Genomic DNA, 56,108 nt, shown 5'->3' with positions numbered 1-56,108 from the left:
CCGTTCTTGGTGCCGACGACGAAGGTGAAGAAGCCGTCGAGGTCGGACAGCGTGCCTTCCAGCGCCTCGCCGAGGTTTTTGCCATGCGCCATCTGCGACGAGAGATAGGCGGCGGCGACCTCGGTGTCGTTCTCGGTCTCGAATTTCATGCCCTCGCGCACCAGCTCGCGTCGCACATTGTTGTGGTTGGACAGCGAGCCATTGTGCACCAGGCACTGGTCGGCGCCGGTCGAGAACGGATGCGCGCCCATCGTGGTGACGGCCGATTCCGTCGCCATGCGGGTATGGCCGATGCCATGCGTGCCGGTCATCGAGCGGACGTCGAAACGGTCGACGACCGCTTCCGGCAGACCGACTTCCTTGTAGATTTCCACCGCTTCGCCGGCGCCCATGATGCGCACGTCGGGGCGCATTGACTGCAGCGCTTCGCGCGCGGCATCGACCTTGTCGGGCGCGGTCCGGAGCACCGCATGCGTCGACTTCACCGCTATGCTCACCGGCGCGCCAATGGCCTTGGCGAGTTCGGCGTCGAGGCCGCGGAAATCGCGCTCGGGCTTCGCCGACTGGATGGTGATCTTGGCTTCATTCCTGGAAGGCGCGCCATAGATGGCGATGCCGGCGCTGTCGGGGCCACGATCGCTGAGCGATATCAGCATCTGCGACAGCATCGAGCCGAGCTGCGGCTCAAGCGACTTGTCTTTCAGAAAAAGTCCGACGATTCCACACATGTCAGCCTCCCGGCGTTACCACTAGACGATGATGTATCGAATGCGTCGTGCGAATTCAATCATATGAAAAAAATATTCCTGTAGTTACGTATCTGGCTCGATGCGGCCTTGTGCACTATCGCCGCCGTCGCGGGCGCTGTGAATCCATGTGGCGGTGCGGATGCGGGCGATTTTGTAGGCGTCGAGGATCGACAGCGCATAGATCAGGAAGCCGCCGGCGTGGCGGCCGACGAAGCTGGCGTCGGCCGGCGCGATCTTGGCTGTCACCCAGGCGAGGATCACCATGAAGAACAGGAATTGCAGGCCGCGCACAGGCACGCCCAGAATGACGTGGCCGCTGGCCGGCAAGACGATTGCGGCGCCGAGCACGAGATAGGGGTTTGCCGGTGGGGGTAGGGGAACGTTCATGCCACCTGCCTTTCCTGTCTGTTGATGGCGTCGCGCAGCGTCGAAGCCGAGGTGAGCAACCTTTCGACCAGCGCCGGATCGAGCCTTGTGGCGCCGAATGCTGCCTGGCGGAATACGCCATAGCGGGCACGCTCGGCCTCGGCCAGCAGCCAGACGATGCGCAGGCCGTTTGGCGTGATCAAAAGTTCCTTGGCGCGGCCTTCGGCAAAGATGTCGAGAAGGCTGGCGATCAGGTTCTGCGGAAAGCGCGCCGCCCTGAGGTCGGTTCGCAGCACGGCTTCAGCCGGAAATCCCGGAGCCTTCGGCAGCGTATGCTGAAGATGATCGAAATTGGAGAAGGTCGTCGGCGAGCCCGGCCGCATCATCATGTCGAAGGTCGCCGGCACCGCAACCGGCTCTGTGATCGTGACACTCAACCATCGCGCCGGCAGCTTTCGCGTTGCCAGCGTGTCGACGATGGTGCGCAGCTGCACGCGCTGTCCGTTCCATGTGCCGGCCCAGGTGACAACGCCGGCTGTGCCATCGGAGACATCAACCGCATCTGTGATGACGGTCCGGATGCTGGCTGCCTCGGCTGCAAGATCAGCCTTGGCCTTTTTGCGGCTGGCGCGCGTATGCCAGGCGAGGTGCAGGACGAGAGCCACGGCGACCGCCCCGGCCAGCAATGCTGTCGTCACGTCAGACACCTCGTCACGCCATGCCCGCCCAGACCGGCAGGCCCTCTCCTGTCAATAGCCCTGCGGCTTCGGCCACGGCATGGTGAACTGGTCGCCGCGGCGCACATAGCGGTAACGGTAGAAGTGGAACCACAGCGAGATCAGGAAGTAGAAGGCGACCATGGCGATCAGCTGCGTGCCGTAGCCGAGGAAGATCGCAAAGAAGGTCACCACGCAGAGGCAAAACAGCACGATGGCCGGGATCGGGTGGAACGGGTGCGTATAGCCGCGGCGGATCGTGCCCAGCGGCCACTTTTTGCGGAACATCATGATGTTTATGCTCATGAAGGTGTATTGCAGCACGCCCGACAGGATCGAGAAGGTGATCGCCTGGTTGAGGTCGGCGATGAAGGCGAAGGCGAGCGCGATCGGCAACAGGAACAGGATCGAGCGATAGGGCGTGCGGTATTTCGGGTGCACGGCCGAGAACCATGTCGGCAGATAGCGGTCGCGTCCAAGCGAGAACCACGCGCGGGCCGCATCGTTGATACAGCCATTGGCCGACGCCAGTGCCGCGAGCAGCGTGGCGACGAACAACAGGTTTTCCAGCAGCGGGCTGCCGGTCAGCTTGCCGGCGTCCCACAAGGGATAATAGGTGATACCGAGGTACTCCCAGGGCATCAGCGAGGCGCAGACATACCAGGTCATGGCGGCGGCGATCAAAAGCGTGATCATGCCGGCCATGGTGCCGTAAGGCAGCGAACGCGCCGGGGAGCGCACTTCCTCGGCGGCCTGCGTGGTGCCTTCGATGCCGAGATAGTACCAGATGCCGAACTGGAAGGCCGCGATGACGCCGATCCAACCATAGGGCAGCGCATTGCCGGGGGTGACCAGCTCGTTGAGCTTCAGCACAGCACCCTGCGTCCAGGGGCTGACCGAGAAGAACAGGATAACGATCGAGACATAGGCTATCGCCGTGATGACGAAGTTGACGTTGAGCGTCATCAGCACGCCGCGATAGTTCAGCCATGCCAGCACGACGATGGTGGCGGCAATGAAGGAGTTGTGGGTGAGCCCTTCGACGCCGGCCTTGGCGACGATGGTGTCGCCGAGCAGGATGGCGTCCGAAACCTCCAGCATGGTGTAGGCAAAGACCAGGAACAGCGCGACGTTGAAGGCCATCAGGGGCCCGACAATGTGCTTAGCCTGCGCGTATTGGCCGCCGGCGGCGGCAACCGTCGATGTCACCTCGGAGTCGATCATGGCGACCGAAGTGTACAAGAGCCCGACCACCCAGCAGACGATCAGCGCCGCCAGTGCGCCGCCCTTGTCCGCCGAGAAATTCCAGCCGGTGAATTCGCCGACCAGCACGATGCCGACGCCAAGCGCCCAGACATGGGCCGGGCCGAGCACGCGTAGCAGTGAAACTCTGTCGCCGTGTATTGCCGGTTCAAGCGTGATCGTCATTGTTCAATCCCCACTCAGATCCGGTGTTTTTCGGAAGCGGCTTCAAGCTCGCCTTCGCGCGAGGAAGTCAGCACCTCCTCGGAATAGGTCGTGTCGATCTTGAACCAGTCGTAGAGCATCCACAGCGCAAGCACGACCGAGATGCCCCACGATGCGTAAGAGAGTGCGACCCACATGAGCGTGCTTCCCCAAAATCTCTGGCGTTACTTGTCGTCGAACTTTTCGTTGATGACGTCGCGATATTCGCGGTCGGAGGCGCGGAACAGGAAGACGAAATAGCCGATCAGCACCGCCGCCATGATGATCAGCGTCGGCCAGTCGATGATGTAGTGGAAGCGGTTCTGGATGATGTCGTGCGCGGTCTCCGGCGTATAGCCGAGCTTTTCCCAGATCGAGGCCATGGTCGGGTTCTGTCCCAACGCTTCCCAGGTCTTGGCATCGAGCGCGTCGATGGATTTCGCCGCACCCGCCAGGCCGAGTTTCAATGGCAGCCACAGCGCCACGAAAATGGCGACCACGACGACCACGATATCGAAAATCTGCCCGGCCTTGCCTTGTTCCGGCGGCGTGTAGCGCGACATGTCTTCTACCCCTCAGGACGTTCTGTTTTCAGGACTTGCGGCTGCGGGCCGCGTCGGCGTTCTTGATGTCGAGACCGTAGATGAAGTCCTTGTCTTCCTTGTAGTGATTGACCATCGCCAGGATGGCGGCCGTGTTGAAGATCAGCACGGCGGCGGCAGCGATCGCGACGACGATCTTGATCCCGGTGTCCGGGATGTAGGGCCATGTCATGACGAGCACGAAGAGGATCGTCGCCCAAAGGCAGATGATCAGCAGCGCGGATCCGCGCAGGTCGGAACGGTACAGCGCTTCGATGCGCTGCTGCAGGTCTGACATCGGTTTTCCCCTTTTTCCAGCGCCCGACCCCGAATTGGCCGCCCGCTGCCCTCTTTCAACAGAGTGAAATTTTTTTCATAAATTCGGGCCGAATCCAGCAATTGTCAAGCCGATTTTACGTTGGGTTAACCGTTTGTCCCCAGCCGCGAATTTTGCCTGACAATGAAATTATTTGCTTGCGGGTATTGCGGCATCAGGACGTTTGCGATCAATATTCGACCAAATGCTCCCGCCTCCGCGCAGGGAGCCGGGAACACAAATAGAATTTTCGAACGGAGGATTTGCGCATGACGGCATCCTGGAGATTTTCGACCCTGGCGGATCGCCATCGCGCGTTAGGCTCGAAGCTCGAAGACTGGAGCGGCATGGGCACCGCCTGGACCTACGACAAGGACGCCGACGAGGAATACACCGCCATCCGCACCAGGGCCGGGCTGATGGATGTGTCGGGCCTGAAGAAGGTTCACATCACCGGGCCGCACGCCTCACACCTCATAGACCTGGCAACGACGCGCGACGTGGAGAAGATCTATCCCGGCAAGTCGGCCTATGCCTGCATGCTGAACGAGGCCGGCAAATTCACCGACGACTGCATCCTCTACCGCACCGGGCCGAACGCCTGGATGGTGGTGCACGGCTCCGGCACCGGCCATGAGGAATTGCAGCGCGCTTCCGTCGGCCGCGACGTATCGTTGCGCTTCGACGACAATCTGCACGATCTGTCGCTGCAGGGGCCGACCGCGGTCGACTATCTCTCAAAGCATGTGTCGGGCATTCGCGACCTCAACTATTTCCATCATATGCAGACGCAGCTGTTCGGCTTTCCCGTCATGATCTCGCGCACCGGCTACACCGGCGAGCGCGGCTACGAGATATTCTGCCGCGGTCAGGACGCCGGCACCATCTGGGACAGGATCCTCGACGAGGGCAAGAGCGCCGGCATCATTCCGTGCCGCTTCACCACGCTCGATATGCTGCGCGTCGAAAGTTATTTGCTGTTTTATCCCTATGACAACTCGCAGAAATATCCGTTCGAGAACGAAGGCCCCGGCGACACGCTGTGGGAGCTCGGCCTCGACTTCACTGTCAGCCCCGGCAAGACCGGCTTTCGTGGCGCCGAAGAGCATTACCGCCTCAAGGGCAAGGAGCGCTTCAAGATCTACGGCGTGCTGCTCGACGGCAAGCAACCCGCGGATGAGGGCGCGCCGGTCTATCGCGACGGCAAAAAGGTGGGCGTGGTCACCTGCGCCATGTATTCGCCGCTGGTCGAGAAATCGATGGGCATCGCCCGCCTCGACGTCGACTGCGCGGTCAAGGACACCAGGCTCGAGATCCGCAACAAGAGCGGTTCGATCAGGGCGACGGCGCAGCCTCTGCCCTTCGACGATCCCAAAAAAACCAAGCGCACGGCGAAAGGCTGAGGCACAATCGACAGCGAGGGTTTCGAGGTACGAAGTAGAGAATGGCAGCCAAAACGATCATCAGCCGGCCCATTTACGGAACCCTGTCCCCGCAGCCCGGCAAGCATCATCTTTTCGTGGCGGATGCGGAAGGCGCGCTGGCGATCGTCGATATGGCAAGGACGGCGCCCCCCGGCTTCTTCGACGGCGCCGAAATCGTCTTCATTCCCGGGGCCGACGGCAAGCACGTTGCCGCTCTTGAGGCACTGAAGTCCGCGCAATTTCATGTCGCGCCAACCTTCGCCAGCCTGCTGCCCCGGCTGAAGCAGACGCTTGCCAACGCGCATATGGGCCTGCGCCTCTATCTCGCCGGCACCGAAGGGCTGATCGGCCAGGCCATGCAGGTGGCGCTCGAAGCCGGCATCGATCATACCTCCATGCAGACCGAGCATCGCGGCTCATTGGCGCGGCGCATGCAGTGCGTGCATTGCAAAGGCATCACCGAAAATGTGACGACGCAGCCGGCCACCTGCGCGCATTGCGGCCTGCTGCTTCTGGTGCGCGATCATTATTCGCGACGGCTGGCAGCATTCCAGGGCGTCTGCATAAATGCCGAGGATCGCTCGGAGATCCCTCCCATAGAGGAGGTCTTCCCATGAGCACCGGCACCACCAAGCTCGATGTCGTCGTCAGCGACGTCGTCCCGGTCAACGAACTGGTGACGCGCTTCCATTTCCGCCGCCGTGACGGTGAGCTTTTGCCGACCTTTTCCGGCGGCGCCCATGTCGTGGTCGAGATGCGCGATGGCGACCGCACAAGGCTCAATCCCTATTCGCTGATGGGATCGCCGCTCGACACCCGCGAATACACCATCTCGGTGCGCCGCGACGATGTCGGCCGCGGCGGCTCGTTGTTCATGCACCGGAGCGTCAAGCCTGGCCTGGAGATGGTGATCAGCTACCCCGTCAATCTGTTCTCGCTCGACCTCAGGGCAAAGAAGCATCTGATGCTTGCCGGCGGCATCGGGATCACGCCGTTCATGGCGCAGACCGCGCAGCTCGCCGGGTCCGGCGGCAATTTCGAGCTGCACTACACCTGCCGCGCCGCCTCGCTCGGCACCTATGCCGATGTGCTGCAGGAGCGCTATGGCCGTCGCGTCCGGCTCTATCACGACGACCGCGACGAGCGCATCGAACTCGACCGTCTCTTGTCCTCGCAGCCGCTCGGCACCCATCTCTATGTCTGCGGCCCGGCCGGCATGATCAACTGGGTGCGCGAGCGCGCTGCGGCTCTCGGCTGGCCGGCGGAGACCGTGCACTACGAGCATTTCGCGGCACCCCAGCCCGGCCTGCCGTTCGACGTCACACTTGCCGTCAGCGGCAAGACCATCCGCGTCGGCGAGCAGCAGAGCCTGCTCGAAGCGATCGAGGCCGCCGGCGTCGATCCGCCCTATCTCTGCCGCGGCGGTGTCTGCGGCCAGTGCGAGACCAACGTCGTCTCGTATGACGGCAAGTTCATCCACAACGACCACTGGCTCAGCGAGGAAGACCATCGTTCCGGCTGCAAGATCATGCCGTGCGTGTCGCGCTTCGAAGGCAAGTCGCTGGTCCTGGAAAGATAGGAGGCCAGCTTGGGCATCACCTTTCGCAAGGAAACGTTTCGCGACGATTTCACCTTCAGGAACAGCCCGGAACACATCAGGCGGTTTCCGTTCCCGTTCCACGAAGACGCCTACATGTATGCGGTCAACATCGAGCCGCATGTGGTTGGCCCCAAGGGCAGCGTTCTGGAAAACCTGATCGACGTCGACGAGCACTATGTCGCCGAGATGCAGGACCGTGCACTGGTGCTGGCCGACGATCCGCTGCGCTGCCAGTCGCTGCCGCATATGACGCTGGCCGGCTGGGACCTGCTCGAACTTTTGATGGAGCAACAGGCACTTGGCTATCCCGAGCATTTCACCCTGACCCGCGACGGCGACCGCTGGCGCTGGATCAACCGGCCGCTCGGCATCGACGACACCTTCACCTTCGGCGACACCTCGACACTGCCTTACGGGCCGATGGAGTACATCACCCGCCAGAGCCAGGGTGATTTCTGCATTCTCGATCAGCGCGACGGCAATCTTTGGATGGACGCCGGCATGGTCACCACTCAGGCCGACTGGTCGCTCGATTTCGACATCGGCATGAATTTCTTCGAATGGCACGCGCCGGTGCCGTTGGCGCATGAAAAGGGCATTTTCGTCAGGGCGCTGAAGTTCCTCACCAACATCCAGCAGGGCAAGCCGGCGCGGCGGCTGAACTGGACGATGACCATAAACCCGCGCCTCGACACCAGTCCGGAGAATTACCACAAATGGGGCCCGGACCGCGCGACAGTAACGCCCGAAAATGTCGCCGACAAGGTGCATCTGCGCGTCGAACTGCAAAGCTTCTGGCGGCTGCCGCGCTCGAACGGCATCGTCTTCCCGATCCGCTGCTATCTCATCAAGATGGACGAACTGGTGACACAGCCGAAATGGGCAAGGCGACTGCACCGGGTGATCCGGGATTTGCCGGAAGAGCTGGCCACCTACAAGGGCCTGACGCGGTATCGGCCGACATTGGTGGAATGGCTGTCGAAGCTGGATGATGGCAGTGCGACGTCACCGGGGTTCGGGCCGGACTAAAGGCCCCCTCATCCGGCCGCTGCGCGGCCACCTTCTCCCCGAGCGGAGAAGAGATCGCCAGCGCCGACGCCAGACTCCTCTCCCCTCGGGGAGAGGTCGGATTGCCCCGAATTGCTCTTGCAATTCGGCCTTGGCAATCCGGGTGAGGGGGCTGCGGCGGTCCGACTACCCCGCGCTCTGCGGATAGCAAATAATCGACAGATACCGCATCGGAAGTTTCGTCAGTTGCTCCGGCCCGTGCGGCGCGTCGGCGTCGAAGAACAGGCTGTCGCCCGGCTTCATCGGATAGAGGTTGCTGCCGTGCCGGTACACCACCTCGCCCTCCAGCATATAGAGGAATTCCATGCCCTCATGCTGGAAGGTCGGGAACACATCCGAATCCTCGGTCAGTGTGATCAGATACGGCTCGACGACGACGCCGCTGGTGTTGGAGCCGATATGGCCGAGCAGATTGTATTGATGGCCGGCGCGGGTGCCGCGGCGTTCGACATCTAGCCCTTCGCCGGCCTTGACGAAGACGGCGCTGCGCTCTTCCTCGAATCGGCGGAAGAAGGCGGTGACGGGAACGCCGAGCGCCCTCGACAGCGCCTGCAGTGTGGTCAGCGACGGCGAGGTGATGCCGTTCTCGATCTTCGACAGCATGCCCAGCGAAATATCGGTGGCGACGGCGAGATCGGCGACGGTGATGCCGAGCTTCTTGCGGAAGGCGCGCACCTCGCGCCCGATCGCCACCTCCAGCACTTTTTCGCGGGTGTCGCGAATGGCATGCGGGTTCTGCGTCAGCGGCGCGCGGATGGTTTTTCCGTCCACGGAGGCCTTTGCCGGTGGCTTTGCCCTTGTCGAAGCAGTCTTGGAGTCGGAACTTGTCTTCGCCATCTCGCCTCCGAATCCCCTGATTATTTCACTCCAGGTGAACATATTCGGTGCCGATACAGAAACGCAACCGCGCAGCAAGCCCCTTAAGTCGAATGGTGTCCGAACAGGATTTACGCCGTCATCCGTTTTTCCGGAAATCCGCTGGGGCGAAACGCGGTTTCTCCACAAGGCCTGTTGACAGCATCCAAGAGGCAATTACTGTCCTGTGAGTGAAATTTGTTTCGTAAGAGCAATTCCAAAAATCGAATGACACCGGGAGGCCTGCCATGAAAACGCGCGTTGCCGTCATTGGAGCGGGGCCATCCGGTCTGGCCCAGCTCAGGGCCTTCAAGTCGGCTGCCGACAAGGGCGCCGAGATCCCCGAAATCGTCTGCTTCGAAAAGCAGTCGGACTGGGGCGGCCTGTGGAACTACACCTGGCGCACCGGCCTCGACGAGCATGGCGACCCCGTCCACGGCTCGATGTACCGCTACCTCTGGTCGAACGGACCGAAGGAATGCCTGGAATTCGCCGACTATACGTTCGAGGAGCATTTCGGCCGCCCGATCGGATCCTACCCGCCGCGCGCCGTTTTGTGGGATTACATCAAGGGTCGCGTCGAGAAATCAGGCCTGCGCAAATGGGTGCGCTTCAACAGCCCGGTGCGCATGGTCACCTTCTCGGACGAGAGCAGGAAATTCACTGTCACCGCGCATGACCGCACCAACGACGTCACCTACTCCGAAGAGTTCGACAATGTCGTCGTTGCCTCAGGGCATTTCTCGGTTCCCAACGTTCCCTATTTCGAAGGCTTTTCGACCTTCAACGGCCGTATCCTGCACAGCCATGATTTTCGCGACGCCATGGAGTTCAAGGGCAAGGACATACTGATCATCGGCCGCTCCTATTCTGCCGAGGACATCGGCTCGCAATGCTACAAATACGGCGCCAGATCGATCACCTCCAGCTACCGCTCCAAGCCGATGGGGTTCAAATGGCCGGAGAACTGGAAGGAAGTGCCGCTGCTGCAGAAGGTCGTCGGCAAGACGGCGCACTTCAAGGACGGCACCACAAAAGATGTCGACGCCATCATCCTGTGCACCGGCTATCTGCATTCCTTCCCGTTCCTCACGGAAGAGCTGAAGCTGAAGACCGCCAATCGCATGTGGCCGGACGGGCTCTATGAGGGCGTCGTGTGGGAGAAGAACCCGAAACTGTCCTATATCGGCATGCAGGACCAGTTCTACACTTTCAACATGTTCGACGCCCAGGCCTGGTTCGCCCGCGACGTCATCATGGGCCGCATCAAGCTGCCGTCGGTAAAGGCGATGGCCGAGCACGGCGCCAAGTGGCGGGCACGCGAAGAGACGCTGGAAGACGCCGAGCAGATGATCTGGTTCCAGGGCGACTACATCAAGGAATTGATGGACCAGACCGACTATCCCGGCTTCGACGTCGAGGCGGTCAACCAGACCTTCATGGAGTGGGAGCACCACAAGGCGGAAGACATTATGAGCTTCCGCGACCACGCCTACCGCTCGCTGATGACCGGCACCATGGCGCCATTGCACCATACGCCCTGGCTGCAGGCGCTGGACGACTCGATGGAAAGCTATCTCCAGGTGAAGGGCGTGGCGGCGGAATAGGTCGGCGTGATGCAAAACAATGCGCCGGCACCGGCCCAGTTTCAATTCAGAGGGTAGTCGGGAGCCGCATCGGTCTCCGTCACCTTGACCCACACCAATTCGCTATAATAGGCGCCCTCCGGGCCGGTGCCGTACATAGACAGCCTGTCAGCCATCAGCAGATGTGTCATGTCGTTGAGTGCCCGGCCGGTCGGCTCCTCGGGCCAGGCGAAGACGCCGTCGGTTTTGGCGCCGAACCTCACATCGGTGCATCCGAAATCGATCTCGACCTTCCAGGATAGCAACGGCCTGATATCGCTGGGCGGCGGGCGCGGCGGATCGGGCTGCTCGAAGTGATGGTCGACCGAGACTCTCGTCGGCACTGCCGGCGTGATGCCTTTGGCTTTGAAGGAGGCGATGGCGTCGTCGCCAAATCGTGCGAGCAGGCCAGCGTGCCATAACCGGTAGGTCGCGCGGAAAAAGCCGCTGACCCGGATAGATTTGCCATCGTTGTTGAAGACGTTCACAGCGGCGTAGAAACGGCGCAGTCGTGGCGCCAGCGCCCGCCAGTCGCATTCGGCCGGTGTCCCCGGCGTCGCGATGAAATCGTCAAGCAGATCGCTGCCGCGCACATTGGCGTTCAGCACCGTGCAATCCTCACCATGGATATGCCAGTGCCGCCGGAGCTCGGCTGCTGCGATGCCGGGCTTGCGCAGCTCTTCCACCGAGGCGCGAACCCGAGCAATCGCGTAGGACGTAGCCGCATCCAACGTCTCAAACCCCGAAACCACATGCTCGCCGGTTTTGGCCATGTCGAAGACGACGACAGTAAAAGGCGGTTCGCGCTGATCGGGCATTCGGCAGCAAGCTCAGGCTGGTCGAGGATGAAGCAGCTTTCCGCGCGAAAATGCGTCAAAGTCAAGAGCTGGAGCGCGGCCTGCCATTTCCAGAAGAGGCGAACTCCAGAAGAGGCAAAACCGTCTATCCGAGCCGTGCTTGAGCTTTCGCGGCTCAGGGGTCGGAGACCGACCGCGATGATGTCGATGGCAGGTTGTTGCCAGCCCGCGACAATGCCGCGACCCTGGACCGTGCGATGAACACTTCCTGGCCGAGATCGCGTGTGCCGGCCACGGGGCAGGTGATGATCATCACTTCAATCCAGCGGATAGTCGGGAGGCGCCTCCGTCTCGGTCACCTTGGCGGTTAGTATCTCGCAGTCGTTTGCCCAGTCGGGGCCATCGCCGCGCATGGCCATCATGTCGGCCATCAGCAGGAACTGCATGGTTCTGAGCGCCCAGTCGGTCGGCTCTTCCGGCCAGGCGAAGACGCCGGCGGCGTCGCCGCCGAACTTCACGTCGTGGCAGACAAAACCGACCTCGACCTTCCAGGATCGGAGTGCCGCGCCCGGCGGCGGATAGGGCGGGTCGGGCAGCTCGAAGTAATTGGCGACCATGAGCTTAGTCTGCTCTGGCTCGATCCCTTTGGCTTTGAAGGCGGCAATGGCGTCGTCGCCAAAGCGCTCGAGGAGGCCGTCTCGCGTCAGCCTGTAGGTCGAGCGAAAGAAGCCGCCCGCCCAGACGGATTCGTTGTTGCCGTTGGAGATCAGCAGCGAGGCGCGGAAGCGGCGCAGCCTTGGCGCGAGAACTTGCCAGTTGCATTCGGCCGGCATCGACGGCGTCGCAATGAAATCGTCGAGTAGATCGCTGCCGCGCACTCCGGCGTTCAGCACCGAACAGTCTTCGCCATAGAGGTGCCAGAGCTGGCGAAGCTCAGCAGTGGCGATGCCGGGCTTGCGCAAGTCCTCCACCGAGGCGCGAACCCGCGCAATGGCGTAGGACGTCGCCGCCTCCAGCGTCTCAAACCCCGAAACTACGTGCTCCCCATCCGGCTCGCCGGTCTTGGCCATGTCGAAGACGAGTACGGCAAAAGGCGGTTCGCCGGGATTGGACATTCAACAATTATCCTAGTCTTGCCCGCGCCTTCGCCGTCCAGGCATTGAACAGCCGGTCTGCGACGATGCCGATGAAAGCGATGGCGAGACCCGCGACAATGCCGCGTCCGGAATCGGCCTTGGACAGCGCGATGAAGACTTCCTGGCCGAGGTCGCGTGTGCCGACCATGGCGCAGATGATGATCATCGCCAGCGCCATCAGGATCGTCTGGTTGACGCCCAGCATGATTTCGGGAAGCGCCAGTGGCAATTGTACCCGAAAGAAGGTCTGGCGCGGCGTGCAGCCGGAAACCTTCGCCGCCTCGATCAGCGCCGGCGGCACTTGCCGGATGCCGTGATTGGTGTAGCGGATCGCCGGCACCACGGCGAAGGCGACGGTGGCGATCATGGCGGTGACGTCGCCGACGCGGAACAGCATCACAACAGGAATGATGAAGCAGAAGGACGGCAGCACCTGCAGCGTGTCGATGATGGGCGTGACGATCTTTTCGAAGCGGTCGCTGCGCGCGGCCATCAGGCCAATCGGGATGCCGATCAGGCAAGCGATGAAGGCCGAGATGCCGCAGAGATAAACCGTCGCCATGGTCTTTTCCCACAGGCCGGTGACGGCGCAGAAGGCGGTCAGCGCGGCGACGAGGGCGGCGAGACGCAGGCCACCGAACTGGTAGCCGGCGAGGCCGAGCAGGGCCACCGCGCCGAGCCACGGAAAGCCTTCGCAGAAGGCGCGCAGCGGGTTCAGTACATTGAGGATGAGCGCCACGCGAAACGCTTCGATCACGTCGAAGAAGTTGATCGTAACCCAGCTCACCGCCGCCTTCCACAGTGGCGCAGTGGTGAAGGTGATCGCCTTCGGCACCGACGCGAAGGCCGGTACGAACAGGCCGAGCAGCGTCGTCACGACCAGGATGGCGATGGCCAGCGACAGATTGGCATAGCGCCGCCAAACGCTCTGGTTCGCCTGCCGTTGAACGTGGCCCTTCGCCTGTTTGTGGGCGATGGCTTGGCTCAACCGGTCGAGCCCGATGGCGAGTGCCACAATGGCGAGCCCGGCTTCCATCGCTTCGCCGACCTTCAGCGCACGCAGCGCCAGCAGCACGTCGTAACCGAGGCCGCCGGCGCCGATCATCGAGGCGATGATCACCATGTTCAGCGCCAGCATGATGACCTGGTTGACGCCGACCATCAGCGTCGGTCGCGCCGAGGGCAGCAGCACCCGCCATAATTTCTGCCGCGCCGTGCAGCCGGCCATCTCTGAGAAATCGTCGATCTCGGACGGCACGCGCGACAGGCCGAGCATCGTCGCCCGCACCATGGGCGGCGTGGCGAAGGTAGCGGTGGCGATCATCGCCGAGACCGGACTGTTGCCGAACAGGAGCAGCATCGGGATGAGATAGGCGAAGGTCGGGATCGTCTGCATCAAATCGAGGGCAGGGGAGATGACAAGCCGTTCCGCCCATGGCTTGCGCCATGCCCAGATGCCGGCGAACAGGCCGGTGACAATGCAGAACGGCACGGCGATGGAAATCAGCGCCAGCGTCAGCATGGCGCTGGTCCACTGGCCAAACAGTGCGGTGTAGAGGAAACAGCCGCCAACCAGTATGCCGAGTTTTCTACCGCCCGCCGCATGCCCGGCGAGGAAGGCCGCAGCGCAGACGCCGACCCAGGACAGGCGCGGCAGGACATAGGCATCGGCGCCATGACCGATCTTGAAATTCTTGGCGAGCAGATTAAGCGCGAAATCGAGGGGAACGCCGAGCACCGCGGTGATCGATCGGGTCAACCACGAAAAGTTCGACTTGATCCAGCGCATCAGCGCGCTGACCCAGTCGGCGACCGGGACGACCGCCTCGGCCGGATAGTCGACCGCCCAGGGCAGCCTGTCCTGCAGCAGGAACACCGCGAGCACGGCGGCAAGTGCCAGCGCCCAGACCAGCAGCCAGCGCTGAACCGGCGTTCTTGTCTCGCTGGCGCTTGCCGTCACAATCATGCGCCGGCACTCGGTTTGTCGAGGCCGGCCAGCAGTCCGATAACGGCTTGCGGCGTCACTTCGCCGATCGGCTTGCCGGTGCCGTTGACCACGGCGAACGGCTTGCCCGAGGCGACGATGCTGGCCGAGAAGCTGGCGATCTTGGCCTCCGGCGAAACCGTGCCGCCATGCTCGGAGCCATCCAGGGCACGCATCAGGCTGCGCGCCGAAATCACCTTGGCGCGGTCGACGTCTCTAGTGAATTCGGCGACATAGTCGGTCGCCGGATTGACCACCAGTTGCTCCGGTGTGCCGATCTGGATGACCTCGCCGTCCTTCATGATGGCGATGCGGTCGGCGAGCCTGATCGCCTCGTCGAAATCATGGGTGATGAAAACGATGGTCTTGTGCAGCATGGTCTGCAGCCGCATCAGCTCGTCCTGCATCTCGCGGCGGATCAATGGGTCAAGCGCCGAGAACGGTTCGTCGAGGAACCAGATCTCCGGCTTGGTCGCGAGGCTGCGGGCGATGCCGACGCGCTGCTGCTGGCCGCCGGACAGTTCACGCGGATAGAAATGCTCGCGGCCGCGTAAGCCCACGAGATCGATCACCTCCCGCGCTCTCGCTTCGCGCGTCGGTCGGTCCTGGCCCTGGATGCTCAGGGGAAAGGCAATGTTGTCGAGCACGTTAAGATGCGGCAGCAGCGCGAAATTCTGGAACACCATGCCCATGCGATGGCGCCGCAGTTCGATCAGCGCGGCGTCGGAAATCTTGAGCAGGTCGTTGCCTTCGAATTCGACCTTGCCGTAGGTCGGCTCGACCAGCCGCGACATGCAGCGCACCAGCGTCGACTTGCCGGAGCCGGACAGCCCCATGATGATGAAAATCTCGCCCTGGCGGATTTCGAGATCGACGGCGCGCACCGCGCCGACCAGTCCGGCGGCAGCGACATCGGCCATGCTGGCCTTGCCGGCACGCTCGCGGATGAAGCTGGCCGCGTTCGATCCGAACAGTTTCCAGACATTACGGCAGGCAAGCTTTATCGGCCGCACATCCTCCGGCGTGCCAGTTGCCTGCGGTTCAGTCGCTTCCGTCATCCAATGGTCCTTCTGGAAAATGGAGATAAGACCCGGCCGCTAGGGCCGGGTCTGGCTTCCAGTCAGGCGATCACTGCGCCCAGGCTTTCCAGTCGGCTTCGTGGGCGGCGATCCAGGCGGCGGCGACATCTTCGGGCGTCTTGCCGCCGAGGTCGATCTCGCCGCTCATCTTGTTGAGCTCATCGGTGTCGATCGTGTACGCCTTGGCCACCTTGTAGGCGACCGGCCATTTGTCCTTCATGCCGGACCAGGAGTATTTCCAGATTTCGCCATGCGGTTTGCCGCAATCATATTTGGCATCCGGGTTGGTGCCCCATTTCGGGTCGGTGTAGCACTCGGGCGTATACTCCGGGAATTCGACCCACTCGCCCTTGTACTTGGCCGGCGCCCAATGCGGCGAATAGATCCACAGCATGATCGGCGCCTTGCGCTGATAGGCCGAGTCCAACTCGGCGAACATCGCCGCGTCGGTGCCGGCATGGATGACGGTGAAGGGCAGCTTCAGCGCCTCGACGCGCTCGTCGTCAAAGCCTTCCCAGGTTACCGGGCCGCCGAGATAGCGGCCCTTCGGCGCCGTCTCCGCTGTCGAGAACGCCTCGGCGCATTTCGGGTCCTTCAGCGCTTCCCAATTGGGCAGGCCGGGGCATTTCTCCTTCATATATTCGGGAAACCACCATTCCTCCTTGGCCTTCGGCCCGAGCTTGCCCAGCCGCTCGGTCTGGCCGGTGGCGTCTGAAGCCTTCATCGCTTCGCCGGCCGTCGTGTCCCAGAACTCCAGGCCGACATCGAGGTCGCCATTGGTGAGACCGGTGGTCAGGCTGGAGAGGTAGTCGGCGGTGGGATACTCGACGGTGTAGCCAAGCTTTTCGAGGATGCCGCCAAGGATCTTGGCGTTGAGGTTGACGCTGGTCCAGTCGAACAGCGCGATCTTGATCGGGTCGTTGGATTCAGGTGCTGCTGCGTGGACCGGTGATGTAAGCGCACTTGCGGCGGCGAGTGCAAGGGCTGCCATTGATAGGTTCGAAATCACACTGCGAAATGACATGCTTGTTCTCCTGTCAAACCATGTGGAAATTTCTTGACCGTTCCCTTCTTGCGTCTTTTCTTGATTGTGTTGGAAAGGCGGGTCGTTGCGCAAGTTCGTTCGCACCATGCCATTGCCGCGGCCGCAACTTGCGCAGGCGAAATGGTTGCTCGACTTGGTGTTTATGTGATGCCGGGCGGGCCCGCGTCATGGCATCGGATGGATTGCTGCGTGAGCAATCGTCAACAGATCGATCGCCGCTCCAGCGGCGCTCTCAGACGTGCGAGCCATCAAGGTCCCATGGTCTCGGCCGGCGAGCTCGCCAAGGCCGTTTCATGAGATGAAATTATATATACCAACGTTCATGCGGCGCAACGGCTGATGCCCTGTGCACTGCGGAATTTCAGACTGGTCGATTGCCAACCGCCAGAGCTGATTCACGACATGATCAGGCCGCCATCGACATTGATGGTTTGGCCGGTGATGTAGGTGGCGTCGTCGCTGGCGAGAAAGCTGACCAGGCCGGACACGTCCTCGCCGCTGCCGGCGCGGCCCATCGGGATGTTCTTCACCCATTCGGCCATCAGCTCGCCGGGCTTGTAGTCACCCATCAGCTTGCCCCAGGCGGCGTCGTTGTAAGCCCACATGTCGGTGTCGATAATGCCGGGGCAAATCGCGTTGACGGTGATCTTTTCCTTGGCTACTTCCTTGGCCAGGCTCTGGGTGATGCCGACGACGCCGAACTTCGACGCCGCATAGTGCGGCGTGTAGATGAAACCCTGCCGCGCCTGGCCCGACGCCGTGTTGATCAGCCGGCCGCCATCGCCATGCTTGCGGATGCGGGCGATCGCTTCCTGACAGCACAGGAACACGCCCTTGGTGTTGACGGCCATCACCTTGTCCCACTCGGCCTCGGTCATCGCCTCGATCCGGGCGATGGTGATGACGCCGGCATTCTGCACCGAAATGTCGACACGGCCGAATTCCTTCTCGGCGAGATCGTAAAGCGCTGTAACCTCATCCTTCCTGGTCACGTCCATGCGCATCGACGCGACCTTGGCGCCCGCTGCTTTCAGGCCGGCGGCGACGTCCTCGACGCGGGCATCGATGGCGCTGACCACGATCGCGGCACCTTCCTCGGCGAAGCGCTTCGCCATCGCCGCGCCGATGCCACCGCTCGCGCCGGTGATGACCGCAGTCTTGCCTTCAAAACGCTTCTGCATCTTTTCTCCTTACCAGCAGACAAAACCGCCATCGACGATCAGGTCGATGCCGGTGACGTAACTCGCGGCGCGGCTGGCCAGGAACACGGTCGGGCCGACCATCTCTTCCGGCGTCGCCATGCGCCCCATGGGCGTGTCGCGTTCGAAGATCTTGATCTGTTCGGCGACCTCCGGCCGCTTGTTCATCGGCGTCAGCGTGTAGCCTGGGCTCACCACATTGACGCGCAGGCCGCGATCGGCCCATTCCATGGCGAGGCTTTTCGACATGTGGATGACCGCCGCCTTCGACGAATTGTAATGCGCCTGGGTCAGGCCGCGATTGACGATCGAACCCGACATGGAGGCGATGTTGATGATCGAGCCCTTGCGCCGCGTCAGCATGGCGCGCGCTTCGGCCTGGCAGGACAGGAACACGCCGCTGACATTGACGTCGTAGATTTTCTGCCACTTCTCCAGCGACAGCGTCTCGGCGGCCTCGGCTCCTGCAATGCCGGCATTGTTGACGGCGATGGTCAGCGCGCCGAGCTCCTTTTCCGTGCGCTCGACTGCGGTCGCCAAGTCGGCCTCCGACGTCACCGTCCCGGTCAGCACCACCGCCTTGCGGCCAAGCGCGGCGATCCTGTGCGCGGTCTCATCCAGCCCGCCTTTCGAGGCATGGCCGAAACAGGCTATGTCGGCGCCGGCTTCGGCGAGCCCGATGGCAATGGCCTGGCCAATGCCGCTGCCGGCGCCTGTTACCAGCGCTACGTCGCCGCTGAGATCGAATAGTTTCATGTTGTTCCCCCTCCTGAAATGAAGGGGCGCCAGTCTTTGCTGGCGCCCCGCGCGGTCCGGTCCTTGGGAGGATACCACCTGCTGCGCTTTGTTCCGACTCCTGTCCTCAGCTCGTGGCGAGTTCCATCACCGCGACATTGCTCGCCTCGCTGCGGTCGAGAATGCCGCGCTGGCGGCCGCGGCTCAGCACCAGCACCCGGTGCGACAGACCCAGCACCTCCTCGAGGTCGGAGCTCACCACCACCACCGCCATGCCGGAACGGGCGAGGTCGGCGATGACGTCGTAGATCGCTGCGCGCGCACCGACATCGATACCGCGCGTCGGCTCGTCGAGGATGAACACTTTTGGCGGCCGCGACACCCATTTGGCGATGATCACCTTCTGCTGGTTGCCGCCGGACAGTTTCGACACCGCCTGGTTCGGCTTGCCTTTGACGCCGAGACGGGAGATGCCGGCCTCGGCGAATTTCTGCACCGCTTTCGGGAACACCCAGCCCTTCGGCGCGACATGGTCGAAATTGCCGAACGCCAGATTCTCGCCGATGGTCTGGTCGAGCACCACGCCTTGCGCCTTGCGGTCTTCCGGCACCAGCACGACGCCGGCCTTGATGGCTGCCGCTGGCCCGCTGAGATGCACCGGTTTGCCGGCAACGCGCACCGAGCCCGACGAGATCGGATCGGCGCCGGCGATCGCCCGCACCAGTTCGGTGCGGCCGGCGCCGATCAACCCGGCAATGCCGAGGATCTCGCCTGCTTTGACCGAGAAGGAAACGTTGTTGAAGCTCTTCTCCGGCGAGGACAGGTTGTCGACCTCGAGCAGCGTCTCCTCGCGCGGCGACGACAGATGCGGGAACATCCGTTCGACCGAGCGGCCGACCATCTGCTCCACCACTGTGCGCACGGGAATATCGGCGCGCTCGTGGCGGGCGACGATGCGTCCGTCGCGCATCACAACCACGCGGTCGGCAATCTGCGCGATCTCGTCGAGACGATGGCTGATGTAGATGAAGGACATGCCCTCCGCCTTGAGCTTGCGGATCTGCTGGAACAAAAGCTCCGTTTCCTCGCCGCCGAGCGCTGCGGTGGGTTCGTCGAAGATCAGCAATTCGGCATTGAGCGTCAACGCCTTGGCGATCTCGACCTGTTGCTGGGCGGCGATGCGCAGCGTGCCCACCTTGCGCTCGGGCGAGACGTCGAGGCCAAGCCGCTTCAACTGCGCCGAGGCCCTGGCGTTCATCTCGGCGCGGTCGATGCGGCCGCCGCGCATCGGCAGGCGCCCGACATAGACGTTTTCCGCCACCGACAGATCCGGCAGCAGCTTCAGTTCCTGATGGATCATGCCCACACCGGCATCGATTGCCGCGGCAGGCGAGGCGGGGGAATAGGGCTTCCCCCGCCAGATGATGGTGCCCGCGTCGGGCCGGGTCGAGCCGGCGATGATATTGGACACCGTCGACTTGCCGGCGCCGTTTTCGCCGAGCAGCGCCACAACCTCGCCCGGCCGCACCTCAAAGCTTGCATCGGCCAGGACCTGGACCGGTCCGTAGCTCTTGCAAAGGCCGTTGACGAAGAGCCCGTTGTGCGGGCTTTCGCTGTGGCGAGGATCAGGAGACATCGTGGTGCTCTCTAAAGCGGTGCCGGTCGTTACGGATGCTTGGCGATGAACTGCTCGACATTGTCCTTGGTGGTCAGCGTCGCATCCTGCAGCTGCTCGGCCGGAACGCTTTCGCCGGCCACCAGCTTGATCGCCGCATCGACGGCGAGACGGCCCATGCCTTGCGTCTGCTGCGTCGCGGTGACGTCGAACACGCCGTCCTTCAGCGCCTTGAGCGCGGCCACGTCGCCATCGAAGCCGGCAACCCAGACCTTGTGGCCGGGATTGGCGACCTTGACCGCCTGTGCCGCACCCAGCGCCAGCGCATCGGCCTGGCCGATGACGATGGAGACATCGGGATGCGACTGCAGCAGGTCCTGCGTCAGCTTGAAGCCTTCGTCCTGGTGCCAGCCTTCGCTCCACAATTCGCCGACCACCTTGATATCGGGATAGGCCTTGAGCGCTTCGCCGCAACCCTTGGAACGGTCGACTTCCGGCGTGGTGCCCTTCTGGCCGTGGATGATGATCAGTTCGCCTTTGCCGCCGGCCTGCTTGGCGATGTAGTCGCACACCGCCTGCGCCGAGGCGACGCTGTTGGTGGCGATGAAGGTGTCGCCGGGCGCGCCGTCGGCGTTGCGGTCGACATTGATCACCGGAATGCCGGCGGCCTTGGCGGTCTTGGTCGGCACGGTGGCGGCTGTGGCGCCGGCCGGAATGTAGATCAGCGCGTCGATGTTCTGCGTGATCAGATCCTGCACCTGGCTGACCTGGGTCGCTGAATCGCCCTTGGCGTCGACGGTGACGATCTCGATGCCCTTCTCCTTGCCGTAGGCTTCGACCGACTGCTTGATCTGGTTGAAGAAGTCGGCCTGCAGATTGGCGACGGCGAGGCCGAGTTTCTTGGCGTCCTTGGCCGAGGCCATGTCGGTCAGGCCGAGCAGGGGAATGATTGCGGCAGCGGCGAGCAGCAGTGAACGTTTGGTGAGCATGTGTTTCCTCCGTTGATAGTCAAACTGTCCCGCCAGCGCATCGCGCCCCTTGGAACATCCCAGTTTCGGATCGACCGATCCGTCTATCGCCCGGACGTTCCGGGCGAATTCTCAATTGTGCCCCGCTCTCTATCGCGCCCTGCGCCGCCAGGTGTCGCTGGCGACGGCCAGCGCGATCACCACGCCGATCACCACCTGCTGGATGAAGGGCGAGACGCCGAGCAGATTGAGGCCGTTGCGCAGCACGCCGATGATGAGCACGCCGACCGCTGTGCCGCCGATCGAACCGACGCCGCCCGAGAGGCTGGCGCCGCCGATCACCACCGCCGCGATGGTGTCGAGCTCATAGCCGAGGCCGGAACTCGGCTGGACCGAATCCAGCCGCGCGGCAAGCACAATGCCTGCAAGACCCGCAAGCACGCCGCAGATGGCATAGACCCAGTTGGTCAGCGACTTCACCGGAATGCCGGAGAGCCGCGCCACCTCGGCGCTGCCGCCGATGGCGTAAAGGCTGCGGCCGGTGGCGCGGTAGTTGAGGAAGATGGCGAAGACGATCGCCAGCACCATCATCACCCCGACTGTGACCGACAGGAAGCCGAAATGGCGGATGATCGACAGGCTGGTGAACCAGTCGGGAAAGCCGACGATCTGCGAACCGTCGGTGATCATGTTGGCAAGACCGCGCGCCACCGACATCATCGCCAGCGTCGCAATGAACGGCGGCAGCCGGGTGACGGTCACCAGCAGGCCGGACACCAGTCCGCAAAGGCCGGCGACGACCAGTGCTGCGACGACGCCGGCCGCAAGGCCGAGATTGAGATAGTCGGGGTGGGAGACAAAGCCCATCACCATGGCGGCCAGCGCCAGCACCGAGCCGACCGAGAGATCGATGCCGCCGATCAGGATCACCAGCGTCATCCCGATTGCCATGATGCCGAGCACCGTGATCTGGTCAAGTACGTTGAGGATGTTGCGCACGGTGAGGAACGTGTCGGTGGTCAGCGTCAGCGCCAGGCAAAGCAGCAGCAGCCCGATCAGCGGCCCCATGGTTCCGGCAAACAGCGCCGAAAGCTTCGCGGCCGTCGCACCTTGAGTGCCGGGCACGGCTTTCAACTCGCCAGCCTTCGACCCGCTTGCATCATTACTCACGGCCACTTCGTCTCCTCCGTCAGCGAAACGACGATGGCCTGCCGTCCGCTCTTGTTCACCAGGCACCTCCCTGTGAACAATTTATCTTTGATATGCAATTTTGTTCAGCTAAACTGTTCATTAGAAAATTGTCAAGAGCCGTTGCGCCATTCGGCGAAGGTTTGCGCCACCGGGCGGTTTGTCCTAGGGAAGGCCAGGGGGCGGCGCTTTGCGGAAAAGATTTCCGAAATCTGCCGCGGGAGAGCACGAGCATGGCGACCGTCGAAAATGAGAAGGCCTCGCGCTTCCCCGATGCCGAGCTGAAGGCCCGCGCCGCCTGGCATTACTATGTCGAAGGGCTGACGCAGGAGCGCATCTCCGAGATTCTTGGCGTCGGCCGCATCAAGGTGCACCGGATCCTGTCGGCTGCCCGCGAGGAAGGCATTGTCCAGTTCCGCATTCGCGACAGTGTCGTCGAATGTGTGCAGCTCGAGGAGAGCCTGAAGCAGCGCTTTGGGCTAAGCCAGGCGGTCGTGGTGCCGTCGGCCGCCGACCGCAGCAACGCGCCGCTGATGATCGGCCACGCGGCTGCCGCCTATCTCGCCGACAACGTCAATGCCGGCGACGTCATTGCGCTGGGCTGGGGCCGGACGCTGAAATTCGCCATCAACGAATTGCCGAGGCGGCCGATTGCCAGGACGACGGTCGTCTCGATGCTCGGCGGCCTCACCCACGCGCAGCCGCTCAACCCGACCGAAAGCGCCTGGGAGTTCGCCGAAAAGATCGGCGCTGAATGTTTCCTGCTGCCGGTGCCGGTCTATGCCGACAAGCCGGAACAGCGCGATGCCTTCATGAGCCAGCGCAGCGTTCAGGATGTCGTCTTCCGCGCGCGCCGCGCCAACATCGCCGTGCTCAGCGTCGGCTCGTTTTCCAAGGACAGCCCGATCGCCAATTACGGCTTCATCAAACCGAGCGAACTAGAGGAATTGCAGGCGGCCGGCGCGGTCGGCGACCTCTTGTGCCATTTCATCGACGCCGAGGGCCACTCTGTCGACCATGAGGTCAACCGCCGCGTCTGCGCCTATCCGCTGCAGGATCTGTCCGATATTCCGAGCATCATCCTGGTGTCAGGCGGTCAGGAGAAGGTCGCCGTCATGCGCGCCGCGCTCGCCAACACCAGGATTTCGGTGCTCATCACCGATGAGGATGCGGCCAAGGGCCTGCTCAACCGTTGAGCGCTGTCGGCGTCGGTCAGAATTCGCAGGGCTCCGGACGACTGTCGTCCGACCAGTCGGCCAGCGCGACCGGCACGAATTTTCCCGCGACCGGTTTGCCGTCGTCCAGGTCCTTTGAGGCAATGCCTCTGCCGGTGAGAAAATTGATGTCGCAGCCGCCCAGCGTCGTCTCGACCGAGCCGTCGGCTTTCTGCACATTCCAGTCCCAGTCGCGACTGTAGCCGGCGACAAGGAATTTACCGCCGCGCCAGACGATGGTCAGCGTCGCATCCCATGATTTGTTGGCGCCGCAGCCGAAGCACGAGGTGACGGCAAGCGATCCCTTGCCCTTGCTTTCGAGCCCGAGAATACGGTCCTGCGTCAGCGCCTTCTTGACAAAGTCAGGCTTGCGCGAAGGATCGAGCTTTCCTTCGCCGGCAGCCAGATAGATCGAGAGATCCGCCAGCCCGCTGTCGGGATCCGCCGCGATCGCGGCCCGATCCATCCTGCCGTCATTGTCCATGTCGAGCGTGACCTCGAAGGGCGGCTCGTCCTGCGCACGCGCCGTCATTGGAGCTGCCGCAAGCGCGACAATCCAAGGCAGGGCGGCAAGGTGAAATACTGCTTTCATAGGCCCGATGAGTCTAGCATTGGCCGGGCAGGACGCAAAATCGGCAAGCTGGGCAGGTTGGGCATGGGAGCCTCACGCAAGCAAACTGCGCTTGAACTCAGATCGCACCGAGCCGCGCGTGGATGTCGCGTGTCGCGTGATAGAGGTCGCGGTAGATCGACTTGCGCGCCCGGTAAGCCGGCACCAGCGTCATATCCGGATCGACACGCCTGGCCGGCGCCGCCGCCATTGCCTTGGCGGCGTCTTCCGCCGAGGCGAACCAGCCGATCGCCGAAGCCGCCAGCATGGCCGCGCCAAGGGCCGCCGCCTCGTTGACCGGCGACACGAACAGCGGCCGCTCCAGCACGCTGGCCATGATCTTCATCAGCAGCGCCGAATTGGTGCCGCCGCCGGCGGCAATCATCTCTCCCGGCTTGCCGCCGCTTTCGGCCTCCATCGCCTCGCTGGCGATGGCCTGCTCCAAAGCGATGCCTTCCAGCGTGGCGCGGAAGAGATGCCTGGGCTCATGGTCGAGCGACAGGCCAACAACGGCGCCGCGCGCCGCGCCATCCCAATAGGGGCTCATGACGCCGGCCCAATAGGGCATGACCAAAAGACCGTCGCCGCCGGCCGCAACATCGACCGCACCCTTCTCCAGTTCTGCCGCGGAAGACGCGCCGGTGGTGCGCACGATCCAGTCGACCAGTTGCATGCCCGAGCGCAGCACGGTTTCCAGCATGAAGCCGGAGCCGGTCGGCGAGACCAGCGTGCGAAACGCGTCCGATGTGGTGACCGTGCCGGAATAGCAGCCGCTGACGACGCCGGAGCCGAGCGAGAGATAGCTCCTGCCGGCACCATAGACGCCCATGCCGAGACCCATGGCCTGGCCATCGCCGGCGCCGGCGACAATTGGCGTGCCCGCTTTGAGGCCAGTCAGCTGGGCAATGCTTTCGGCAAGGCCGCCGCAGATTTCGCCTGGGCCGATCAGCGCCGGCAACTGCCGTGGCTGCAGCCCTGCAGCCGCGACAAGCTCAGGGTGCCATTCGCCTGTCGCGACATCGAGCAAGCCGAGCGGGTCGGCACTTGCCGTGCTGGTAACCAGCCGTGCGGTCAGCCGGTGAACGAAGAAGCCATGAACATCGACCAGGGCGGCGGCGTTGGCCAGCACCTGCGGCTGGTGTTCGGCCAGCCAGGCGATGGCATAGAGCGCCGGCGTCGGATCCGGCGGCTTGCCGCTCCAGTCGCGGATCGTCTCGCGGCCAAGCTCGGCCGACAGCCTGGCGACTTGAGGCCGGGCGCGCTCGTCAAGCCACAGGATCGCCGGGATGAGCGGCGTGCCGGCCTGATCGATCAGGGTGAAGGTCTCGCGCTGATGGGCCATGGCAATTGCCGCCACGCGCGCGGCGCCGACCTTGTCGGCAACCTGCTTCAGCGCACTGATAAGGGCTGCCCACCAATGTTCGGCATCCTGCTCGAAATGGCCGGGCTTAGGATTGGCCAGCGGATAGGCCTCGCGCGCCTGGAACAGCTCCGCGCCGTCGCCGGTGAAGGCGATCGCCTTCACCGCCGTCGTCGAGGCATCGATCCCGATAACGACATCGTCCATCACAGGGAGATCCCGAAGGTTCAGGCGGCGTTGGTCACAAACTGTCCATCCGACTGGTCTAGACGGCGGCGGATCTGCGTTATCACCATCGAATCGTCGGGTACACAATTTTCATAGGTAAGGAAGTCGCCGGTCTTGACCGGCTTGACCACCTTGGCGCGTTCGGCAATCCCGAGCGGCAGCGCGCCCTTGGCGCGGGCGTCCTCCCAGGTCATGGCGAAGCCGCGATAGTCGTTCTCGCCGATCATGCCGAGCGATTGGCCCGCGCCGAGATCGCTCTTGGCCACCGCCACCGCTTCGGCGACCGGATGGTCGAGGGGCTCCATGTCGGCGCGTTTGTAGACAACGGCGCGCGCCGCCGACAGTGGCACTTCAAGGCTTGTCAGGTGATAGGGACGGTAGATCGTGAAATAGGGGCCCTTGCCGACCTTGAGGTCGACCATGCGCTCCAGCACGCGCGGATGCCTCGTTTCGATGATGCAGAACACGCCGGGCGCCACGCCCTTGCCGATGGAATAGTCGACCACGCCCTTGCGGTGCAGCACGCCGCCATCCTCGCGCGGGCAAAGCACGCTGGCCAGTTCCTCCAGCGTCGCCGTCGGGCCGTGCATGCCCGGCACGTCGGGCACCAGCCCGGTGGCGTTGGCGATAGCCACCATCTCGATCGCCGTCTTGGAACCGTCGACGAACTCGACCAGCATGCGCGCATTCATGTTGCGCTCGGCCGCTTCCTTCTCGTAGTCGGCGGGCATGGCGTCGATCTTGAGCGGGTTGTTTTTGCCCTTGCCGGCGGCGATGATGTTGAAGCCGAGGCTCTTGGCGAAGCCGATGATCTCCAGCGTGCAGGCGGGTTCGTCGCCGGCCGCACCGGTGTAGACCACGCCGGCCTTGCGCGCTTCCTCCTTGAGGAAGCGGCCGATCGTAATGTCCGCCTCGACATTGAGCATGACGATGTGCTTGCCGTTCTTCATCACTTCGAGCGCAAACAGCGTGCCGATGTTGGGATTGCCTGTCGCGTCGATGATGACATCAATGCGGCCGGCCGCGGCCAGCGCATGCAGATCTTCGGTGACAGCGATCTTGCCGGCCTCGATGGCGCGGTCGATGGCAGAGGCGTTCGCAGCCTGGACGATGTCGGAGCGGTCATGGCCGGCGAGCAGTGCGGCATCGATCGCCGCTTGCGGGCGCACCTCGGAAATGGCACCGATCCGCATGCCCGGCATCAGCGCCACCTGGACGACGATGTCGGTGCCCATCTGCCCGGCGCCGGCGAGACCGATGGTGATGGGCCCTTGGGCTTCAGCGCGCTGCAGAAGTTCCGCTGCAAATTGCGGATGGGCCATATCGCTTCCTCCAGTCACGACGCGCCGCAGCGTCAAATCATCATTTTGAACATTCCTATTTCCATTTGAAAAATATTTCAACCCGCAAATCGGAGAATGGCTGCAGGACCAAATCTCCCACGGAGGATTCGTGGGGTGACAGCTTCATGCTGCGCTTGATCTCAGCCGATCTCTAGGAAAGGCTTGCCGAGCAGGTCGGGCACGACATCGATGCCGAGGCCGGGCCCGTCGGGAATGCCCATGTGGCTGCCGGTGACCGGTGGGGCGTTGGAGGCCGTGCGCACCGTCACCCACTCATGGAAGGCGATGGCATGCAGCCGGCGTTCTTCCGGCGTCGACAGCGACAGATGCGCCATCGCCGCCGTGTCGATCTCGGCGCCGCCCGTATCCTCGACGGTGATCATGAAACCGAGATCGACGGCGACGTCGCGGATTTGCCTTGTCCTGGTTACGCCGCCCAGCCGCGAAATCTTCAGCGTCAGCCCATCGGCGGCGCCCAGGCGATGGATTTCCACCATCGCCTCGAGCGAGATGACGCTCTCGTCCAGCACCATCGGCTTGTCGAGCATGCGGCGCACCGACATGTTCTCCTCGATCGTCGTGCAGGGCTGCTCGAACGTGTAGTCGATGCCGCGCGTTGCGTCGGCGAACTGCCGTGCCTGATAGGGCGTCCAGCCGGCATTGGCGTCGCAGAAAATCACCGTGCCTTTCGGCACGGCCGAAGCGACTGCGCTCACCCGCTCGATGTCGTCATGCACATTGCCGCCGACCTTGACCTGCAGCCGCCGGCAGCCTTCCGCGATGATCCTTTTGGCCAGTGCCGCCATTTGGTCGAGCGTGCCGTGGGTGACGACGCGGTAGGTCTCCGCCATGTCGCTCTCGCGGCCGCCAAGCATGGTCACCAGCGGCACGTCGGCGGCCCGGGCCGCCAGATCCCAGCAGGCCATGTCGAGCGCCGACTTGATGTAGGGATGGCCCTTGAACACCGTATCCATCAATCGGCCGATGCCGGCGAGGCCACGCGGGTCCTGGCCGATCAGGTGCGGCGCGATCTCGACCACGCCCGCGCGCGTTCCCGCCGGAAACGCGGCCGAATAGAAATTGCCGAGCGGCGCCATCTCGCCCCAGCCGGTCACGCCGCTGTCGGAGGTGATGGCGACGATCACCGCGTCGAAGCAGTCTGCAACCCGCCCCTTTGACATGCGGTAGGGCCCGTCCACGAAGGGCTGCACGACGCGATAGGCCTTGATGGTTTTGATCTGCACTTGTCTGTCCGTTGTCTCTAGGCGTTGAGGAGGGTCAGCCCTTCGATGTTCCGCTGATCGAGGCCACGCGCATAGGCAAGCAGCTCTTCGAAATCGAGGTCGATATGCTCGCGCGCATGGCGCTGGGCAGCGCGCATGTCGGCGCCCTTCAAGAGCCGCACATAGGTTTCGTGGAGATCTTCGGCCGGCACCGGCTCGTTGCGGGCCCGCTGGTGCAGGGCAAAGTACATCTGCAGCCGGCTGGTCAGCCGCTGCCAGGTTTCCAGCAGCACCGAATTGTCGGCCCATTCATAGATCAGCCCGTGCAATTGCAGCGCGGCTTCGATCTGGCGGGTGGTGTCTCGCGCGCGCGTCGCCTGCTTCACTGCCTCGTGCCGGCGGTCGAGTTCGCCGAAGAAGCGCTGGTCGCGCAGCTTCCATGTCCGCTCGATGGCGAATTCATCGAGCACCTTGTTCAGCGAGTAGGCGTCGTCAATGTCCTTGGCGGTGACATCGATGACGAAGGTGCCGGCATAGGGAATGCTGGTCAGGATGCCTTCCTGCACCAGCTCGCGCATAGCTTCGCGCAAAGGCGCGCGGCTGACCCGCATCTGCTCGGCGATCCTCAGCTCGCTCAGCTTTTGGCCGGGTTCCAGCTGGCCGGTCAGGATCGCCCGCCGCAACAGCGCAACGATCTCGGCCCGGCGTGTCGTATCCGCGATCGGATTGAAGTCCAGCTTGGCCATTCCGTCACTCCAGCGAGAGCCGGAAACAGACAAGCAGATTGTCGACAATCCTACAATATGTCTGTTCCGGATTCTTGTGCCTTGCGGTTACCCCAAAAACGGCGTGCGGCGCTCCATAAAAAAACGGCGCCCTCGGCGTGGAAGCCGAAGGCGCCGCAGGACCGGGGCTGATGGGGGTTATCAGCTGGCCGGTTTCTCCTGGGGCAACGGCGAGATCGGCATTCCTGGTCCGATTTTCTGCAGATTGCCCGTTATCACCTGGTCGCCTTCGGCAACGCCGCTGAGGACCGCCACAAGGTCGCCGCTGGTCGCGCCGAGCGAGACGATGCGCTGGTCGACCGTGTTGCCCTTGCCGACGACATAGACATATTTGCCGAGCTGGCTCGAACCCAGCGCCACCTGCGGCACCATCAGCGCGTCGGGCAGCTGCTTGATGTGCAGCCGCACGCGGACATACTGGCCCGGCAGCAGCGAGAACTTCGCATTGCCGATGGTGGCGCGCGCCGTAATCGTGCCGGTCGAGTGGTCGACCGTGTTGTCGATGAAGGTGAGTTCGCCCTTCTGGCTGGCTTCGGTCTCGCCGGGCAGCAGCACCTCCACCTCGATCGGGCCGGCGGCCCGGGCCCGTTCGATTTCGGCCAGGTCCGTCTCGCTCGGATTGAAGGTGACGTAGATCGGGTCGAGCTGCACCAGCGTGTTCAGCACCGTACCGGCGACGCTGACCAGCGTGCCGACCGAAGCCTGGTTGCGGCCGACGCGGCCGGCAAACGGAGCGTGGATTTCGGCGTAGCTCAAATTGAGCTCGGCCGTGCGCACCGCCGCCTGGTTGACGGCAAGCGACGCTTCGGCCTGGCGCAAGGTGCTCGTACGCTGGTCGAACCCATCCTTGGCCAGATAGCCGCTCTTGGCGAGTTCGGAGCCGCGGCCGAGATTGGAGCGCGCATAGTCGAGGCTCGCCTGGTCGCGCTGCACTTCGGCCTTGGCCTGGTCGAGAGCCGCCTTGAAGTCGTCGGGCGAGATCTTGTAGAGCAGATCACCCTGGCGCACATCCGCGCCGTCCTCAGCCGTCTGCTCCTGCAGATAGCCGGGCACGCGGGCCTGCAAGGTGACGCTGCGGATCGCCTCGATGCGGGCGGCGTAGTCGAGGTAGATCGGGATCGTCTTCTTGACCACGCTCGTCACCGGCACCGGCATGACGAATGCCGCAGGTGCTGCCGTCGCTGCCGCCGTGCCGGCATTGAGGCTGAGATTGCCCATGTCGAGGAAGTGGACGCTTGCCACCGAGATCGCTCCCAGGGCGACGGCCGTTCCCAAAGCTATTTTCCATTTACGCATTTTGGTCTCCAATTCTATTCGGCTGCTTCGGCCAGGCGCATCGGCGCTGGTTCGGCAGTCGGTTCATTATTGTCCTGGTCATGAGCGGCGTTCAGTTCGCTGCGCACGCGGCCTTCGCGCAGCTGCTCGATGACCGCGTAGAAGACTGGCACGAACACCAGCGACAGGATGGTCGCCGCGACCATGCCGCCAAACACGGTGGTGCCGATCGACTGCCGGCTTGCCGCACCCGCACCCGTCGCAAACATCAGCGGCAGCACGCCGAGGATGAAGGCGAAGGCCGTCATCAGGATCGGCCGCAGCCTCAGCCGCGCGGCTTCCATTGCCGCGTCGACAATGCTCAGTCCCTCCTCGCGCCGCCGCCTTGCAAACTCGACGATCAGGATCGCGTTCTTGGCGGCGAGGCCGATCAGCATGACGAAGCCGATCTGCGAGTAGACGTCGATCTGCATGCCGCGCAGGAACAGGGCTGCGAAGGCGCCGAACAGGGCCAGTGGCACCGCCAGCAGCACCATGAACGGCATCGCCCAGCTCTCATACTGCATCGCCAGGATCAGGAAGACGAAGACGATGGCGAGGCCGAAGACGACCGACGCTATCGATCCTGCCTTGAGCTCCTGGAAGGTGATGCCGGTCCATTCGAAACCGAAATCCCTGGGCAAAGCGGTGGCGGCGGCCCGTTCCATCGCGGCAACCGCCTGGCCCGACGAGAAGCCGGGGGCTGCGCCGCCATTGATCGTGGCCGAGGCGTTGTTGTTGTAGTGCGGCACGGTTTCCGGGCCGACGAACGGCACCAGTTTGCCAAGTGTGCTCAGCGGCACCATTCCGCCGGAGGCGTTGCGCACATAGAGCCGCGAAAGGTCGCCTGCGTCGGCACGTGCATCCTTGTCGGCCTGGATGGTCACCCGGAAGGTGCGGCCGAACAGGTTGAAGTCGTTGACGTAGAGCGAGCCGAGATAGATCTGCAGCGTGTTGAAGACGTCGGGCAGGTTGAGGCCGAGCAGTTTGGCCTTGCTGCGGTCGAGGTCGTAGTTGAACTGCGGCGTCGAGGTCGAGAACGGCGAGAACAGCTGCTGCGGGTTGATTTCCGGCTGCTTGCGCGCCTCGGCGATCACGGCTTGCGTCGCGTCGTTGAGGGCTGAACTGCCTCGCCCGGTGAGGTCCTCGACGACGAATTCGAAGCCGCCCGTGGTGCCGATACCCGGGATCGAAGGCGGATCGAAGGACAGCGCGAAGGCTTCCGGAATCTGCATCAGCTTGCCGCGCACATCGGAGACGAGCTTGGACGCGCTCTGGTCGGGGCCGCGCTCTTCCCACGGCTTCAGGATGGCGAACTCGACAGCCGAGTTCGACTGCGCCGCACTGGTCAGGAAGTTCAGGCCGCTGATCGAGCCGACAATCTCGACGCCGGGTGTTGCCTGCAATATGTCGCGCGCTTTCTGCGCCACCGCGTCGGTGCGTTCCAGCGAGGCGCCGTCAGGCAGCTGGATGACGACGAAGAAGTAACCCTGGTCCTCGACCGGAAGGAAGGTCGAGGGCAACTTCTGCCAGACGAAGTAGGTGGCCACCAGGCCGGCCGCGAACAGACCGAGCATGATCCAGCGCAGCCGGATGAGGATACGCACGCCGTGCGCATAGGCATGCGACAGTCTGTCGAAGCCCGTGTTGAACCAGCGGAACGGGGCGAACTGCGTCTCGCCGCGATGGCGCAGGAAGGCGGCGCTCAGCGCCGGGCTGAGCGTCAGCGAGTTGAAGGCGGATATGCCGACCGAAATCGCCACCGTCAGCGCGAACTGATTGTAGAGCTTGCCGGAGACGCCGGGAATGAAGGCAACGGGCACGAAGACGGCCATCAGCACTGCGGTGGTGGCGATGATCGGTCCGGTGACCTCGGCCATCGCGGCCTTGGTCGCCGCCAGCGGTTTGAGGCCCGCCTCCAATTGTCGCTCGACATTTTCGACCACCACGATGGCGTCGTCGACGACGAGGCCGATGGCCAGCACCATGCCGAGTAGGGAGAGCATGTTGAGCGAGAAGCCCATCATTTCCATGACCACCATCGTCGCCACCAGCGACACCGGAATGGCGATGGTCGGGATGATCGTCGTGCGCCAGCTCTGCAGGAAGATGAACACCACGGCCACGACCAGCACCAGCGCTTCGCCAAGCGTGATCAGGACGTCATGCATCGATGCCGACACGAAGCGCGTGGTGTCGTAGTGCATGGCGTAGCTGACGCCCTTGGGGAAACGGGCCGACAGTTCCTGCATCTTGTCCTTGACGTGCTGCTGCAGATCGAGCGCGTTGGAACCGGGCATCTGGTAGACGGCCAGCACCACCGTCGGGTCCTTGCCGAAGAAGGCCGACGACGAATATTGCAGCGCGCCGAGCTCGATGCGGGCGACGTCGCGCAGTCGCACCAGCGAGCCGGTGCCGGTGTTGGCGCGCACGACGATGTCGCCGAACTCCTTGGGGTCGCTCAGGCGGCCGACGGCGTTGACCTGCATCTCGAAGGCGGTGCCGGCGGGCGCCGGCGACTGGCCGATCTTGCCGGCCGCCACCTGGACGTTCTGTTCCGAGATGGCGTTCTGGACATCGACAGCGGTGATGCCAAGATTGGCGAGCTTGTCCGGGTCGAGCCAGACGCGCATCGAATAGCGGCGCTCGCCGAATATCTGGACGTCGCCGACGCCAGGCAGCCGCTTCAGCGGATCGACGACCTGCAGATAGGCGAGGTTGCTCAGCGCCACCGGATCGACCGAACTGTCGGGCGAGGTCAGGTTGACGATGAGGACGAAATTCGGGTTCTGCTTCTTGATCGTCACGCCGCCCTGGTTGACGATCGCCGGCAGCGAGGAGGCCGCTTGCGAGACGCGGTTCTGGACGTCGACGGCCGCGGTGCTCAAGGAATAGCCGACATCGAAGGTGATGGTGATGGTCGAGGAGCCGTCATTGGAGCTCGACGACGACATGTAGGTCATGCCTTCGACGCCGTTGATCTGCTGCTCCAGCGGCGTCGTCACCGTATCGGCGACCACTTGCGCGCTGGCGCCCGGATAATGGGCGCTGACCACGACCTGCGGCGGCGTGATGTCGGGAAACTGCGAAACCGGCAAAAGGAAATAACAAATCGTCCCGGCGAGCACCATGATGATGGCGATGGCCGAGGCGAAGATCGGACGATGGATGAAAAAGTTTACCACGACACGCAAACCTCTTTAGAAGAACCGGCCTCTTTAAAAGAATTGGCAGACCGGGACTGCCGCCGGCCGCGCACCGAACCCGGGTCCTGCAAAAAATACGAAGACGGCGCCGCACCGCTGAGGCCCTGCTCATCGGCAACGGTCCTCAGCATCGCTTCGAAGGCGCGCGGATTGACGCGGTCCGCTTTCATCACCAACCGGATCATCGGATCCCGGATGGCTTCATCGATGGTCAAATCCTTGCGCTGCGACATTGGAGCGTCTCCATTCCAGCGATTCGCATCGGACGATCGCGAACCGGTTTTCATCTCTTCACCGGCCGGAGCCGCATGACCTGCAATTTTCACCCTTTGTGATCTGGCAGGACCAGTTCACGGCCTTGTTATTGACGGAAGGCCACATAGGTGTTACCAGTAAGTAACATTCGGATAGTTACAGACCGGTAACACCCTAGTCAAGAGGTGAACCGAATTTTTAGGGAGACAAGGAGACTGCGATGGCAGACGGCATTACCGATCGTGTGCGCCCCCGGGATCGAATCCTGGAGACGGCGCAGGACATGTTTCACAAGCATGGCATCAAGGGCGTCGGTGTCGACGCCATCACGGAAGCCGCCGGCACCAACAAGATGACGCTCTACCGTCATTTTGAGTCCAAGGACGAACTGATCGTCCAGTGCCTGCGCGCGTCGGCGGCTAAAGGCGCCGCGATGTGGGACCAATTCGAGGCTGAGCATCCCGGCGACAAGCTCGCCCAGTTGCATGCCTGGATTCGCATGGCCGCTGCTTGCCTGGCGGCTGACGGTCGCGGCTGCGACATGGCCAATGCCGCCGCCGAATTGACCGAGCCGGACCATCCCGCCAGGAGCGTGATCAAGGAGCTCAAGAGCGCTCAGCGCGATCGCCTCGTTGCGCTGTGCCGGGATGCGGGCATCGGTCAGGCCGAGCTTCTGGCCGATACGCTGTCGCTGCTGTTCGAAGGGGCGCGCGTCAGCGTGCAGACCATGGGCTGCCAAGGCCCCAGCACGCAGTTCGTGCGCATGGCTGAAGGCCTGATCAGCTCTTTCAGGGCGCGCTGAATTCCAGCTTTCGGAGTTGAGGAGTCCCCATCATCCGGCGGGGCTTTTGGCTATTCTCCGAACTTGCCCGTCAACTCTAATTTAGATTCATTTGAGAATGAAAAAAGCCCGCTGCCGGGAGGAGGTGGCAGCGGGCCGATTTCGAACGAGATGCGGGAGGAGGTGCACCGCGCTCAGCGTCGGCATCGCATCTGGGAGGAGTAGATGGCCGACACCCAGATGAGTACGAGTTGCCCAATGATTCGGCAACAATGAAAGTTGCATGGCTGCTGTGCAGATTTGCGGCATCTACCCCGACTTGTCGTACAAATCGGACAAACCGCCACGGCGCGACTTCACTGCACCGGCACGTTTTCCTTGAAGATCAGCCGTGGCTCGATGAACTTCTTCGTCAGGTATGGCGCGGCGGATGCGATCGAGCCAAGCAGGCGGATCACAGATTGCTCCGCGATCAGCCGCGCATTCTGGTCGATGACGACATCGGCGAGGTCGTCGACGAGATAGCCGCGCGTTTCCTTGGTCAGGTCGTGGCAGATGAAGACCGGCTTCTTCTTTGGCTTGGCCTCGAGCAGCGCTCTCGCCACACCTGAGCGCCCGGCGCCGACGCAATAGATGCCGAGCAGTTCCGGCTCGTTGTGCAGCGCCTGCATCGTTGCGGTGTAGCTGCCCTCCGGTTCGTCATTGATCTCGACCGCACTCGAGACCGTGAGATTGGGGAATTCCTCTGTCAGCACCGACCGAAAGCCCATCTCGCGCTCCTCGTGCCCGCGATAGGAACGCGAGCCGACGACCATCGCCAGATGACCCTGGCGGCCATTGAGGAAGCGCCCCATCAACAGCGCCGCCGTGCGTCCGGCAACCCGGTTGTCGATGCCGACATAGGCCGAACGCGGGGCGGCTGGAACGTCGGAGACCAGCGTGACAAGGCGGATGCCTGCCTCGACCACATCGCGCAATATGTTGCGCGTTCGCGGATGATCGACGGCAATGACGCCGACGCCATTGGCCTTCAGCGACAGATTTTCAACCGCCGCCTGCAGCGCTGCCGGCGAGATGCCGCCGAGATTGTGGATCCGGCACGAGGCGACCAGCGGCAGGCGCCCCGCATAGTCCTCGATGTGCCCGGCGAGGTCGATCATGAAACCGTTGGCGCCGATCGGCAGGAAGAATTCAAGATGCGCCGGCCGCGACGGCAGCGTCACCTGATCGACCACCGGCAAATAGCCGAGCTGCTTGGCCGCCTCCATCACCCGTTGGCGGTTGGCGGCGCTCGCGCCGGCCCGGTTGTTCAGAACCCGGTCGACGGTCGCGGTCGACAGGCCGCAGCTCCTGGCTATGTCGGCAACGGTGGCTTTCATGGCTGTAGTCATAGAGCATGATCCCGAAAAGTGGGAACCGGTTTTCTCGGACAAACGGGAACCGTTTTGTCAAAAGGTCACGCTCTACAACGAGTTAGAGCGGATGCGTTTCCGTGCCAGACGGCGCGAAGACGGTTCAGCCGTGCGATGGCCCGCCTTCGATGATGGCGTCGCGGATCTCCTTGTCCGACATCCCGGTGATGATGCGTTCGACCTCGGCCACGCTGGTCTTCTTCGGGTCGATGTCGTCGGCCACCACCTTGCCCCGGCGCATGACGACGATGCGGTCAACCACCTGGAAGACATGGTGGATGTTGTGGGCGATGAAGATGCAGGAATGCCCGGAATCGCGCGCGTTGCGCACGAAGCTCAGCACGCCTTGCGTCTCGGCGACGCCGAGATTGTTGGTCGGCTCGTCGAGGATGATCAGGTCGCTGTCGAAGTGCATGGCGCGCGCGATGGCGACGGCCTGCCGCTCGCCGCCGGACAGGGAGCCGATCGGCGTCGTCGGCGGGATGTTCTTAGAGATGCCGACCTGTTTCAGCAGGTCGCGCGCGACATTGTTCATCGCCTCCTGGTCCATGCGGTTCAAAAAGCGCGGCGGTTTGATCGGCTCGCGGCCGAGGAACAGGTTGCGTGCGATCGACAGCTGCGTCACCAGTGCCGAATCCTGGTAGATCGTCTCGATGCCGTGCGCGATGGCGTCGCTGGTGCTGCGCAGATTGACCTTCTTGCCGCGGATGAAAATGTCGCCGCTCGTCAGCGGCACCGCCCCCGACAACACCTTGATCAGTGTCGATTTGCCGGCGCCATTGTCGCCGAGCAGGCCGACGATCTCCCTTTCGTTAACATGAAAATTGGCGTCTTCGAGCGCCTGCACGTGCCCGTAGGACTTTTTGATGTTGGACATGCGGATGAGCGGTTCAGCCATGGTTCTAGGCCCCCGCCTGATGACGGCGTTCCAGCCATGAGTGCAGCGCCATCATGCCGAGGATGATGGCGCCGATGAAGATGTTGTAGGCCAGCCCGGGCACGCCGATCAGCACGATGCCGTTGCGCATGACGCGCAGGATGAGGATGCCGAGCACGGTGCCGATGATGGTGCCGCGCCCACCGGTCAGCGCCGTGCCGCCGATCACCACCATGGCGATGACTTCGAGCTCGTAGCCGGTGCCGCTGTTGGGGTTGGCGGCCGACGTGCGCAGCGACGAGATGACGCCGGCAAGCGAAGCCATCACCGACGACAGCACGAACAGGCCGATCTTGACGCCGCTGACGTTGACGCCGCGCGCCCTTGCGGCGCCTGGATTGCCGCCGGCTGCCTGGATCCAGTTGCCGGTCCGGCTTTGCGTCAGCACGTAGCCCAGCGCGATGGCCGCCGCGATGAACCAGAAGAGCGACATGTAGATGCGGAACGGGCCGATGAAGAAATCACCGACCAGCGCTTCGGCCAGCCAGCTGCCCTCGGCGCTCCACGTCCGCTGCGGAAAGCCGTCGGTGACGAACAGCGCGGTGCCGCGCACCACCAGCAGCATGCCGAGCGTCACCAGGAAGGATGGGATTTTCAGCTGCGTGACGAACCAGCCATTGACCAGGCCGATGAAGGCCGCGATCAGCAGCGCGGCGAGGAAGCCGACCTCCAGCGAGGTCAGGCCGCTGTTGAACAGCGTCCACATCAGCACCGGCGAAAAGCCGAACAGCGAGCCGACCGAAAGATCGAATTCACCCGACGTCATCAACAGCGTCATCGCCAGCGCGATCAGCCCGAGCTCGACGGTGAAGGCCAGCGTGTTGGAGATGTTCTGCGGCGACAGGAAATCGTGGTTGATGCTCCAGAACACCGCGATTTCGACGATGAGCAGAACGAAGGGCCCGAATTCCGGCCTCGCGATCAGGCGTTGGATGAGCGAACGGTTTTCCACTGATAACCTGCGACAGGAAGGGGAAGGCTGAGCCCCGCGCGCAACGCGAAGGGCTCGGCGAAAGACAGTCGCGACCGCGGCTGCGGCCGCGACTGTTGAAGGTCTGGGTTATTTGCCGGACAGGATGTCGTCGTAGACCTGCGCGGTGTCCTTTTCATAGAGCGCGCCGGTGATGACGTTGAAGCCCGGAGGAATGCCTGACGCCGCCATGTTGGCCAGCGACAGCGCGACGTAGCTGGTCGCCTGCGGGTCCTGCCACTGGCCGGCATTGACGTAGCCGGTCAGCACTTCCTGGGTGGTGTCGAGCGAGTTGCCCCAGCCGACGACCGGGATTTCGCCCGGCTTGATGCCGGCCTGGTCGAACACCCGCTTGATCGAGCCGGTGACCAGATCGCCGAGGCCGATGATTGCCTTGACCTTGGCCTTGTTGGCGGTGAGATAGTCGACCATGCGGTTGATGGCTTCGGCCTGGTCGAGGGTCGCTTCGGTGATCTCATAGGTGATCCCCAGCGGTTCGAAGACGCTCTTGATGCCTTCCTCTTCCTGGACGCCGTAGGTGGCGCCGGGGATTTCGACCGGCATCCAGACGAAGTCGCCCTTCTTCACCAGGCCCTTGTCGACCAGATATTGCGCCCAGTGCTTGCCGAAGGTGACGTTGTCGCCGCCGACATAGGCGTCGAAGCTTGCCTTGGGATCGGGCGTGTTGAAGTTGATGATCGGGATCTTGGCCGTGTTGGCTTCCTTGGCGATTTCGATCAGGCTGCCCGGATCGGGGCTGGTGGTGACGATGCCGTCGGCCTTTGCCGAGATCGCGGCGCGCACGGCCTCCTGCTGCGAGGCAACGTCGCCATTGTGGAACGAGGTGTTGACGGTGTTGCCGGTGTCCTTCGCCCATTGCTTGGCGCCGGCCAGGAAGTAGGTCCAGACCGGGTCGGCCGGGCCGCCATGCGAAATCCAGTAGAACGTCTTGGCCTGTGCCGCCGCCGGAACGGCCAGCGCCACAATCAGGCCAAGCACGAGTAATCGTAGCCTCGTCAGCATTTGCTTTCCTCCCATGTTGAAAAACGACCTCCACGTCCGGCGATGATCCGGGCGATGCCCTTGATCCTCTCCTCCTGCCAGCGCCGACCCGGATGCGCAGAGCATCTTCTTTTGCGGCCGATGGCAAGCCTCCATCCGCTCAATGGATGGTGGCGCGATGCAACGCGCCATCAGCGATCCCATCAGATCGCATCAGTTAGAGAGCAATTCCAGGAAAAGTGTGAAACGGTTTTCCGCCCGGAATTGCGTCAAACCAAGAGATAGAGATATTCCCCGGCAAGCAGGCGGGGCTTAAACTCAGGCGCGCGGAATTTCCTGAAAGCGCTCGGCCTGGCGGATGCGCAGCACCTTGGCCAGCCGGTCGAGCGCGAGCGCCAGCACCATCACCGCGCCGATCACGAACGGGCTCCATGCGGCGTCGACGCCGAACAGGGTAACGCCGCTCAAGATGACCTGGATGATCAGCATGCCGATCACCGCACCGAAGACGGTGCCGCGCCCGCCGGAAAGCGAGGTGCCGCCGATGATCGCCGCGGCAATCGCCATCAGCACGAAACCGCCGCCTTGGTCGACGTCGGTAACGGGAGAGCCAAGCCACAGCGCGCCCGCCAGCCCCGAGACGATGCCCATCAGCACCAGCGTCTGCAGCCGCACAGCACCTGTCGGGATGCCGGCATAGAGCGCCGCCTGCGGATTGCTGCCGACGGCCTGGATCCGGTAGCCGAAGCGGCTGCGGTGAAGCACGAGGTGCATCACCACCGCCATTGCGACGAAGACAAAGACAGCCGTCGGCACAAGGCCGAACAGCTTGCCGTGAACGATCTCAAAGAAGTCGCCGCCTGGGCTGGCCGGAGCTGTCGCTTGCATCTTGACGGCCACCGCCGCCAGGCCCCGGAACATTGCAAAGGTGCCCAGCGTAACGACGATGGCCGGCAGTCGCAGCGCCACCACCAGCAGGCCGTTGACGAGGCCGAGCCCGGCGCCGAGCAGCACGCCGGCAAGGGCGGCAAGCCACGGGTCGATGCCGGCGGCCAGAAGGAATGCGGTGAGAAGGGCCGCGAGATGGAATATCCAGCCGACGGAAAGGTCGATCTCGCGGAGTGCGAGCACGAACACCATGCCGACCGCCAGCATGCCGGGATAGGCAGCGGTTTCCAGCAACGACAGCACATTGGCCTGATCGAGGAAATCCGGCCGGGCAAAACCTGTAATCGCCACCAGGACAACGAGCCCGATGAGCGGCCTGAGTTCGACGGGCAGGCGAAGGCTGCGCTTCGGGTGGGCAGCCGAACCGGCAAGCCGTAGCATGGGATCCAATCGTGTCATGCAATGGCTCCCACGAGTTTCTTTTTCGACCGCTCCGCCTCCGGCATCTCGCCGGTGGTGGTCAGTTGCAGCATTGTCCTTCGCTTCATCTCGGCGCCGGACAGCTCGCCGGCGACCCGGCCGCGGTGGAAGACAAGGACGCGGTTGCTGAGGTTGGTCAGTTCGGACGGCTCGACCGAACGCAGCAAAACGATACAGCCATTGGCCGCCATCTGCCGGATCAGCGCATAGATCTTGCGCTTGGCAGCCGCCTCGATACCGCCAGCCGGATTGTCGAGGAGCAGCACTTGCGGCGCCGTCTCCAGCCATTTGGCGATTACGATCTTCTGCTGATCGCCGGCCAGCAGCGAATTCACCGGCGCGTCCGGCAGGCCCTTGATGCGCAGCGCATCGATCTGCCTTGCGGCGGCGGCGATCGCGGCCTTGGGCGAGTAGCGGCGCGACCCCCAGTTGCGGGCGCCGGTGGCGATGTTGCCTATGTTGAAGGCCAGCGACCGGTCGGGCATCAGGCCGTTGCACAGGCGGTTGGCCGGCACCAGGCCGATGCCGCGCCGCGCCGCTTCGGTCGGATTTCCAGGCAAGCCGTAGCCGTCGGGGAGCCGCACCCTGCCGCTTTGCGCCTCGCGCAGGCCAAACAGCATCTCGAACAGGTCTTCAACGCCCGACCCCTCAAGCCCGGCCAAGCCGAGGATCTCGCCGGAGCGGGCGGTGAAGCTGACGCCGGAAATCCGGCCGCCGCTCAGACCCTCCACCGTGATCCGCGGCCTTATCGTGCTGGCATTGGCCGGCAGTGCAGGCGGGAACAGGCTGTCGCGCTGCTGGCCGATCATGGCGTCGATCACATCGGCTTCGCTCAACGCCGAGCGCTCACTTGTCAGCACGTCACGGCCGTTGCGCATCACGGTGACCTGGTCTGCAATCGCAAACACGTCCTCCAGCCGGCGCGAGACATAGAGCACGCTCGTGCCCTTGGCCTTGAGGTCACTTAGTACGGTGAACAGGTGCTCGGTCTGGCGCCGGTCGAGCGCAGAATTCGGTTCATCGAGGATCAGCAGCCTCGGGCCTTCCAGAATTGCGCGGCCGAGTTCGACATATTGCCGTTCGCCCATGCCGAGTTGTCCCACAGGAGCGTGGACATCGACGTCGAGCTTGAGTTGCCGAAGCAAGGTGCGGCTGCGTGCCTCCATCTCGCGCCTGGAGACGAAGCCATTGCGCAACGGCTCGCGATTGACGAAAAGATTGGCCAGCACCGAGCGGTCGGCAAACAGGCCGAGCCCCTGGTGGACGACGCCGAAGCTGTGCTTGCGTGCAGCGATCGGGCTGTCGACGGTGACGATCTGGTCGCCGACGCGGATGGTGCCGCTGTCGGGCCGGAGCACGCCGGCAAGCACCTTCACCAGCGTCGACTTGCCGGCGCCGCTTTCACCGACGACAGCATGGATCGTCCCCTGTCCGACAGACAGGTTCATATCCCTGAGCGCGACAACGCCGCCATAACGCATGGCGAGATTGCGCACCGATATCATCGGCAAACCGAGCATGCGATTCGGCCCCCACAGACCGCGCCCCGATCCTGGAGCGAATTTCCGATACAGTCACCCGGATTCCGCTAACAAACGGCTTACAGGGACCGGATACGAACGTTTATCGGCTATCCGTTCGTCCCGGCTGCTCCGAAATCAGATCAGCTCGGCCTTGGCGAGGTCCCGCATGAGATGGCTGGCGCCGTAGGTCCAGTGCGGGCAATCGGGCGACAGAAGCACGCGGTTGACCAGCGCGCCGAATTTCTCCGACGAGATGGTGACGATGTCGCCGATCTTGTGGGTGAATCCCTTGCCCTTCTCGCCGCGATCCTTCGACGGCACGAACATGGTGCCGAGATAAAGCGCCAAGCCGTCGGGATACTGGTGGTGCGGCCCCATGGCGGCCGCGACCAGCTCTTCGGGCGAACGGCTGATCTCGGCCATCGAGCTCGCGCCCTCCAGCGAAAACCCGTCCTCGCCCTCGACCTTCAGCCGCACCGTGGCGCGCTTGACATCGTCGATGGAAAAGCTTGCGTCGAACAACCGGATGAAGGGCCCAAGCGAGGCCGAGGCATTGTTGTCCTTGGCCTTGCCGAGCAGCAGCGCCGAGCGTCCCTCGACGTCGCGAAGATTGACGTCGTTGCCGATGGTGGCGCCGACGATCCTGCCGGTGCTGGCGGCGATCATGGCGATCTCCGGCTCGGGGTTGTTCCAGGTGGAGACAGGATGCAGCCCGACATCGGCGCCGAAGCCGACGGACGCCATCGGCTGGCATTTGGTGAAGATCTCGGCATCGGGGCCGATGCCGACTTCCAGATATTGCGACCAGGCGCCGCGCTGGATGAGCTTGGCCTTGATCTCCACCGCTTCGGGTGAGCCGGGCTTCAGCTTCGACAGATCGTGGCCGATCAGCCGGGCAATGTCGGCGCGGATGGCGTCGGCCTTTTCCGCCGAGCCGCGCGCCTGCTCCTCGATGACGCGTTCGAGCAGGCTGACGACGAAGGTGACGCCCGAAGCCTTCACCGCCTGCAGGTCGATGGGCGAGACCAGATAGGGCTTTGCCGGGTCGCGGGTAGCCTGAAAACTGTTGGCGGCGATCGCATCGAGCGAGCCGATCGGTTTGCCCTTGGCAGAGCGCACGTGTCCGGCCGGATCGGCCATCTCGCAAATGTCGCGCACGGTGGGTGCGGTGGTCGAGGTGATGTCGAAAACGATGCCGTCGCGCACGGTGACCACCAGAGGATGCGAGGCTTCGCCTGCCCTGGCACGGCCGATGAAGAGCCCGTCGGCGGGAAGCTGCGTTGGGTTCGTCATGGCTTACGGTCCTTTGATGATCGAGATGGCAGCTGGGCCGCTGCACTTTCACCGGATTCACGCCAAAGGTCTATCCCGTGGCGCAGGCAATTGTCGGTTCTGACATGAGGCCCGCTCTTTCAAAAAAATGAAACTGGCACTAGAATTTTCATTTTCCGCATACTCCAGGTGAAGCCTTGCCCGCACCGTTTTCCGTTCCGATCTGGCAGAAGCCGCAGACCGCATCCGCCTTCCAGTTGCTCGTCACTGCGCCGGTCGACGTTGCCATCGTCGGCGGCGGCTTCATGGGCCTGTCGACCGCCTTGCACGCAGCCCGGCTCGGTCTCGGTGTACAGGTGCTGGAGGCTGGCGAGATCGGCCAGGGCGCCTCGGGCCTCAATGGCGGCCAGGTCATTCCCGGCCTGAAATATGATCCCGAATGGCTGCTCGAGCATTTCGGCCCCGAGCGTGGCCAAGCGCTGGTCGATTTCGCCGCCTCGGCGGCGGATACGGTGTTCGATCTCATCCGCGACGAAAAGCTGGCGGTGCCGCTCACCCGCAAGGGCTGGATCCAGGCCGCGCATACCGAAACCGCATTGAAAGCGGCGGCGAACAGGGATGGTCAATGGCGGGCGCGTGGCGCCGATGTCCGGCTTCTGAATGAAAGCGAGATCGCCGATATGACCGGCGCGCAAGGCTATCTCGGCGGCTGGCTCGACCGCCGCGCCGGCATCATCGATCCGCTCGCCTATACAGTGGAACTGGCGCGCATCGCCGCCGCCGCCGGCGCCAGCATTGCCGAGCGGCAGAAGGTGGTGAAACTCCGCAAGGAGGCCGGCCTTTGGCGTGTCTCAACCGAAAGCGGCGCCGAGGTGCGGGCGAAAGCGGTTGTCCTGGCGACGAACGCCTATACCGATGGACTGCTTCCGGGCCTCGCGGAAACGATCGTGCCGCTGCATTCCTTCCAGGTCGCGACCGCGCCGCTGTCATCCAACCTTGCGGCGACGATCCTGCCGGAAGGGCAGGCGGTGTCCGACTCCAGGCGCATTCTCGTCTACTACCGCAAAACAGCCGACGGCCATCTGGTGCTTGGCGGCCGCGGCCGCATGGCGCGGCCGAGGAGCGAGGCCGACTGGGCGCATCTGCAGCACGCGCTGGTGCGGCTCTATCCGGCGCTCTCCGATGTCGTCATCGAGAAGCGCTGGTTCGGCCGCGTGGCGATGACACCGGATCACCTGCCGCACATCCATGAGCCGGAAAAGGGCCTGCTCGCCGTGGTTGGTTGCCAGGGCAGGGGCGTCGGCCTGATGACCGCGCTGGGAAAACGCATGGCGGGCTACCTCGCGGGCGGCGATGTCAATCAATTGCCGTTCCCGCTGTCGCCGGTCCGGCCGATCCCGTTCCACGCCTTCCGCCAGGTCGGCGTCGCCGCGACCATCGCCTGGTACCGGATGCTCGACGCCTTCGAGCGCTGATTGGGTGCCGGTCGCCTAGGCCTCGTGGATTCAGCTTGACAGTTTCACAAATATGAAAAAAGCTAAGCCGATTTCATATTTCCGTTGAGCAGTCCGATGTCGAGCATCGTTGCAACAGAAGCGCCGGCAGGGTCGTCCCGAGGCTTCCGCTTCGCCATGTTGCTGCCGGGCGGGCTGGTCACCTTGTTCCTGATCCTGTTTGCCCTTGGCCTTGTGCTCTTCCTCTCACTTCGCGGCAATGACGGTTCGCTGCTCGGCGCCGGCTTCACGGCAGGCAACTTCATCACCGTGGTCTCCGATCCGCTCTACTGGACGGTGACGCTGCGCTCGCTGGTGATCGCCGGCCTGGTGACGCTGGCGACCGTCGTCACCGCCTATCCCGTCGCCTACTATCTCGCTTTCTATGCCGGCCGCCGCCGCAGCCTGCTTTTGTTTCTGGTGACCCTGCCGTTCTGGACCAGCTATCTCCTGCGCGTCTTCGCCTGGAAGATCGTGCTCGCCTACAACGGCGTCTTGAACTCGGCGCTGATCGAAAGCGGCATCTGGTCGGAGCCGACGCTGGCCTTCCTCAACACGCCGGCGGCGGTGGTCGTCACGCTGGCGCATGCCTATGCGCCCTTCGCCATCCTGCCGATCTATGTGGCGCTGGACACCATCCCGAAATCACTGCTCGAAGCCGCCTCCGATCTCGGCGCCAGACCGTTCACGGCGTTTCGCCGCGTCGTCTTGCCCAATTCGATGCCGGGCGTTCTGGCGGCCGCCCTCGTCGTCTTTGTGCCGACGGTCGGCGACTATGTCACCCCGGCCATGGTCGGCGGTCCCGCCAGCACCATGATCGGCACATTGATCCAGTCGCAGTTCGGCAAGGCCAATGACTGGCCGTTCGGGGCGGCACTTTCAGTCTGCGTGATGCTGGTCATCCTCTGCGTGGTGCTGGTCGCACGCGGCGCCGACCGCAAATTCGGCAGCCGCACATGAGCGCGGCGCGGAGAGATGATGGCCGCGGCTGGCTCGGCGTCTATGTGCTTGCCTATCTCGTCTTCCTCTATCTGCCGGTGCTGTTGATCCCGCTGTTTTCCTTCAACAACTCCATCCAGGCCGCGTTTCCGCTGCAGGGCTTCACGCTCGAATGGTATGCCACGCTCTATGGCAATCCGGCGCTGTCCGGCGCGCTTTTGAACAGTCTCGTCATTGGCGTCGTGGCCGCCGCCGGCGCCACGCTCTGCGGCATCACCGTCTCCTATATGGACCTCTACGGTCGTTCGCCGCTCGCCGCCACCATCAGCGCCATCTCCAGGCTGCCGATCCTGATCCCCGGCGTCATCGTCGGCATATCGTTGCTGATCCTCGTCAATCTCATCGGCCTCGGCCCGTCGCGCATCGCCATCGTTCTCGGCCACATACTGGTGGCGCTGCCGACCACCGTGGTGATCATGCGCAGCCGGTTTGCCGCAATTCCGAAAACCATTCGCGAGGCCGCACTCGATCTCGGCGCTTCCGACTGGACGACCTTCCGGCGGGTGATGTTGCCGCTCTCGCTGCCGGCCATCGTCTCGGCCTTCATGCTGGCCTTTCTGATCTCCTTCGACGAGTTCATCGTCGTCTTCTTCCTCGCCGGCACCGAGCCGACGCTGCCGCTCTACATCTGGAGCCAACTGCGTTTTCCTCGCTCGCTGCCGACCGTGATGGCGCTGGGGACAGCTATCCTTGCTGTGTCCGTCATCATCGCCGGCATCGCCGAAATCCTGCGCCATCGCGGGCTGAGCACAGCCCGTCGGACGGCGCCCACCAGTCCAGCCTGACCCATAACAAAAGAGGAGAACCGAAATGGCATTCGACCCGAAATCAATTACTGGGCTGAAATCGATCACTGGCCCGAAATCGATCACTGCAAAGACAGCCCGCACCGGGCTTGCCGCGCTTGCAATCGTCCTGTCGTCGACTGTCGCCTTCGCCGCCGACAAGCTGCAATATTTCACCTGGTCCGGCTATGAACTGCCAGACTTCAACAAGAGCTTCCTGACGGCCCATCCCGATGGCGTCGAGGCCTCGATCTTCGGCGACGACGACGATGCCTTCACCAAGGTCAAGGCCGGCTTCCGCCCCGATATCGCCCATCCCTGCTACGACAAGGTGGCGCGCTGGAACAAGGAAGGCCTGCTGCAGCCGATCGATACCAAGCGCATCAAGAACTGGGATTCGATCTTCCCGGTGTTCAAGAACCTGCCCGACATCCAGGCCGGCGACGGCAAGGTCTGGATGGTGCCGTGGGATTGGGGCAACACCTCGATCCTCTACCGCACCGATCTGGTGAAGAACCCGGAAGCGAGCTGGAACCTTCTGTGGGACAAGCAATATGCCGGCCGCATGGCGACCATCGATGCCGTGCATGACACGCCGATCGTTGCAGCACTTCTGGCCGGCGTAAACCCCTTCGATATGACGCCGGAGCAGATGGACAAGGTGGCGGAAAAATTGCGCGAGCAGCGTCCGCTGCTCTCCAACTACACCACCGACATGACCTCGGTCGAACAGGCGCTGGCCAGCGGCCAGCTGGTCGCCGCCATGACCTGGAACGCGTCGGCAACCTCGCTGAAGAAGCAGGGCGTGCCGGTCGAGTTCATGAAGCCGAAGGAGGGCATGCTGACCTGGGCCTGCGGCTTCGTCATGCTCAAGGACGCCAAAAACGTCGACCTCGCCTATGACTTCATCAACAGCCGGCTCGACGCCGACTCGGGTAAGTACCTGATCCAGGCCTACGGCTATGGCAGCTCGCTGAGCACCGCCTTCGCCGGCGTGGCGAAGGACGAACTGGACAAGCTGCAATTGCCGGCGGACCCGGAGGTGATGCTGAAGACCACCATCTTCACCGGCCCGATGAAGCAGAACGACGATGTGGCGAAGATGTTCGAGAAAGTGAAGGCGGGCGGCTGAGGGATCCATCGCCGACGGTTGCGCTGCCCCTCACCTGCCTGCCGGCATCCTCTCCCCGTATAGTGACGGGGAGAGGGGCGCTGTCACCAGCGATTTCGCAAATCGCAAACGTTGCAGAAATGGCGCCGAGTTTGCGACCAGCCGCTTTCTCCCCGTCACTATACGGGGAGAAATGTCCGGCAGGACAATGAGGGGCAGCGCCGACGGCAGGTAATTGTGACTAATCTCCTGAAGCCCGCGGGTCTTGCCGCCGCGCCAAAGACTGCAACAAGGACCAACTGATGGACATGCTTGAAGCGAAACCAAAGGCCGACGCCGACATTCGCGTCGGCCGGCGCGTGCGGGCGCTGCGGCTGGAGCGCAATTTGTCGTTGGCCGAGCTGGCAGCAAAAGCCGGCGTCTCCATCGGTGCGCTGAGCCAGATCGAGCGCGGCCTGTCTTCGCTGCGCGTCAAGGTGATCTGGCCGCTTGCGGCCGCGCTCGACATCGAGCCTTCGGCGCTGATCACCGACGGCAACGAAGCCGCCAACGATCTCTATTGCGTGCGCGCCGACAAAAGGCGGCAGCTCCCGGTCAAGTCGGAAGGCATCGCCAAGGCGCTGCTGTCGCCGCCGGGCGCGGCGCTGACCGGCCTCTTGGTGACGGTGGAAGCCGATGGCGGCACGGCGGAAGCCTATGCGCATATCGGTCACGAGTTCGGCTATGTCCTGTCGGGCGAGGTCGAACTGGTGGTGGACTCGACAAAATACGTGCTGAAGAGCGGCGACTCCTTTGCCTTCAAGAGCACGCTTCTGCACGCCTTCCGCAATCCCGGCACCGAGCCTTGCCAGATCCTCTGGGTCAACACCACCAAGCCGTCCGAGGTTCGCGATGGCGCCTGATGCGCTGGTACGCCTGGACACGGTCTCGAAGGTTTTCCCCGGCGGCATTGTCGGGCTCGACGCCGTCGATCTCGACATTATCAGCGGCGAGTTCATCACCCTGCTCGGGCCCTCGGGCTGCGGCAAGACCACCAGCCTGCGCGTCATTGCCGGTTTCGAGAGCCCGTCGAGCGGCAAGGTGCTGCTCGATGGTCGCGACATCACCGCGCTCAGGCCGTTCGACCGTCCCGTCAACACCGTGTTCCAGGATTATGCGCTGTTCCCGCATATGAACGTCGCCGAGAATGTCGGCTTCGGCCTGTCGCTGCGCAAACTGTCCGGCGCCGAGCAGGCAAAGCGCGTCCGCGAAGCCCTCGACATGGTCGGCCTCGCCGACAAGCTCGGCGCCCGCGTTTCCGAACTGTCGGGTGGCCAGCGCCAGCGCGTCGCGCTCGCCCGAGCCATAGTCTGCGAGCCGCGCGTTCTGTTGCTCGATGAACCGCTGTCGGCGCTCGATGCGCATCTGCGCGAACAGATGCAGGTCGAACTGAAGCGGCTGCAGTCGCGGCTCGGCACCACCTTCGTCATGGTCACCCACGACCAGACCGAAGCGCTGTCGATCTCCGACCGCATCGTCGTCATGAACAAGGGCCGCATCGAGCAGATCGCTCCGCCGGCCACGCTTTACGACCGGCCGGCGACGAAATTCGTCGCAAGCTTCATCGGCACCATGAACCTCTTGCAATCGCGCTTCATCGGCCGCGACGGCGACCGCCTGCGCTTCGCCGCTGGCGGGCTTTCGCTGGAAGCAACATCTGAAACCGGCGACACACCCGGCGAAGGCACTGAGCGCACCATCGGCGTTCGCCCCGAGGACTTGCTGGCCACCACCGATGCCGCCGCCGGCACCGCGCCGGCGCGCGTCAACTCCATCGTCTTCCACGGCCGCACGCTGCGGCTGCATGCTGAGCTGGGGCAGGGATTGCCGGTGGTGATCGATGCGCCGCGCCAGGCCGAGGGCTTTCAATTCAGCGTCGGCGACGTGGCGCATATCAGCCTGCGCCGTGGTGCCAACTGCCCTATGCTGCCAAGCTGATCCAACCCAATCCCTTCATCGACGGTTGGATTTAACCTGCTGTGAAGATCGCCAAGGTGGAATTAAGTGTGAATTGACTCGCAAAGGAACATATTCCTACTTTGCGGGATGCCCGAACTAAGCACCCGACCGCGCCGAAATGTGCAAACCCTCTGCTTGGCGCATGAAGTCGGGCAGCTAATTCGTGTTCGATGTCGGAACTGCAACATCACTCGACATTATCTGCCTGGCGATCTCGCAAAGCTGGTTGGTGATATCCCCTTTTGGGATGTGGAGCGGCACATGCGGTGCGAGCGCTGCAAAGGTCGTGAGCTCGATGCAGGCATCATTCTGCCAAGCGCTGCTGAACGCCTTAAAATTCGCGTCAGACGTCTTGTCGAAATCCGCATGGTTCGCCGGGTAATCTGGCGAGACGACGATTGAGGAGAGCCGATTCGGGCTAAAACAGAGACCCTTGGGCCGGGGCCTGTGGTGGGAACTTGATCTGTGTGGCTGGCTTCTCAACGATCACCAACGCGTCGTTGGGCGCCGTCCGCTGCAAACGCCGTGCTTCCGACCATGGCGCAGTCAGCCAAGCCTCGGTTTCCTCCGGCGTGGTGAGGATCACGGGCATAGCCTTCTCATGTATCGGCGCAATGAGAGCATTAGGCTTGGTGGTCATGAAAGCGTATAGCTCGAAGTCGCCGGGACCGTCCTTGACCTTTCGCACGCCCTGCCAAGACGTCCAGAAACCAGCGAAGAAGAACAGCGGCCGGCTCTCGCCACGGGCAAACCAGTAATTTCGCTGGATTCCTGTTTCCGGGTCTTTATCGTTCGCCGCAGGGCTGGGCTCGGCAAAGCTGGTCACCGGCACGACACATCTGTGCTCGACGCCCACATATTGCTGCCAGTGCGAATATTGCGGATTGCGAACGTTGGTGGTGCCGTAGTCGGCCTTACCTTTCATGCGCTCGGGCGGCGTTGGCAACCCCCAAAGCAGTTTCGCCAGTTCACGCTCCCCATCCGTCCTGTTGCGAACGACAAGCCCAGGTTGATTGGGATAGACATCAAGCGAAGGTTCGAGGTTGCCGCTGATATCGCGCAATGTGCGGGTCCATTGGCGGACCGCCTCTTGCGTCGTCGTGATGTTGTAGAGGTTGCACATGCACCCAGCATTGCGGAATTGGCTTTTGTCTGCAACCGAAGTCGCTGTCCGACGCCGCCGCAATCGTCGTCACATAGCCGCGCTATATCATCGTCCTGACACACCTTGTCAGCTGTCGTGCGGGTAAAGGTGGCGGGCCGGCAAGCGCTTCCCTACTTCAAACCAGTCTGAACAGGAGGAACACACATGACCATCGCGGATGTTGCCAAGGATTTCACCGAAATGCTCCAGCAGGGGGATCACCTGGGTGCTGGTGAAAAGTACAATGCCGATGATATCGTCAGCCTCGAAGCGATGGAGGGGCCGATGGCCATTGCCCGTGGCAAGGAAGCTCTCAGGCAAAAGGGCGAATGGTGGCAAGCGAACCACGAAGTCCACGGCGGCTCTGTCGAAGGCCCCTATGTCAACGGCGACCAGTTCGCGGTGCGCTTCAAGTTCGACATAACGCCCAAGGCCACCGGCGAACGGGTCACCATGGACGAGGTTGGCCTGTACACGGTCAAGAACGGCAAGATCACCGAAGAGCGCTTCTACTACTGAGCCCGGGTGCCGTAGGGTTCCGGCGCACTTCGCTGCACGACCCAAAAACCAGGCGGCCGGGACAAAGTCCTGGCCGCAGTGGGAAAAGCTCAAATGGTCTTCACATACTGCGCCAACTGATCGGCCACCGTGCCCCAGCCGTCGAAGAACCCCATCTCTTCATGATTGTTGCGGGTAGCCTGGTCGCGATGGATGGCCGTTGCCGTGTAGCGCGTGCCCTTGTCATCCGACTGAAGCGAAATGACTGCGGTGATGAAGGGCTCGCCCGAGGGCCGATAGCCCGGCAGCAGCGCATCGGTCCACACCAGCCGCTCGTTCGGCACGATCTCGAGATAGCAGCAATGGCGGTCGTTGACCTCCTTGCCGTCGGGCGATTGCATGCGCGTCCGGAACAGTCCGCCCGGACGAAGGTCGATCTCGCAATCGGTGATCAGCCAGGGCTTGGGCGTGAACCATTGCTTGACATGCTCCGGCACCGTCATCGCGCTCCACAAGAGTTCGCGCGGCGCGTCGAGCTTGCGCTCCAGCACAAGGTCCAGTCTGGGGTCGGGCTTGAAGGGATAGCTCACTTTTCTTGCTCCTTGAGGCTCATCACATAGGCGTCAAATTGATCGAGTCGGCGCTCCCACAGCGTGCGCTGTTCGGCCAGCCAGTTTTCGGCGAGCTGCAGCGGTTCGGGCGCCAGCTGATAGGTCCTGGTGCGGCCGATTTTTTCCGATCGCACCAGTCCGCAGCCTTCCAGCACTTTCAGATGCTCGATGAAGGAAGGCAGCGCCATCTCGAAAGGCTGCGCCAACTCGCTGACCGAGGCGGGACTGCGGTTCAACCGCTCGACCACGCGCCGCCGCGTCGGGTCAGCCAGCGCGCGGAAGATGCCGTCGATCTGCGGGAGACTTGTAGTTGGGGCGAGGAGGCTTGGCATGGGCGATCCTGAGGTCCGTCGACGGGTATAGAAAGATACTTAGGAAAATTCCTTAGTATTGGCAAGCCCTAAAAATGGGCTGATGTGACCGGGGTGCTGGCAAAGCGGGAAGGACGGTTTTAGGCTGTCCGGCGGATTCGACCACCAGCCCAAGGGAAGTGCGTTTTGACGATCACCATGTACGGCATCACCACCTGCGACACGATCAGGAAGGCGCGCACCTGGCTGGAGGGCCACGATGTGCCTTACCGTTTTCACGACTACCGGGCCGAGGGGATAGAGGTGGGCAGACTGGATGGATGGATCGGCAAGGTTGGCTGGGAAAAGCTGCTCAACAAGGGCAGCACGACCTTCCGCGAACTGCCCGACAAGCACAAGCAAGGGCTCGACGAGAAGAAGGCCAGGAAGCTGATGCTGGCCAACCCGACGATGATCAAGCGCCCGGTGCTCGAGGTCGGGGATGAGATTTTGGTGGGGTTCAAGCCGGAGGCTTATGAAGGGGTGGTCAAGTAGCGTAGCCCTGCCTCGTCAGCCTATGGTGTAGCAAGGAGCGAAGCGACGCAGCGCAGACACGAGGATGACGAACGCGTGGAGGGCGATCGCTAATTGTGAAGGCTTTCGCTTGCGGCGTATGCAGCGGTTCGCTGTCTCTCAACCCGTCCAGCGCAAATACCCCGCCAACGCCACCGCATTGTTATGCGCCTCGTCATGTGCGCCATAAAGCAGCGTCACCTTGGCCTTTCCGAGCAAGCCACGCAGTTTCGCCACCGCTTCTCTATTCCCATCCAGCTCGACCGAATACCGCACCTGAAACTCCGCCCATCGCGCCGGCTCATGTCCGAACCACCTCCGCAATTCATTGCTCGGCGCGATCTCCTTCAGCCACAGCGTCAGCGCGGCATCCTCCTTGCTGATGCCGCGCGGCCAGATGCGATCGACCAGCACCCGCTGCCCGTCATCGGGCGCGGGTGCTTCGTAAATTCGCTTGACCGTCAGGTCGAAACCCATCCGCCCTCCGCGAGCTTACGCCCACTCACCCTTGCGCATCACCGGCACCTTGCGGCCATCCTTGTGCACGCCGTCTATGTCGATCTTGTCGGAGCCGATCATCCAGTCGATGTGGATAAAACTCTTGTTGCCGCCGCGCTGGGCGATTTCGTCCTGGGTGAGCGAGGCGCCGTCGACGAAGCATTTTGAATAGCACTGCCCGAGCGCGATGTGGCAGGCGGCGTTCTCGTCGAACAGCGTGTTGAAGAACAGCAGGCCGCTGGCCGAGATCGGCGAGGAATGCGGCACCAGCGCCACCTCGCCGAGCCGGCGCGAACCCTCGTCGGTGTCGAGCACTTTCTTCAGCACGTCCTCGCCCTTCGAAGCCTTGGCCTCGACGATCCTGCCCTCTTCGAAACGCACCGAGATATCGTCGATCAGCGTGCCCTGGTAGGACAGCGGCTTGGTCGAGGATACACGGCCGGAGACGCGCCGTGCATGCGGCGTGGTGAAGACCTCCTCGGTCGGGATGTTCGGGTTGCAGGTGACGCCGTTCTTGGCAGTCGAGGCGCCGCCCATCCATTCATGGCCGTCGGCCAGCCCGACGGTGAGGTCGGTGCCCGGGCCGCTGAAATGCAGATCATGGAAATTGTGCTCGTTCAGCCACTTTGTGCGGCCGCGCAGCGCTGCATTGTGCGCCGTCCAGTTTGCGATCGGGTCTTCCACATCGACCCGTGATGCCGAAAAGATCGCATCGGCAAGCTTGACCACGGCGACATCGTCGGCATCGCCGGGGAAGACCTGTTTTGCCCAGGCGAGATCCGGGTAGGCGACGATGTTCCAGTTGATGTCGAAGCCGGTGATCTTTTCCAGCGCCGGCTGGTACGCCATCGAGTTCGCCTTGTTGGCGCGCGCCACTTTCGCCGGGTCCTGCGCCGACAACAGCGACGGGTCCTCGCCGCGCACGGCAAGCCGCGCCGCATTGTTGGAAAAGGCCTTCGCCATGCCTTCATACATCCAGCCGGCGGCGCGGTCGAAGCCGGCATCCGCCCCGTAGCGGAAGCGCGCCAGCGTGATCTCGTCATCGTTGAAGATCGGCGTTACCAGCCCGGCGCCCGCCTTGTAAGCGTGCTCGACGATGCGCCTGGTCAGCGGCAGGGCTGCGATCGACGAGGTCAGCACCAGATCCTGCCCCGGCTGCAATTGCAGCCCGACCTTGATGGCGACTTCCGCCAGCCTGTCAAGCTTCACCGGGTCGATCGTTGCGGAAACGCCGCGCGAATGTGTGGTCATGATCCTGCCTGTCTTGGTCTTGGGGGTGAAGCTTCCAACATAGATCGGCGCGGCTGTGCTTTCCAGCACCGTCGCGACGGACAGCCCTAGGCAGCGCTTTCCAGCGCGCTGAACTGCGCCACGGTCGCCGCGATCTCTTCGCTGATCCAGATCTTGAAATCGCGCACCTTGCGGCTTTCGGTCTTGGTGGCCGAGGTCACCAGCCAGTAGCCGAGGCCGCTCTGCGCCCGCACGCCGAAAGGCGCGACGAGGCGGCCGTCGGCCAGCGCATCGGCGGCCAGCAATTGCCAGCCGAGCATGACGCCGTGGCCGGCGATTGCCGATTCCAGGCACAACATCGGGTCGGTGAAGCGCGCGCCCTTGCGAAAAGTGACCGGCTCGGCCCCGGCAGCCTTGAACCAGCTCTCCCAGTTGATCATCGCCCGCTCGTCGGTGATGGCGCAGGTCTGCGCCAGGTCTTCGATCGACTTCAGTTTCTTGGCGATCACCGGCGCGCAGACCGGAAAGACTTCCTGCGCCAACAAAAGTTCCGCCCGGCCGCCCGGCCATTTGCCGTCGCCAAGCCGGATGGCGATGTCGATGTCGGAGCGCTCGAGATCGGCGAGGCGCACCGAGGCGTCGATGCGCAGCAGCACGTTGGGATGGCGGTCGAAATGCCGCGACAATCGCGGCAGCAGCCATTTCGAGGCGAAGGCCGGCGCCACCGAAACCACCAGCGTGCATTGGCTTGCCTCGTCGGCCAGCGCCACCGCCTGCGCCAGCTCGCGAAAACCGGCGCCCAGCCGGGCGGAAAAAACCGTGCCGAACTCGGTCAGCACCAGCCCGCTCGCCGTTCGTTCGAACAGCGCCTGTCCAAGCTGCTTTTCGGTGCGGTTGATCTGCTGGCTGACGGCGCTGACGGATACGTTGAGCTCGCCGGCAGCGGCCGCCAGCGAGCCGAGGCGGGCGACGGTTTCGACGGCGCGCAGGCCGTTGAGATGGACGCGGTTCAGCATAGCCATTCCAGTTTTTCTAAACCGGGGCGGCCGAAATCTCAATTGAAAGACGGCGAGACAGGGCAGATTCTAGCGGGACAGTCAGACCGAGGAGGCGAGGATAGTGACGATCGTATCATTGCTCAAAGTCTTTGCCGCCGGCTACACGCGGCGGCGCCATGACGGGGATGTCCTCAATTGGGTGACCGATCCGCTGTCGCATCCCGTGCTCGACACCATGTCGGAGCGCGAACTCGGCGACATGCCGTTTCGCCTGACGGCGCGCCGCACTGCATACGAGACGGCGCAAGCAGGCTGCCGCTGAAATCGCGGACGCGGTAACTGGGAAGGCGATACTGTCGGCGCCAGCGCTGCCGCTCATTGGCCTGCCGGGCATTTCTCCCCGTAAGGGAGAAAGGTTGCCGGCGCCGAAGGTTTCGCCAATCACCAGCCCTGCAGGCAAGGGCGCCGAGGCACACGGTTAACTGTCCAGCCGATAGATGGGTAACACTTTGAACCGGATACATAGGTGACACTTCTCTCCCCCTATGCGTCCGCCGCAGCGCCAAGCGGATTGGTTGGCGCGGC

Annotated in this window: 56 protein-coding genes (1 of these 56 running past the window's edge); 16 read left to right on the top strand and 40 right to left on the bottom strand. The window is 63.2% G+C overall.

The genetic code is table 11. The features are described 5' to 3' along the window. The 7 genes from NKJ57_RS30155 to NKJ57_RS30125 all read right to left on the bottom strand — a co-directional run. A protein-coding gene (locus tag NKJ57_RS30155) for a class II glutamine amidotransferase (RefSeq protein ID WP_352573809.1) crosses the window boundary here: on the bottom strand, nt 1–728 show its 5' portion. The gene continues 169 nt to the left of window position 1, outside the view; only the first 728 of its 897 coding nucleotides appear in the window; it begins with the start codon at nt 726–728; its stop codon lies off the left edge, out of view. 84 nt (nt 729–812) lie between these two features. Then, nucleotides 813–1,136 carry a hypothetical protein gene (locus NKJ57_RS30150; RefSeq protein WP_352511555.1) on the bottom strand — a complete coding sequence of 108 codons (324 nt, stop codon included), beginning with the start codon at nt 1,134–1,136 and terminating at the stop codon, nt 813–815. Further along, nucleotides 1,133–1,822, bottom strand: coding sequence for a hypothetical protein (locus tag NKJ57_RS30145; RefSeq protein ID WP_352511556.1), 690 nt, complete (start codon nt 1,820–1,822; stop codon nt 1,133–1,135). The genes NKJ57_RS30150 and NKJ57_RS30145 overlap by 4 nt, the downstream gene beginning before the upstream one ends. A 42-nt stretch (nt 1,823–1,864) precedes the next feature. Then, nucleotides 1,865–3,259 (bottom strand): APC family permease, encoded by a 1,395-nt coding sequence (locus NKJ57_RS30140; protein ID WP_023668547.1) that lies wholly within the window; start codon nt 3,257–3,259, stop codon nt 1,865–1,867. 14 nt (nt 3,260–3,273) lie between these two features. Beyond that, nucleotides 3,274–3,435 (bottom strand): hypothetical protein, encoded by a 162-nt coding sequence (locus NKJ57_RS30135; protein WP_023668546.1) that lies wholly within the window; start codon nt 3,433–3,435, stop codon nt 3,274–3,276. A 27-nt stretch (nt 3,436–3,462) separates the two neighbouring features. Further along, the gene (locus NKJ57_RS30130; RefSeq protein WP_023668545.1) at nt 3,463–3,840 is read right to left on the bottom strand and encodes a hypothetical protein; all 378 of its coding nucleotides are present in this window, start codon (nt 3,838–3,840) and stop codon (nt 3,463–3,465) included. A 28-nt stretch (nt 3,841–3,868) separates the two neighbouring features. Beyond that, nucleotides 3,869–4,156 carry a hypothetical protein gene (locus NKJ57_RS30125; protein WP_023684429.1) on the bottom strand — a complete coding sequence of 96 codons (288 nt, stop codon included), beginning with the start codon at nt 4,154–4,156 and terminating at the stop codon, nt 3,869–3,871. A 287-nt stretch (nt 4,157–4,443) separates the two neighbouring features. On the opposite strand from NKJ57_RS30125, the gene NKJ57_RS30120 reads away from it, so the two are divergent. The 4 genes from NKJ57_RS30120 to NKJ57_RS30105 are packed head-to-tail and all read left to right on the top strand — an operon-like array spanning nt 4,444 to nt 8,227. Continuing rightward, nucleotides 4,444–5,577: an aminomethyl transferase family protein gene (locus tag NKJ57_RS30120; protein ID WP_352511557.1), complete on the top strand. Its 1,134-nt coding sequence runs from the start codon at nt 4,444–4,446 to the stop codon at nt 5,575–5,577. A 41-nt stretch (nt 5,578–5,618) separates the two neighbouring features. Continuing rightward, nucleotides 5,619–6,215: a dimethylamine monooxygenase subunit DmmA family protein gene (locus tag NKJ57_RS30115; RefSeq protein ID WP_023668542.1), complete on the top strand. Its 597-nt coding sequence runs from the start codon at nt 5,619–5,621 to the stop codon at nt 6,213–6,215. Next, nucleotides 6,212–7,177: a PDR/VanB family oxidoreductase gene (locus NKJ57_RS30110; protein ID WP_352511558.1), complete on the top strand. Its 966-nt coding sequence runs from the start codon at nt 6,212–6,214 to the stop codon at nt 7,175–7,177. Before NKJ57_RS30115 ends, NKJ57_RS30110 begins: the two co-directional genes overlap by 4 nt. 9 nt (nt 7,178–7,186) lie before the next feature. After that, entirely contained in the window at nt 7,187–8,227 is a 1,041-nt protein-coding gene (locus NKJ57_RS30105) for a heme-dependent oxidative N-demethylase family protein (protein ID WP_023735617.1), read from the top strand. A 165-nt stretch (nt 8,228–8,392) separates the two neighbouring features. Here the strand turns inward: NKJ57_RS30105 and NKJ57_RS30100 are convergent, their stop codons facing one another. Next, nucleotides 8,393–9,103: a helix-turn-helix domain-containing protein gene (locus NKJ57_RS30100; RefSeq protein ID WP_023687066.1), complete on the bottom strand. Its 711-nt coding sequence runs from the start codon at nt 9,101–9,103 to the stop codon at nt 8,393–8,395. Between the two features lie 266 nt (nt 9,104–9,369). Between NKJ57_RS30100 and NKJ57_RS30095 the strand changes: the two genes are divergently transcribed. Beyond that, on the top strand, nt 9,370–10,728 hold the full coding sequence (locus NKJ57_RS30095) for a trimethylamine monooxygenase (protein ID WP_352511559.1): 1,359 nt from the start codon (nt 9,370–9,372) through the stop codon (nt 10,726–10,728). 41 nt (nt 10,729–10,769) lie between these two features. Here the strand turns inward: NKJ57_RS30095 and NKJ57_RS30090 are convergent, their stop codons facing one another. The 11 genes from NKJ57_RS30090 to NKJ57_RS30040 all read right to left on the bottom strand — a co-directional run bounded on the left by NKJ57_RS30090 (nt 10,770) and on the right by NKJ57_RS30040 (nt 22,438). Continuing rightward, the gene (locus NKJ57_RS30090; protein ID WP_352511560.1) at nt 10,770–11,564 is read right to left on the bottom strand and encodes a hypothetical protein; all 795 of its coding nucleotides are present in this window, start codon (nt 11,562–11,564) and stop codon (nt 10,770–10,772) included. 154 nt (nt 11,565–11,718) lie between these two features. After that, on the bottom strand, nt 11,719–11,856 hold the full coding sequence (locus NKJ57_RS30085) for a hypothetical protein (protein ID WP_023820990.1): 138 nt from the start codon (nt 11,854–11,856) through the stop codon (nt 11,719–11,721). 4 nt (nt 11,857–11,860) lie between these two features. Further along, nucleotides 11,861–12,658, bottom strand: coding sequence for a hypothetical protein (locus NKJ57_RS30080; protein WP_352511561.1), 798 nt, complete (start codon nt 12,656–12,658; stop codon nt 11,861–11,863). Between the two features lie 7 nt (nt 12,659–12,665). Continuing rightward, nucleotides 12,666–14,645, bottom strand: coding sequence for an ABC transporter permease (locus NKJ57_RS30075; RefSeq protein WP_352511562.1), 1,980 nt, complete (start codon nt 14,643–14,645; stop codon nt 12,666–12,668). Further along, nucleotides 14,642–15,721: a quaternary amine ABC transporter ATP-binding protein gene (locus tag NKJ57_RS30070; RefSeq protein WP_352511563.1), complete on the bottom strand. Its 1,080-nt coding sequence runs from the start codon at nt 15,719–15,721 to the stop codon at nt 14,642–14,644. The genes NKJ57_RS30075 and NKJ57_RS30070 overlap by 4 nt, the downstream gene beginning before the upstream one ends. 70 nt (nt 15,722–15,791) lie before the next feature. Then, complete coding sequence (locus NKJ57_RS30065; protein ID WP_023716139.1) at nt 15,792–16,766, bottom strand: ABC transporter substrate-binding protein; 975 nt, start codon at nt 16,764–16,766, stop codon at nt 15,792–15,794. 416 nt (nt 16,767–17,182) lie between these two features. Then, on the bottom strand, nt 17,183–17,968 hold the full coding sequence (locus NKJ57_RS30060; protein ID WP_023834835.1) for an SDR family oxidoreductase: 786 nt from the start codon (nt 17,966–17,968) through the stop codon (nt 17,183–17,185). Between the two features lie 9 nt (nt 17,969–17,977). Beyond that, nucleotides 17,978–18,742: an SDR family oxidoreductase gene (locus NKJ57_RS30055; RefSeq protein ID WP_023684416.1), complete on the bottom strand. Its 765-nt coding sequence runs from the start codon at nt 18,740–18,742 to the stop codon at nt 17,978–17,980. A 106-nt stretch (nt 18,743–18,848) separates the two neighbouring features. Continuing rightward, entirely contained in the window at nt 18,849–20,357 is a 1,509-nt protein-coding gene (locus NKJ57_RS30050; protein ID WP_352511564.1) for a sugar ABC transporter ATP-binding protein, read from the bottom strand. 29 nt (nt 20,358–20,386) lie between these two features. Continuing rightward, a complete protein-coding gene (locus NKJ57_RS30045; protein ID WP_352500553.1) occupies nt 20,387–21,325 on the bottom strand; it encodes a sugar ABC transporter substrate-binding protein in 939 nt (312 codons plus the stop codon). Nucleotides 21,326–21,454: 129 nt separating this feature from the next. Further along, a complete protein-coding gene (locus NKJ57_RS30040) occupies nt 21,455–22,438 on the bottom strand; it encodes an ABC transporter permease (protein WP_502902041.1) in 984 nt (327 codons plus the stop codon). A gap of 287 nt (nt 22,439–22,725) precedes the next feature. Between NKJ57_RS30040 and NKJ57_RS30035 the strand changes: the two genes are divergently transcribed. Then, on the top strand, nt 22,726–23,688 hold the full coding sequence (locus tag NKJ57_RS30035) for a sugar-binding transcriptional regulator (protein WP_023684411.1): 963 nt from the start codon (nt 22,726–22,728) through the stop codon (nt 23,686–23,688). Nucleotides 23,689–23,704: 16 nt separating this feature from the next. Here the strand turns inward: NKJ57_RS30035 and NKJ57_RS30030 are convergent, their stop codons facing one another. The 8 genes from NKJ57_RS30030 to NKJ57_RS29995 all read right to left on the bottom strand — a co-directional run bounded on the left by NKJ57_RS30030 (nt 23,705) and on the right by NKJ57_RS29995 (nt 34,008). Then, nucleotides 23,705–24,238 carry a hypothetical protein gene (locus tag NKJ57_RS30030; protein ID WP_352511565.1) on the bottom strand — a complete coding sequence of 178 codons (534 nt, stop codon included), beginning with the start codon at nt 24,236–24,238 and terminating at the stop codon, nt 23,705–23,707. A gap of 157 nt (nt 24,239–24,395) precedes the next feature. Then, nucleotides 24,396–25,883: a xylulokinase gene (locus tag NKJ57_RS30025; protein ID WP_023701498.1), complete on the bottom strand. Its 1,488-nt coding sequence runs from the start codon at nt 25,881–25,883 to the stop codon at nt 24,396–24,398. Nucleotides 25,884–25,903: 20 nt separating this feature from the next. After that, the gene (locus tag NKJ57_RS30020) at nt 25,904–27,226 is read right to left on the bottom strand and encodes an NAD(P)H-dependent oxidoreductase (RefSeq protein ID WP_023668524.1); all 1,323 of its coding nucleotides are present in this window, start codon (nt 27,224–27,226) and stop codon (nt 25,904–25,906) included. A 161-nt stretch (nt 27,227–27,387) separates the two neighbouring features. Continuing rightward, nucleotides 27,388–28,491, bottom strand: a complete 1,104-nt coding sequence (locus tag NKJ57_RS30015) for a mandelate racemase/muconate lactonizing enzyme family protein (RefSeq protein WP_352511567.1) — start codon at nt 28,489–28,491, stop codon at nt 27,388–27,390. Nucleotides 28,492–28,508: 17 nt separating this feature from the next. Further along, nucleotides 28,509–29,216, bottom strand: a complete 708-nt coding sequence (locus tag NKJ57_RS30010) for a GntR family transcriptional regulator (RefSeq protein WP_352511569.1) — start codon at nt 29,214–29,216, stop codon at nt 28,509–28,511. Between the two features lie 180 nt (nt 29,217–29,396). Beyond that, a complete protein-coding gene (locus NKJ57_RS30005) occupies nt 29,397–30,551 on the bottom strand; it encodes an efflux RND transporter periplasmic adaptor subunit (RefSeq protein WP_023804343.1) in 1,155 nt (384 codons plus the stop codon). A gap of 14 nt (nt 30,552–30,565) precedes the next feature. Beyond that, entirely contained in the window at nt 30,566–33,754 is a 3,189-nt protein-coding gene (locus NKJ57_RS30000) for an efflux RND transporter permease subunit (protein WP_352511571.1), read from the bottom strand. After that, complete coding sequence (locus tag NKJ57_RS29995) at nt 33,748–34,008, bottom strand: hypothetical protein (RefSeq protein ID WP_023735604.1); 261 nt, start codon at nt 34,006–34,008, stop codon at nt 33,748–33,750. Before NKJ57_RS29995 ends, NKJ57_RS30000 begins: the two co-directional genes overlap by 7 nt. A gap of 242 nt (nt 34,009–34,250) precedes the next feature. Between NKJ57_RS29995 and NKJ57_RS29990 the strand changes: the two genes are divergently transcribed. After that, nucleotides 34,251–34,832 carry a TetR/AcrR family transcriptional regulator gene (locus NKJ57_RS29990; RefSeq protein WP_023668517.1) on the top strand — a complete coding sequence of 194 codons (582 nt, stop codon included), beginning with the start codon at nt 34,251–34,253 and terminating at the stop codon, nt 34,830–34,832. A gap of 335 nt (nt 34,833–35,167) precedes the next feature. On the opposite strand, the gene NKJ57_RS29985 is transcribed toward NKJ57_RS29990, so the two are convergent. From NKJ57_RS29985 to NKJ57_RS29955, 7 genes are all read right to left on the bottom strand, one after another. Further along, entirely contained in the window at nt 35,168–36,190 is a 1,023-nt protein-coding gene (locus NKJ57_RS29985; RefSeq protein WP_023668516.1) for a LacI family DNA-binding transcriptional regulator, read from the bottom strand. Between the two features lie 136 nt (nt 36,191–36,326). Then, nucleotides 36,327–37,121, bottom strand: a complete 795-nt coding sequence (locus tag NKJ57_RS29980; RefSeq protein WP_352511573.1) for an ATP-binding cassette domain-containing protein — start codon at nt 37,119–37,121, stop codon at nt 36,327–36,329. A 4-nt stretch (nt 37,122–37,125) separates the two neighbouring features. Then, nucleotides 37,126–38,112: an ABC transporter permease gene (locus NKJ57_RS29975; RefSeq protein ID WP_352511575.1), complete on the bottom strand. Its 987-nt coding sequence runs from the start codon at nt 38,110–38,112 to the stop codon at nt 37,126–37,128. Between the two features lie 108 nt (nt 38,113–38,220). Beyond that, complete coding sequence (locus tag NKJ57_RS29970) at nt 38,221–39,153, bottom strand: substrate-binding domain-containing protein (RefSeq protein WP_023687083.1); 933 nt, start codon at nt 39,151–39,153, stop codon at nt 38,221–38,223. Between the two features lie 297 nt (nt 39,154–39,450). Beyond that, entirely contained in the window at nt 39,451–40,479 is a 1,029-nt protein-coding gene (locus NKJ57_RS29965; protein ID WP_352511577.1) for an ABC transporter permease, read from the bottom strand. Next, nucleotides 40,476–42,020, bottom strand: a complete 1,545-nt coding sequence (locus NKJ57_RS29960) for a sugar ABC transporter ATP-binding protein (protein WP_352511578.1) — start codon at nt 42,018–42,020, stop codon at nt 40,476–40,478. The genes NKJ57_RS29965 and NKJ57_RS29960 overlap by 4 nt, the downstream gene beginning before the upstream one ends. 138 nt (nt 42,021–42,158) lie before the next feature. Then, on the bottom strand, nt 42,159–43,316 hold the full coding sequence (locus NKJ57_RS29955) for a fumarylacetoacetate hydrolase family protein (protein ID WP_352444416.1): 1,158 nt from the start codon (nt 43,314–43,316) through the stop codon (nt 42,159–42,161). A gap of 176 nt (nt 43,317–43,492) precedes the next feature. Here NKJ57_RS29955 and NKJ57_RS29950 point away from each other — a divergent pair, with 176 nt between their 5' ends. The 6 genes from NKJ57_RS29950 to NKJ57_RS29925 all read left to right on the top strand — a co-directional run bounded on the left by NKJ57_RS29950 (nt 43,493) and on the right by NKJ57_RS29925 (nt 49,660). Next, the gene (locus tag NKJ57_RS29950; RefSeq protein WP_023747935.1) at nt 43,493–44,770 is read left to right on the top strand and encodes an NAD(P)/FAD-dependent oxidoreductase; all 1,278 of its coding nucleotides are present in this window, start codon (nt 43,493–43,495) and stop codon (nt 44,768–44,770) included. Between the two features lie 96 nt (nt 44,771–44,866). Then, nucleotides 44,867–45,748 (top strand): ABC transporter permease, encoded by an 882-nt coding sequence (locus NKJ57_RS29945; RefSeq protein WP_023747934.1) that lies wholly within the window; start codon nt 44,867–44,869, stop codon nt 45,746–45,748. Then, a complete protein-coding gene (locus NKJ57_RS29940) occupies nt 45,745–46,572 on the top strand; it encodes an ABC transporter permease (RefSeq protein ID WP_023709184.1) in 828 nt (275 codons plus the stop codon). Before NKJ57_RS29945 ends, NKJ57_RS29940 begins: the two co-directional genes overlap by 4 nt. A gap of 25 nt (nt 46,573–46,597) precedes the next feature. Next, a complete protein-coding gene (locus NKJ57_RS29935) occupies nt 46,598–47,704 on the top strand; it encodes an ABC transporter substrate-binding protein (RefSeq protein WP_023668506.1) in 1,107 nt (368 codons plus the stop codon). Between the two features lie 281 nt (nt 47,705–47,985). Then, nucleotides 47,986–48,585, top strand: coding sequence for a helix-turn-helix domain-containing protein (locus NKJ57_RS29930; RefSeq protein WP_023684396.1), 600 nt, complete (start codon nt 47,986–47,988; stop codon nt 48,583–48,585). Continuing rightward, nucleotides 48,575–49,660 carry an ABC transporter ATP-binding protein gene (locus NKJ57_RS29925; protein ID WP_023687090.1) on the top strand — a complete coding sequence of 362 codons (1,086 nt, stop codon included), beginning with the start codon at nt 48,575–48,577 and terminating at the stop codon, nt 49,658–49,660. The genes NKJ57_RS29930 and NKJ57_RS29925 overlap by 11 nt, the downstream gene beginning before the upstream one ends. A 439-nt stretch (nt 49,661–50,099) precedes the next feature. Here the strand turns inward: NKJ57_RS29925 and NKJ57_RS29920 are convergent, their stop codons facing one another. Continuing rightward, entirely contained in the window at nt 50,100–50,804 is a 705-nt protein-coding gene (locus tag NKJ57_RS29920; protein ID WP_023684394.1) for an SOS response-associated peptidase, read from the bottom strand. A 186-nt stretch (nt 50,805–50,990) separates the two neighbouring features. On the opposite strand from NKJ57_RS29920, the gene NKJ57_RS29915 reads away from it, so the two are divergent. Then, nucleotides 50,991–51,344: a nuclear transport factor 2 family protein gene (locus NKJ57_RS29915; protein WP_023668502.1), complete on the top strand. Its 354-nt coding sequence runs from the start codon at nt 50,991–50,993 to the stop codon at nt 51,342–51,344. A gap of 89 nt (nt 51,345–51,433) precedes the next feature. Here NKJ57_RS29915 and NKJ57_RS29910 read toward each other — a convergent pair whose 3' ends face one another. Then, nucleotides 51,434–51,913: an SRPBCC family protein gene (locus NKJ57_RS29910; protein ID WP_023726386.1), complete on the bottom strand. Its 480-nt coding sequence runs from the start codon at nt 51,911–51,913 to the stop codon at nt 51,434–51,436. After that, nucleotides 51,910–52,266, bottom strand: a complete 357-nt coding sequence (locus tag NKJ57_RS29905; protein ID WP_352511581.1) for an ArsR/SmtB family transcription factor — start codon at nt 52,264–52,266, stop codon at nt 51,910–51,912. Before NKJ57_RS29905 ends, NKJ57_RS29910 begins: the two co-directional genes overlap by 4 nt. 165 nt (nt 52,267–52,431) lie before the next feature. Here NKJ57_RS29905 and NKJ57_RS29900 point away from each other — a divergent pair, with 165 nt between their 5' ends. Then, a complete protein-coding gene (locus tag NKJ57_RS29900; protein WP_023687095.1) occupies nt 52,432–52,779 on the top strand; it encodes an ArsC family reductase in 348 nt (115 codons plus the stop codon). Nucleotides 52,780–52,917: 138 nt separating this feature from the next. Here NKJ57_RS29900 and NKJ57_RS29895 read toward each other — a convergent pair whose 3' ends face one another. From NKJ57_RS29895 to NKJ57_RS29885, 3 genes are all read right to left on the bottom strand, one after another. Next, entirely contained in the window at nt 52,918–53,274 is a 357-nt protein-coding gene (locus tag NKJ57_RS29895) for a DUF488 domain-containing protein (RefSeq protein WP_352511582.1), read from the bottom strand. 15 nt (nt 53,275–53,289) lie between these two features. Then, the gene (locus tag NKJ57_RS29890; RefSeq protein ID WP_023684389.1) at nt 53,290–54,546 is read right to left on the bottom strand and encodes an aminopeptidase; all 1,257 of its coding nucleotides are present in this window, start codon (nt 54,544–54,546) and stop codon (nt 53,290–53,292) included. An 86-nt stretch (nt 54,547–54,632) separates the two neighbouring features. Then, nucleotides 54,633–55,547 carry a LysR substrate-binding domain-containing protein gene (locus NKJ57_RS29885; RefSeq protein ID WP_352511584.1) on the bottom strand — a complete coding sequence of 305 codons (915 nt, stop codon included), beginning with the start codon at nt 55,545–55,547 and terminating at the stop codon, nt 54,633–54,635. Between the two features lie 97 nt (nt 55,548–55,644). Between NKJ57_RS29885 and NKJ57_RS29880 the strand changes: the two genes are divergently transcribed. Next, the gene (locus tag NKJ57_RS29880) at nt 55,645–55,845 is read left to right on the top strand and encodes a hypothetical protein (protein ID WP_352511586.1); all 201 of its coding nucleotides are present in this window, start codon (nt 55,645–55,647) and stop codon (nt 55,843–55,845) included. Nucleotides 55,846–56,108: the final 263 nt, after the last annotated feature.

Origin of the sequence: Mesorhizobium sp. M0077 (assembly GCF_040322955.1) — a bacterium.
In the GTDB taxonomy this organism is placed as follows: domain Bacteria; phylum Pseudomonadota; class Alphaproteobacteria; order Rhizobiales; family Rhizobiaceae; genus Mesorhizobium.
This window is presented reverse-complemented; position numbering and strand designations above follow the sequence as displayed.

Excerpts from the sequence above, each read along its gene's own strand:
- NKJ57_RS30150 (WP_352511555.1), bottom strand. The coding sequence starts at position 1,136 with ATGAACGTTCCCCTACCCCCACCGGCAAACCCCTATCTCGTGCTCGGC.
- NKJ57_RS30140 (WP_023668547.1), bottom strand. The coding sequence starts at position 3,259 with ATGACGATCACGCTTGAACCGGCAATACACGGCGACAGAGTTTCACTG.
- NKJ57_RS30135 (WP_023668546.1), bottom strand. The coding sequence starts at position 3,435 with ATGTGGGTCGCACTCTCTTACGCATCGTGGGGCATCTCGGTCGTGCTT.
- NKJ57_RS30130 (WP_023668545.1), bottom strand. The coding sequence starts at position 3,840 with ATGTCGCGCTACACGCCGCCGGAACAAGGCAAGGCCGGGCAGATTTTC.
- NKJ57_RS30125 (WP_023684429.1), bottom strand. The coding sequence starts at position 4,156 with ATGTCAGACCTGCAGCAGCGCATCGAAGCGCTGTACCGTTCCGACCTG.
- NKJ57_RS30120 (WP_352511557.1), top strand. The coding sequence starts at position 4,444 with ATGACGGCATCCTGGAGATTTTCGACCCTGGCGGATCGCCATCGCGCG.
- NKJ57_RS30115 (WP_023668542.1), top strand. The coding sequence starts at position 5,619 with ATGGCAGCCAAAACGATCATCAGCCGGCCCATTTACGGAACCCTGTCC.
- NKJ57_RS30110 (WP_352511558.1), top strand. The coding sequence starts at position 6,212 with ATGAGCACCGGCACCACCAAGCTCGATGTCGTCGTCAGCGACGTCGTC.
- NKJ57_RS30100 (WP_023687066.1), bottom strand. The coding sequence starts at position 9,103 with ATGGCGAAGACAAGTTCCGACTCCAAGACTGCTTCGACAAGGGCAAAG.
- NKJ57_RS30095 (WP_352511559.1), top strand. The coding sequence starts at position 9,370 with ATGAAAACGCGCGTTGCCGTCATTGGAGCGGGGCCATCCGGTCTGGCC.
- NKJ57_RS30090 (WP_352511560.1), bottom strand. The coding sequence starts at position 11,564 with ATGCCCGATCAGCGCGAACCGCCTTTTACTGTCGTCGTCTTCGACATG.
- NKJ57_RS30085 (WP_023820990.1), bottom strand. The coding sequence starts at position 11,856 with ATGATCATCACCTGCCCCGTGGCCGGCACACGCGATCTCGGCCAGGAA.
- NKJ57_RS30080 (WP_352511561.1), bottom strand. The coding sequence starts at position 12,658 with ATGTCCAATCCCGGCGAACCGCCTTTTGCCGTACTCGTCTTCGACATG.
- NKJ57_RS30075 (WP_352511562.1), bottom strand. The coding sequence starts at position 14,645 with ATGATTGTGACGGCAAGCGCCAGCGAGACAAGAACGCCGGTTCAGCGC.
- NKJ57_RS30070 (WP_352511563.1), bottom strand. The coding sequence starts at position 15,721 with ATGACGGAAGCGACTGAACCGCAGGCAACTGGCACGCCGGAGGATGTG.
- NKJ57_RS30065 (WP_023716139.1), bottom strand. The coding sequence starts at position 16,766 with ATGTCATTTCGCAGTGTGATTTCGAACCTATCAATGGCAGCCCTTGCA.
- NKJ57_RS30060 (WP_023834835.1), bottom strand. The coding sequence starts at position 17,968 with ATGCAGAAGCGTTTTGAAGGCAAGACTGCGGTCATCACCGGCGCGAGC.
- NKJ57_RS30055 (WP_023684416.1), bottom strand. The coding sequence starts at position 18,742 with ATGAAACTATTCGATCTCAGCGGCGACGTAGCGCTGGTAACAGGCGCC.
- NKJ57_RS30050 (WP_352511564.1), bottom strand. The coding sequence starts at position 20,357 with ATGTCTCCTGATCCTCGCCACAGCGAAAGCCCGCACAACGGGCTCTTC.
- NKJ57_RS30045 (WP_352500553.1), bottom strand. The coding sequence starts at position 21,325 with ATGCTCACCAAACGTTCACTGCTGCTCGCCGCTGCCGCAATCATTCCC.
- NKJ57_RS30035 (WP_023684411.1), top strand. The coding sequence starts at position 22,726 with ATGGCGACCGTCGAAAATGAGAAGGCCTCGCGCTTCCCCGATGCCGAG.
- NKJ57_RS30030 (WP_352511565.1), bottom strand. The coding sequence starts at position 24,238 with ATGACGGCGCGTGCGCAGGACGAGCCGCCCTTCGAGGTCACGCTCGAC.
- NKJ57_RS30025 (WP_023701498.1), bottom strand. The coding sequence starts at position 25,883 with ATGGACGATGTCGTTATCGGGATCGATGCCTCGACGACGGCGGTGAAG.
- NKJ57_RS30020 (WP_023668524.1), bottom strand. The coding sequence starts at position 27,226 with ATGGCCCATCCGCAATTTGCAGCGGAACTTCTGCAGCGCGCTGAAGCC.
- NKJ57_RS30010 (WP_352511569.1), bottom strand. The coding sequence starts at position 29,216 with ATGGCCAAGCTGGACTTCAATCCGATCGCGGATACGACACGCCGGGCC.
- NKJ57_RS30005 (WP_023804343.1), bottom strand. The coding sequence starts at position 30,551 with ATGCGTAAATGGAAAATAGCTTTGGGAACGGCCGTCGCCCTGGGAGCG.
- NKJ57_RS29995 (WP_023735604.1), bottom strand. The coding sequence starts at position 34,008 with ATGTCGCAGCGCAAGGATTTGACCATCGATGAAGCCATCCGGGATCCG.
- NKJ57_RS29990 (WP_023668517.1), top strand. The coding sequence starts at position 34,251 with ATGGCAGACGGCATTACCGATCGTGTGCGCCCCCGGGATCGAATCCTG.
- NKJ57_RS29985 (WP_023668516.1), bottom strand. The coding sequence starts at position 36,190 with ATGAAAGCCACCGTTGCCGACATAGCCAGGAGCTGCGGCCTGTCGACC.
- NKJ57_RS29980 (WP_352511573.1), bottom strand. The coding sequence starts at position 37,121 with ATGGCTGAACCGCTCATCCGCATGTCCAACATCAAAAAGTCCTACGGG.
- NKJ57_RS29970 (WP_023687083.1), bottom strand. The coding sequence starts at position 39,153 with ATGCTGACGAGGCTACGATTACTCGTGCTTGGCCTGATTGTGGCGCTG.
- NKJ57_RS29965 (WP_352511577.1), bottom strand. The coding sequence starts at position 40,479 with ATGACACGATTGGATCCCATGCTACGGCTTGCCGGTTCGGCTGCCCAC.
- NKJ57_RS29960 (WP_352511578.1), bottom strand. The coding sequence starts at position 42,020 with ATGCTCGGTTTGCCGATGATATCGGTGCGCAATCTCGCCATGCGTTAT.
- NKJ57_RS29955 (WP_352444416.1), bottom strand. The coding sequence starts at position 43,316 with ATGACGAACCCAACGCAGCTTCCCGCCGACGGGCTCTTCATCGGCCGT.
- NKJ57_RS29945 (WP_023747934.1), top strand. The coding sequence starts at position 44,867 with ATGTCGAGCATCGTTGCAACAGAAGCGCCGGCAGGGTCGTCCCGAGGC.
- NKJ57_RS29940 (WP_023709184.1), top strand. The coding sequence starts at position 45,745 with ATGAGCGCGGCGCGGAGAGATGATGGCCGCGGCTGGCTCGGCGTCTAT.
- NKJ57_RS29935 (WP_023668506.1), top strand. The coding sequence starts at position 46,598 with ATGGCATTCGACCCGAAATCAATTACTGGGCTGAAATCGATCACTGGC.
- NKJ57_RS29930 (WP_023684396.1), top strand. The coding sequence starts at position 47,986 with ATGGACATGCTTGAAGCGAAACCAAAGGCCGACGCCGACATTCGCGTC.
- NKJ57_RS29925 (WP_023687090.1), top strand. The coding sequence starts at position 48,575 with ATGGCGCCTGATGCGCTGGTACGCCTGGACACGGTCTCGAAGGTTTTC.
- NKJ57_RS29920 (WP_023684394.1), bottom strand. The coding sequence starts at position 50,804 with ATGTGCAACCTCTACAACATCACGACGACGCAAGAGGCGGTCCGCCAA.
- NKJ57_RS29915 (WP_023668502.1), top strand. The coding sequence starts at position 50,991 with ATGACCATCGCGGATGTTGCCAAGGATTTCACCGAAATGCTCCAGCAG.
- NKJ57_RS29905 (WP_352511581.1), bottom strand. The coding sequence starts at position 52,266 with ATGCCAAGCCTCCTCGCCCCAACTACAAGTCTCCCGCAGATCGACGGC.
- NKJ57_RS29895 (WP_352511582.1), bottom strand. The coding sequence starts at position 53,274 with ATGGGTTTCGACCTGACGGTCAAGCGAATTTACGAAGCACCCGCGCCC.
- NKJ57_RS29890 (WP_023684389.1), bottom strand. The coding sequence starts at position 54,546 with ATGACCACACATTCGCGCGGCGTTTCCGCAACGATCGACCCGGTGAAG.
- NKJ57_RS29885 (WP_352511584.1), bottom strand. The coding sequence starts at position 55,547 with ATGGCTATGCTGAACCGCGTCCATCTCAACGGCCTGCGCGCCGTCGAA.